This is a genomic window from Pectobacterium cacticida, from assembly GCF_036885195.1.
GTDB lineage: Bacteria > Pseudomonadota > Gammaproteobacteria > Enterobacterales > Enterobacteriaceae > Pectobacterium > Pectobacterium cacticida.
This window is the reverse complement of sequence record NZ_CP133656.1, coordinates 57,672-115,342: the sequence shown is the minus strand read 5'-3', so window position 1 is coordinate 115,342 and position 57,671 is coordinate 57,672. Positions and strand designations below refer to the sequence as shown.

General features: G+C 52.8%; 47 protein-coding genes and 3 pseudogenes (2 of these 50 cut by a window edge). 26 read left to right on the top strand and 24 right to left on the bottom strand.

Going from position 1 to position 57,671, the window contains the following annotated elements; genetic code table 11:
* Positions 1-625, bottom strand: partial view of a branched-chain amino acid ABC transporter substrate-binding protein gene (locus RFN81_RS00515; RefSeq protein WP_264497323.1) — the 5' portion only. Its footprint begins 488 nt before the window's first position; the window shows 625 of its 1,113 coding nt (coding positions 1-625); it begins with the start codon at positions 623-625; the stop codon falls past the left edge of the window.
* Between the two features lie 421 nt (positions 626-1,046).
* Here RFN81_RS00515 and panM point away from each other — a divergent pair, with 421 nt between their 5' ends.
* Complete coding sequence (panM, locus tag RFN81_RS00510) at positions 1,047-1,496, top strand: aspartate 1-decarboxylase autocleavage activator PanM (protein WP_264497322.1); 450 nt, start codon at positions 1,047-1,049, stop codon at positions 1,494-1,496.
* 66 nt (positions 1,497-1,562) lie between these two features.
* On the opposite strand, the gene rpoH is transcribed toward panM, so the two are convergent.
* The 4 genes from rpoH to ftsY all read right to left on the bottom strand — a co-directional run bounded on the left by rpoH (position 1,563) and on the right by ftsY (position 5,656).
* Positions 1,563-2,420, bottom strand: a complete 858-nt coding sequence (rpoH, locus tag RFN81_RS00505; RefSeq protein WP_264497321.1) for an RNA polymerase sigma factor RpoH — start codon at positions 2,418-2,420, stop codon at positions 1,563-1,565.
* 347 nt (positions 2,421-2,767) lie between these two features.
* Positions 2,768-3,736 (bottom strand): permease-like cell division protein FtsX, encoded by a 969-nt coding sequence (gene ftsX / locus RFN81_RS00500; protein ID WP_264497320.1) that lies wholly within the window; start codon positions 3,734-3,736, stop codon positions 2,768-2,770.
* Positions 3,726-4,397, bottom strand: a complete 672-nt coding sequence (gene ftsE, locus RFN81_RS00495) for a cell division ATP-binding protein FtsE (protein WP_264497319.1) — start codon at positions 4,395-4,397, stop codon at positions 3,726-3,728. The genes ftsX and ftsE overlap by 11 nt, the downstream gene beginning before the upstream one ends.
* Before the next feature lie 5 nt (positions 4,398-4,402).
* Positions 4,403-5,656 (bottom strand): signal recognition particle-docking protein FtsY, encoded by a 1,254-nt coding sequence (gene ftsY, locus RFN81_RS00490; RefSeq protein ID WP_264497318.1) that lies wholly within the window; start codon positions 5,654-5,656, stop codon positions 4,403-4,405.
* 345 nt (positions 5,657-6,001) lie between these two features.
* Between ftsY and rsmD the strand changes: the two genes are divergently transcribed.
* Together rsmD and RFN81_RS00480 are read left to right on the top strand one after the other, a co-directional pair.
* Complete coding sequence (rsmD, locus tag RFN81_RS00485) at positions 6,002-6,577, top strand: 16S rRNA (guanine(966)-N(2))-methyltransferase (protein WP_264497317.1); 576 nt, start codon at positions 6,002-6,004, stop codon at positions 6,575-6,577.
* Positions 6,578-6,603: 26 nt separating this feature from the next.
* Positions 6,604-6,882, top strand: coding sequence for a DUF1145 family protein (locus tag RFN81_RS00480; protein ID WP_264497316.1), 279 nt, complete (start codon positions 6,604-6,606; stop codon positions 6,880-6,882).
* 50 nt (positions 6,883-6,932) lie between these two features.
* Here the strand turns inward: RFN81_RS00480 and RFN81_RS00475 are convergent, their stop codons facing one another.
* Complete coding sequence (locus tag RFN81_RS00475; protein WP_264497315.1) at positions 6,933-7,253, bottom strand: DUF1820 family protein; 321 nt, start codon at positions 7,251-7,253, stop codon at positions 6,933-6,935.
* 178 nt (positions 7,254-7,431) lie between these two features.
* Between RFN81_RS00475 and RFN81_RS00470 the strand changes: the two genes are divergently transcribed.
* Both RFN81_RS00470 and RFN81_RS00465 read left to right on the top strand, forming a co-directional pair.
* Positions 7,432-8,064 (top strand): lysoplasmalogenase, encoded by a 633-nt coding sequence (locus RFN81_RS00470; protein WP_264497314.1) that lies wholly within the window; start codon positions 7,432-7,434, stop codon positions 8,062-8,064.
* A gap of 114 nt (positions 8,065-8,178) precedes the next feature.
* Positions 8,179-10,533 carry a zinc/cadmium/mercury/lead-transporting ATPase gene (locus RFN81_RS00465; RefSeq protein ID WP_264497313.1) on the top strand — a complete coding sequence of 785 codons (2,355 nt, stop codon included), beginning with the start codon at positions 8,179-8,181 and terminating at the stop codon, positions 10,531-10,533.
* 139 nt (positions 10,534-10,672) lie between these two features.
* On the opposite strand, the gene tusA is transcribed toward RFN81_RS00465, so the two are convergent.
* The gene (tusA, locus tag RFN81_RS00460) at positions 10,673-10,915 is read right to left on the bottom strand and encodes a sulfurtransferase TusA (RefSeq protein ID WP_264497312.1); all 243 of its coding nucleotides are present in this window, start codon (positions 10,913-10,915) and stop codon (positions 10,673-10,675) included.
* A gap of 220 nt (positions 10,916-11,135) precedes the next feature.
* Between tusA and RFN81_RS00455 the strand changes: the two genes are divergently transcribed.
* The 7 genes from RFN81_RS00455 (at position 11,136) to RFN81_RS00425 (ending at position 19,307) form a co-directional block, all read left to right on the top strand.
* Positions 11,136-11,813: a 7-cyano-7-deazaguanine/7-aminomethyl-7-deazaguanine transporter gene (locus RFN81_RS00455; protein WP_264497311.1), complete on the top strand. Its 678-nt coding sequence runs from the start codon at positions 11,136-11,138 to the stop codon at positions 11,811-11,813.
* Positions 11,814-11,996: 183 nt separating this feature from the next.
* Positions 11,997-12,563 (top strand): DcrB family lipoprotein, encoded by a 567-nt coding sequence (locus RFN81_RS00450; protein WP_264497310.1) that lies wholly within the window; start codon positions 11,997-11,999, stop codon positions 12,561-12,563.
* 466 nt (positions 12,564-13,029) lie between these two features.
* Positions 13,030-15,057, top strand: coding sequence for a type VI secretion system tip protein VgrG (locus RFN81_RS00445; RefSeq protein ID WP_264497309.1), 2,028 nt, complete (start codon positions 13,030-13,032; stop codon positions 15,055-15,057).
* Positions 15,054-15,851, top strand: a complete 798-nt coding sequence (locus RFN81_RS00440; protein ID WP_264497308.1) for a DUF4123 domain-containing protein — start codon at positions 15,054-15,056, stop codon at positions 15,849-15,851. The genes RFN81_RS00445 and RFN81_RS00440 overlap by 4 nt, the downstream gene beginning before the upstream one ends.
* Positions 15,851-17,845, top strand: a complete 1,995-nt coding sequence (locus RFN81_RS00435) for a T6SS phospholipase effector Tle1-like catalytic domain-containing protein (protein WP_264497307.1) — start codon at positions 15,851-15,853, stop codon at positions 17,843-17,845. The genes RFN81_RS00440 and RFN81_RS00435 overlap by 1 nt, the downstream gene beginning before the upstream one ends.
* A complete protein-coding gene (locus RFN81_RS00430; protein WP_264497306.1) occupies positions 17,842-18,549 on the top strand; it encodes a DUF2931 family protein in 708 nt (235 codons plus the stop codon). Before RFN81_RS00435 ends, RFN81_RS00430 begins: the two co-directional genes overlap by 4 nt.
* Positions 18,550-18,602: 53 nt before the next feature.
* Positions 18,603-19,307, top strand: a complete 705-nt coding sequence (locus tag RFN81_RS00425) for a DUF2931 family protein (RefSeq protein ID WP_264497305.1) — start codon at positions 18,603-18,605, stop codon at positions 19,305-19,307.
* 77 nt (positions 19,308-19,384) lie between these two features.
* Here the strand turns inward: RFN81_RS00425 and RFN81_RS00420 are convergent, their stop codons facing one another.
* Positions 19,385-20,587 (bottom strand): MFS transporter, encoded by a 1,203-nt coding sequence (locus tag RFN81_RS00420; protein WP_264497304.1) that lies wholly within the window; start codon positions 20,585-20,587, stop codon positions 19,385-19,387.
* 127 nt (positions 20,588-20,714) lie between these two features.
* Here RFN81_RS00420 and yhjD point away from each other — a divergent pair, with 127 nt between their 5' ends.
* Together yhjD and RFN81_RS00410 are read left to right on the top strand one after the other, a co-directional pair.
* Positions 20,715-21,731 carry an inner membrane protein YhjD gene (yhjD, locus tag RFN81_RS00415; RefSeq protein WP_264497303.1) on the top strand — a complete coding sequence of 339 codons (1,017 nt, stop codon included), beginning with the start codon at positions 20,715-20,717 and terminating at the stop codon, positions 21,729-21,731.
* A gap of 167 nt (positions 21,732-21,898) precedes the next feature.
* Entirely contained in the window at positions 21,899-22,831 is a 933-nt protein-coding gene (locus RFN81_RS00410) for a sugar kinase (RefSeq protein WP_264497302.1), read from the top strand.
* Positions 22,832-22,870: 39 nt separating this feature from the next.
* On the opposite strand, the gene RFN81_RS00405 is transcribed toward RFN81_RS00410, so the two are convergent.
* From RFN81_RS00405 to RFN81_RS00385, 5 genes are all read right to left on the bottom strand, one after another.
* Positions 22,871-24,400 carry a M16 family metallopeptidase gene (locus RFN81_RS00405; protein ID WP_264497301.1) on the bottom strand — a complete coding sequence of 510 codons (1,530 nt, stop codon included), beginning with the start codon at positions 24,398-24,400 and terminating at the stop codon, positions 22,871-22,873.
* 446 nt (positions 24,401-24,846) lie between these two features.
* Positions 24,847-26,139 carry a dicarboxylate/amino acid:cation symporter gene (locus RFN81_RS00400; protein WP_264497300.1) on the bottom strand — a complete coding sequence of 431 codons (1,293 nt, stop codon included), beginning with the start codon at positions 26,137-26,139 and terminating at the stop codon, positions 24,847-24,849.
* A 389-nt stretch (positions 26,140-26,528) separates the two neighbouring features.
* Entirely contained in the window at positions 26,529-27,680 is a 1,152-nt protein-coding gene (locus RFN81_RS00395; RefSeq protein WP_264497299.1) for an adenylate/guanylate cyclase domain-containing protein, read from the bottom strand.
* 234 nt (positions 27,681-27,914) lie between these two features.
* Positions 27,915-28,973, bottom strand: coding sequence for an AraC-like transcriptional regulator QhpR (qhpR, locus tag RFN81_RS00390; protein WP_264497298.1), 1,059 nt, complete (start codon positions 28,971-28,973; stop codon positions 27,915-27,917).
* Positions 28,974-29,169: 196 nt separating this feature from the next.
* A complete protein-coding gene (locus RFN81_RS00385) occupies positions 29,170-30,177 on the bottom strand; it encodes a phosphotransferase enzyme family protein (protein ID WP_264497297.1) in 1,008 nt (335 codons plus the stop codon).
* Positions 30,178-30,434: 257 nt separating this feature from the next.
* On the opposite strand from RFN81_RS00385, the gene eat reads away from it, so the two are divergent.
* Entirely contained in the window at positions 30,435-31,796 is a 1,362-nt protein-coding gene (eat, locus tag RFN81_RS00380; protein ID WP_264497296.1) for an ethanolamine permease, read from the top strand.
* 373 nt (positions 31,797-32,169) lie between these two features.
* On the opposite strand, the gene RFN81_RS00375 is transcribed toward eat, so the two are convergent.
* Entirely contained in the window at positions 32,170-33,081 is a 912-nt protein-coding gene (locus RFN81_RS00375) for an EamA family transporter (RefSeq protein ID WP_264497295.1), read from the bottom strand.
* A gap of 222 nt (positions 33,082-33,303) precedes the next feature.
* Positions 33,304-34,212 carry a LysR family transcriptional regulator gene (locus tag RFN81_RS00370; RefSeq protein WP_264497294.1) on the bottom strand — a complete coding sequence of 303 codons (909 nt, stop codon included), beginning with the start codon at positions 34,210-34,212 and terminating at the stop codon, positions 33,304-33,306.
* 197 nt (positions 34,213-34,409) lie between these two features.
* Between RFN81_RS00370 and RFN81_RS00365 the strand changes: the two genes are divergently transcribed.
* From RFN81_RS00365 to RFN81_RS00350, 4 genes are read left to right on the top strand one after another with little or no spacing between them, the layout of a single operon-like run.
* The gene (locus tag RFN81_RS00365; RefSeq protein ID WP_264497293.1) at positions 34,410-35,405 is read left to right on the top strand and encodes an ABC transporter substrate-binding protein; all 996 of its coding nucleotides are present in this window, start codon (positions 34,410-34,412) and stop codon (positions 35,403-35,405) included.
* Positions 35,406-35,429: 24 nt separating this feature from the next.
* On the top strand, positions 35,430-37,181 hold the full coding sequence (locus RFN81_RS00360; RefSeq protein ID WP_264497292.1) for an ABC transporter permease: 1,752 nt from the start codon (positions 35,430-35,432) through the stop codon (positions 37,179-37,181).
* Positions 37,182-37,202: 21 nt separating this feature from the next.
* Positions 37,203-38,303: an ABC transporter ATP-binding protein gene (locus RFN81_RS00355; RefSeq protein WP_264497291.1), complete on the top strand. Its 1,101-nt coding sequence runs from the start codon at positions 37,203-37,205 to the stop codon at positions 38,301-38,303.
* Positions 38,300-38,830 (top strand): inorganic diphosphatase, encoded by a 531-nt coding sequence (locus RFN81_RS00350; RefSeq protein ID WP_264497290.1) that lies wholly within the window; start codon positions 38,300-38,302, stop codon positions 38,828-38,830. Before RFN81_RS00355 ends, RFN81_RS00350 begins: the two co-directional genes overlap by 4 nt.
* A gap of 145 nt (positions 38,831-38,975) precedes the next feature.
* Here RFN81_RS00350 and RFN81_RS00345 read toward each other — a convergent pair whose 3' ends face one another.
* Positions 38,976-40,184 (bottom strand): aldose 1-epimerase family protein, encoded by a 1,209-nt coding sequence (locus RFN81_RS00345; RefSeq protein ID WP_264499047.1) that lies wholly within the window; start codon positions 40,182-40,184, stop codon positions 38,976-38,978.
* Positions 40,185-40,574: 390 nt separating this feature from the next.
* Between RFN81_RS00345 and RFN81_RS00340 the strand changes: the two genes are divergently transcribed.
* The 3 genes from RFN81_RS00340 (at position 40,575) to RFN81_RS00330 (ending at position 47,878) form a co-directional block, all read left to right on the top strand.
* Entirely contained in the window at positions 40,575-41,828 is a 1,254-nt protein-coding gene (locus RFN81_RS00340; RefSeq protein WP_264497289.1) for a valine--pyruvate transaminase, read from the top strand.
* Between the two features lie 405 nt (positions 41,829-42,233).
* Entirely contained in the window at positions 42,234-47,513 is a 5,280-nt protein-coding gene (locus RFN81_RS00335; protein WP_264497288.1) for an RHS repeat-associated core domain-containing protein, read from the top strand.
* An 8-nt stretch (positions 47,514-47,521) separates the two neighbouring features.
* Positions 47,522-47,878, top strand: a complete 357-nt coding sequence (locus tag RFN81_RS00330; RefSeq protein WP_264497287.1) for a hypothetical protein — start codon at positions 47,522-47,524, stop codon at positions 47,876-47,878.
* 75 nt (positions 47,879-47,953) lie between these two features.
* Here the strand turns inward: RFN81_RS00330 and RFN81_RS00325 are convergent.
* Positions 47,954-48,264 (bottom strand): annotated as a pseudogene (locus RFN81_RS00325) (SymE family type I addiction module toxin).
* Between the two features lie 71 nt (positions 48,265-48,335).
* Here RFN81_RS00325 and RFN81_RS00320 point away from each other — a divergent pair.
* Both RFN81_RS00320 and RFN81_RS00315 read left to right on the top strand, forming a co-directional pair.
* Positions 48,336-49,347: pseudogene (locus tag RFN81_RS00320) on the top strand (RHS repeat-associated core domain-containing protein); the annotation flags it as partial.
* Between the two features lie 402 nt (positions 49,348-49,749).
* The gene (locus tag RFN81_RS00315; protein WP_264497286.1) at positions 49,750-50,106 is read left to right on the top strand and encodes a hypothetical protein; all 357 of its coding nucleotides are present in this window, start codon (positions 49,750-49,752) and stop codon (positions 50,104-50,106) included.
* Between the two features lie 65 nt (positions 50,107-50,171).
* Here the strand turns inward: RFN81_RS00315 and RFN81_RS00310 are convergent, their stop codons facing one another.
* Complete coding sequence (locus RFN81_RS00310; RefSeq protein WP_264497285.1) at positions 50,172-50,396, bottom strand: type I toxin-antitoxin system SymE family toxin; 225 nt, start codon at positions 50,394-50,396, stop codon at positions 50,172-50,174.
* A gap of 219 nt (positions 50,397-50,615) precedes the next feature.
* Between RFN81_RS00310 and RFN81_RS00305 the strand changes: the two are divergent.
* A pseudogene (locus tag RFN81_RS00305) lies at positions 50,616-51,974 on the top strand (RHS repeat domain-containing protein); the annotation flags it as partial.
* 4 nt (positions 51,975-51,978) lie between these two features.
* On the top strand, positions 51,979-52,257 hold the full coding sequence (locus RFN81_RS00300) for a hypothetical protein (RefSeq protein WP_264497284.1): 279 nt from the start codon (positions 51,979-51,981) through the stop codon (positions 52,255-52,257).
* Between the two features lie 86 nt (positions 52,258-52,343).
* Here the strand turns inward: RFN81_RS00300 and RFN81_RS00295 are convergent, their stop codons facing one another.
* From RFN81_RS00295 to dppA, 6 genes are all read right to left on the bottom strand, one after another.
* A complete protein-coding gene (locus RFN81_RS00295) occupies positions 52,344-52,433 on the bottom strand; it encodes a SymE family type I addiction module toxin (protein ID WP_232487482.1) in 90 nt (29 codons plus the stop codon).
* 443 nt (positions 52,434-52,876) lie between these two features.
* Positions 52,877-53,887, bottom strand: a complete 1,011-nt coding sequence (gene dppF, locus RFN81_RS00290; RefSeq protein WP_264497283.1) for a dipeptide ABC transporter ATP-binding subunit DppF — start codon at positions 53,885-53,887, stop codon at positions 52,877-52,879.
* Positions 53,884-54,864 (bottom strand): dipeptide ABC transporter ATP-binding protein, encoded by a 981-nt coding sequence (gene dppD, locus RFN81_RS00285; RefSeq protein WP_264497282.1) that lies wholly within the window; start codon positions 54,862-54,864, stop codon positions 53,884-53,886. Before dppD ends, dppF begins: the two co-directional genes overlap by 4 nt.
* A 13-nt stretch (positions 54,865-54,877) precedes the next feature.
* Positions 54,878-55,780: a dipeptide ABC transporter permease DppC gene (gene dppC, locus RFN81_RS00280; protein WP_264497281.1), complete on the bottom strand. Its 903-nt coding sequence runs from the start codon at positions 55,778-55,780 to the stop codon at positions 54,878-54,880.
* Between the two features lie 13 nt (positions 55,781-55,793).
* A complete protein-coding gene (dppB, locus tag RFN81_RS00275) occupies positions 55,794-56,813 on the bottom strand; it encodes a dipeptide ABC transporter permease DppB (RefSeq protein ID WP_264497280.1) in 1,020 nt (339 codons plus the stop codon).
* A 232-nt stretch (positions 56,814-57,045) separates the two neighbouring features.
* A protein-coding gene (gene dppA / locus RFN81_RS00270) for a dipeptide ABC transporter periplasmic-binding protein DppA (RefSeq protein WP_264497279.1) crosses the window boundary here: on the bottom strand, positions 57,046-57,671 show its 3' portion. 982 nt of this gene lie beyond the right edge of the window; 626 of the gene's 1,608 nt are visible here — the last part of the coding sequence; its start codon lies beyond the right edge, outside the window — the gene reads right to left on this strand; it ends in the stop codon at positions 57,046-57,048.

Genomic DNA, 57,671 nt, shown 5'->3' with positions numbered 1-57,671 from the left:
GAGTAGAAAAGTCTTTGTCACCCGCCGTCACCCCCTCAAACAGTACGACATTCGCACCCGCTTTTTTCAGGCTGTCCTGCACCGAGCGGGCCAGGCCTTCACCGTATTGCTGTTTATCATGCACCACAGCGATACGCTGCGGCTTGATGGTATCGACAATGTATTTTGCCGAGGTTGGCCCTTGATCGGAATCCAGGCCCGTCGTACGCAGCACCATGTTGTAACCACGCGTGGTCAAATCCGCGTTGGTTGCCGCGGGTGTAATCATGAGTACGCCTTCTTCCTCATAGATATCAGACGCCGGTTGTGTAGAAGAAGAACACAGATGGCCAATAACGTAGCGGATACCGTCGTTGATGACCTTATTCGCGACGGCCACGGCCTGTTTAGGATCGCATGCGTCATCATACTCAACACCAACCAACGTATTACCGTTTACGCCACCTTTAGCATTGATATCGGCAATGGCCTGACGTGCGCCAATAAACTCCATATCCCCATACTGCGCTACCGGCCCAGACATCGCGCCAACTACCGCGACCTTAATATCTTTAGCATTCACGGCATGACTCAACGCCATAGCCATACAGCCCATCAGCAATACGTTACCTTTACTAAATTTCATTCTTTTCACCCTATCTGCCATTATGGATATTGCCGAAAACCTGACCATCATCAGCCATAACCTGACTATTTTCCTATAAGTAAGAGTAGCTTAGGTTATTATTAGTAATAGTTTCTAATAAGGCTTTATTTTTCATATTATTAAACAGGAATTTTATGCTGCAAATCAACTAACACTAGCAGGAACAAGCAAAGCCAACAGAATAAAATACTAGGTTAATAACCCAGCAAAATATTTATTTATGGCTTAATATTCTAAATATTACGGAATATTGCGATATATTAATTGGAAAAATGGTCATTAAAAAAACATTTTCCCTATTAACATAAAGATTAGGTTACATAACGCTTTCGTTACAAGACAACGACATTATTCTTCACTCAAACATATTCTTCACTCAAACAATGGGGTGCCGATAAAAATGAAATTAACCGTTGAACGTCTTACCCGATTCAGTCCCCAGGATAAAATTGATCTGGCTAAGATTTGGCCCCACCAGAACATCGATTTACTCGAAGCTGAGCTCACCAGCGATCGACAACTCTTTATCGCTCGTTTTAACGATCGATTATTAGGCGGCGTACTGGTCGAGATTGAAGGTGAATATGCAGAATTGAGTGATCTGATGGTGCGTGAAGTCACGCGGCGACGTGGCGTAGGTCAACTGCTGATAGATGAAGCCCGTCGACAGATCCCCGAAGTTAATGAGTGGTGGCTGGCCACGGCTAATCATGCCGCAATCAAAGAAGATGTGCTGGCGCGGTTTATGGTGTCCTGCGGCTTCTCACCCGTATCCGGCGGCTGGCGCTACATTCGCCGACAAGAAACGTCACAGGTTTTCCCTGATGTTAACCCAGATCAACCAGGCTAACATCAGACACAGACAAAACGACCGGGCAGCGCCCGGTCGTATAACAAAGTGATGAAGAAGCCGAAATCAGGCTTCTATCGCCGCACGCAGTTTCTTCATCGCATTCTTTTCCAACTGGCGCACACGCTCCGCAGAAACCCCGTATTGATCGGCCAACTCCTGCAAGGTGGATTTGTTGTCATCATCCAGCCAGCGAGCGCGAATAATGTGCTGGCTGCGCTCATCCAATCCTTCCAGCGCGTAGGTAAGCTTATCGGCCGCATGCGTTTCCCAGTTATCTTCTTCAATGCCATCGGCAAAATCAGACGATTTATCCTGTAGGTAAAGCATTGGCGACATCGCTTTGCCATCATGCGACTCTTCTTCCGGTGTCGGATCAAACGTCATGTCCTGCGCCGCCATGCGGGATTCCATCTCACGCACATCTTTGCTGGTTACGCCAAGTTCACGCGCGACCAGATCGACCTCATCCTGATTAAACCAGCCGAGACGCGTTTTCGCCTTACGCAGGTTAAAGAACAGCTTACGCTGTGCTTTAGTGGTCGCTACCTTCACAATACGCCAGTTACGCAACACGTATTCATGAATTTCTGCCTTGATCCAGTGTACGGCGAAAGAAACCAGACGCACACCAACATCAGGATTGAAGCGACGTACCGCTTTCATCAGGCCGATATTCCCTTCCTGAATCAAATCCGCCTGCGGCAGACCATAGCCGGAATAGTTACGGGCAACGTGAATAACAAAACGCAGGTGCGACAGAATCAGGTGCTTAGCGGCATCCAGATCGCCCTGATAATGCAGCCGTTCAGCCAGCGCCCGCTCTTCCTCCGCCGTGAGCATCGGATAGGCATTGGCGGCACGAATATACCCTTCCAGACTGCCTTGGGGAACTAAGGTGAAAGTTTGCATATCTTTGGTCATTCAACCCTCTCAGTTGCTTTGCTGTTCATAATGCAGTTGACGCTATCCTAGCACTGCTTAGCCGCATCATTTTGCACGAAATGAGGCAACGTGCGGCACCGTAACACATAATTTACTGAACGCTTAAAATCAGTTTACTCAAATCTTAAAATCTGTCTATTCAGACTGTGATTTCGCTAGCAAGTTCCTATTATTTTATTCGTCCCATGCCGGAGATCAAGCGAGGAACAAAGGCACGGAGAGACAGAATAAAACTCAACGGAAGGAACAGGTGAAGAAATGTCGCCAGAGAAATCGCCCCTGTGACACAAGACGAATCACAGGGGAATAATCATAGCAGAAAACGCTTACTGCGGTGTAAAGCGGCGTAAATGTTGTACTGTCGCCAACCAAGCCGCCATCCAACCAATCATGCCGGCGATTAACAACAACAGCAGGGACTCATCCCACCCCAGCCCTTTGACGGCAAAGGTCGTTCCGAAAACAGCCGCGACCTGTGCCACTACTGCATCCAGTTTCCAGACTAATGCCTGCGATAAAATCAGTGACAACACCGCGCCGCCCACACCCATAGCCGCCCCACCGTTAAGAAATGGGCGCAGAATAAAACCGTCTGTCGCGCCAATCAACTTCATCACGTTGATCGTTTCACGGCGGCTGAAAATACTCAGGCGCACACTGTTACCTATCACTAAAAAGACGGCAACGACCATCAGGATGCCAATCGTTGCAGAAATTTGCCCCACCAGATTGGTCAGCGCAACTAACCGCGCAAACCAACTGTCGTCCATCCGTACTTCATCCACGCCCTGTGTCGCCGCTACACGATCGCGTAGCGTCATCAACGTCGCAGAGTCCTGAAAACCGATTTTCGGCGTGATGATCGCCACTGCGGGCAACGGATTCTCTTCCAGCATATCCAGCGCGCCGCCAAAACCAGACCAGTTGCGAAACTCACCCATCGCCTCATTGCGCGACAGATAATTCACTTTATCGACGCCATCTTCAGATTGCAGTTTCGTAATTACCGCCTGCGCCGCGTTGTCATCCAGCGATTTATCCAGATACACCGTCAGTTGCGGTGATGGATACCACTGCGTAGCAGCCTGACTCACGTTCTTCCATACCAGATAGCAGATGCTGGGCAACGCCAGCGAGATAGCAATGACCATAACCGTCAGAAAGGTCGCCAATGGCTGGCGCAGCATATCCGCCAACGTATTTGCCCAGGCATATCGCCATTGCTCCTGCCAGCCGCCGCGCAACGCTTTCGCTTTTGTTGTCGGCCTTTTCGCATTACGGACATTATTCGCCATCGTGGTTCCCCCCCACCATGCGGCCATCCGCCAGCCTCAGCACACGGTAATGACGACGGGCAATCAGCCCGGTATCATGCGTCGCCATCAGGACGGTGACGCCAACGCGGTTGAATTCTTCAAACAGGCGTAGAATGCCTTCCGACAAGGCATCGTCGAGATTACCCGTCGGTTCATCCGCCAGCAGCACGGCAGGTTTATTCACCACCGCGCGCGCGATGCCAACGCGTTGTTGTTCACCGCCTGACAGTTGAATCGGGTAGTTTTTCGCTTTATCCAGCAGGCCAACCTTATCCAAGGCGGCGGAAACCCGACGGCGGATGTCTTCACTGCTGGCCCCTGCGATAATGAGCGGCATCGCCACATTGTCATAGACCGTGCGATCCATTAACAGATGATGATCCTGGAAGATCATCCCGATCTGTCGTCTAAGGAACGGAACGTCGTTTTTTTTCAGGCGGCTGATATTGTGGCCACCAAACAAAATCTGCCCCGCACTGGGCCGTTCAATACCACAAATCAGCTTCAGCAGGGTGCTTTTCCCCGCGCCGGAATGCCCAGTCAGAAACGCCATTTCCGCCGGGCGCAGATGGAAATCCACCCCTTGCAATGCCTGGCGCCCACCGAGGTAAGCTTTACTGACTTGTTCAAAACGAATCATCCGTTTTAATCCTCTCGGGCAAAAAGTGCCTCAATAAAATCGTCGGCCTTGAAAGGCCGTAAATCTTCAATCCCTTCGCCTACCCCAATGTAGCGGATAGGAATCGCGAACTGATCGGCAATAGCGAAAATCACCCCGCCTTTCGCGGTTCCATCCAGCTTAGTCAAGGTAATGCCTGTTAGTCCAACCGCCTCATTAAACAGTCTTGCCTGACTCACCGCATTTTGTCCGGTGCTGGCGTCCAACGTCAGCATGACTTCATGCGGCGCATCCTCGTCCAGTTTCTTCATCACGCGCACAATCTTTTTCAATTCTTCCATCAGGTGCGCTTTGTTTTGTAAGCGCCCGGCGGTATCCGCGATCAGAACATCAACCCCGCGCGCTTTCGCTGCCTGAATCGCATCAAAAATCACCGATGCCGAATCCGCCCCGGTATGCTGTGCTACCACGGCAACATTGTTACGCTGTCCCCACACCTGAAGCTGCTCGACCGCAGCGGCACGGAAGGTATCGCCTGCCGCCAACATGACTGATTTACCCTGTGCCTGAAACTGACGTGCCATTTTCCCGATGGTGGTAGTTTTGCCCACGCCATTCACACCGACCATCAGAATGACATACGGCGTTTTACCGTCAACATTCAGCGGCGCATCAACTTTAGCAAGGATCTGCGCCATTTCTTCTTTTAGCTTCACAAAAAGCGTATCAGCATCTTTCAACTGGCGACGACTGGCGTGCTCGGTCAGGCTGTCGATAATCTTACGGGTCGTCTCGACGCCGACATCCGCAATCAGTAATTGCTCCTCCAACTCATCAAACAAATCATCGTCGATTTTCTTGCCACGAAACAATCCGATAAATCCTGAACCGAGATTCTGGCGCGTTTTGACCAGACTACGTTTCAGACGCGCGAAGAAACCTTCTTTCGTTGGACGCTCCTGCTCCTGTGTCATGACGGGCGGCTCTTCCTGCAACAGGTTTTCCGGTTCTTCGGCCTGTTTTTCTGATGGCGCCGCGTCTGGCTCTATCGCGGTCACAGTGATGTCTTGCCCGGCGATGGACGCCGCCTGTTTTTCCGCCTCAATCGCTATCTTTTCTTCAATGACAGGGACATCCGACACGTGTTGCGTAGACTCTGCGCTCTGGTGAGTCAACGCCGCATCCTCCGGCTCCACCGCTGACGGCAGCTCCTGTGGATTTTCTTCCTGCTTCCCTAGGCCGAGCCAGGAAAAAAAACCGCGTTTTTTTTCTTTTGACATATACGATCGCGCTCCACGCTGCTCACCGCAGCGAATCAATCAATGAAAATCATCTTTAAACCACGAGTTTAACACTTTCCCACCGACAGCAACACGCAGCCAACAGGCGCGGCGACAGACCATGCGCCCTTCGCCAATCTTCTTCGCTGCGCCTGACACGTTGCCAAGGAAGGCCCTACTCGTAATGAAATGCGCCAAACACCGCAGACGGAGAAATGTTGGGTGGCGCACGTTTACGCCCATCTTAACATTCCCTCTACAGGTAACCGCCGCTAGAATAGCGCCTGAAATCACGGCCCATATCGACATGATGAGCGTGCGGGCACTACAACAACCCAGTGAGCTATGGCGAAAAAAAATGCATCATCGGCCGCCGGACAAATCCGAATCATCGGGGGTCAATGGCGCGGCAGAAAACTTCCGGTTCCCGATAGTCCCGGTTTACGCCCCACCACCGATCGCGTGCGGGAAACGTTATTTAACTGGCTGGCGCCCGTCATTCAGCAGGCGCGTTGCCTGGATTGCTTTGCCGGTAGCGGCGCGCTTGGGCTGGAAGCGCTTTCCCGTTATGCGGCCCATGCTACATTATTGGAAATGGAGCGCACCGTTGCTCAGCAGTTAACACAAAATCTGGCATTGCTTCGCGCAGAAAATGCCGACGTGATCAATACCGATGCACTAAACTGGCTAGCGAAGCCGGGCACCCCCTTTGACGTCGTGTTTCTCGACCCGCCGTTTCGTAAAGCGCTGCTAAATAGCACGCTTGATCTACTGGAACGGCACAACTGGCTAACGCCAGATGCGTGGATTTACGTAGAAACCGAAGCAGAGAATGCACAATTGGCTATTCCAGAGAATTGGCATCTGCATCGCGAGAAAGTCGCGGGTCAGGTCGCCTACCGTTTGTACATTCGTCAATGAACGTCGCAGCAACGTAAGGGGGAGAAATGATTTTGATTAACCTTGGCAGATTATTGATGCTGGGCGTGTGGGGATTTCTATTGCTTAACCTGATCCAGCCGTTTCCCCGGCCGTTAAATATCTTTATGACCGTGGCGATGCTGTTCATGATCCTGATGCATGGTTTTCAACTGCTACTATTAAAATCCAGCCAGCCGAAAGACAGCCCTACGCTGAGCCGCGCACTACAGGCACGCATCTTCCTCTTTGGCGTATTTGAACTGCTGGCGTGGCAGAAAAAACAGCCCAAGCTACCGAGATCATAACAACTGCATCGCCCCAACGGCTAATACCCGCAACCGAGAGAACACGCTCATCAGAACTTCTTACCCGGCAGATAAGGGAACACGGTCACGTTATCACCTAATTCAGAAATACGGGCGCTGCCTTTTTCCGTTACGGCATCAATGCGTATGATTGCCTGTAGCGGGATAAAGCTGCGGCTGACGCCTGAGAATTCCGTTTTCAATTTCTCCGTTGACGGATCAACCAACACCGTCGATTGGCTATCAAACACGAAATCGGCGATTTCAATAAAACCGAACAGGCTACTTTGAACCAATTCGCGCACGTAAAGTTGGTAATTTTTACCGTTATTTATGAATTGGATACGATAAAGCGCAGATTCATTACTCATTCAATACCATGCTCCCTTAGAAATGTCGCAGCGTAAAAACGGGCGATAACATAGCATGAAGCCTACGAAAGGCGCATCTGCCCTGCCCCTGTTGTTTAACTTCCTCACGATCCCCTACACTGAATGAAGAACGGTTTATTTTTATCCTGACGCCAATAAAAACACAAAAGGACACACTATGCTTTGGTCATTTATTGCGGTGCTTTTTTCCGGTTGGTTATATGTGGATGCCAGCTATCGTGGCCCAGCCTGGCAACGCTGGTTATTCAAACCTGTCACCATGCTACTGTTGTTGGCTCTCGCCTGGCAGACGCCGCTGCTTGATGTGCCGGGTTATCTGGTTGTGCTGGGGCTGTTGGCGACGCTGGCGGCGGATACCCTGTTGCTACTTCCCGCTCAGCGCCTACTCTACGCGTTCGGCGCCTATTTTCTCTCCCATCTGCTGTACACCGTCAGTTTTTTTGTCGGACAAGCTACGTTTACATTCTTCTGGCCGTTAGCATTAACGCTCGTCATTCTAGCCTCAGTATTCATTGCCGTTATCTGGGGGCGCTTGGATGCACAGCGCTGGCCTGTCTGCGCATTTATCATTATGACGACACTGATGGTCTGGGTTGCTGGCGAACGGTATTTCGCACTGGGAACCAACGCGAATTTCTCCCTGCTGACAGGCGCTGCTCTCTTGTTTATCGCTCATGCAACCTGGCTCATTCATCACTACCGCTTCCCGTTCCGCGCCCATCAGGCGATCGTCGCGGCGGGTTATTTTGGCGGCCATTTCCTCATTGTTCGCTCCCTCTATTATTTCTGATGATGCGCCACTCACGAAAGAGTGGCGAAGTATTGAGCGACGGTGTACAGTTTCCAATGAGAATCACTATCATTAATACTGCAATCACTATCGTCGATACTACAGGAGAAGACTATGCACACACATCAACACCATCGTGCCGAGATATCCGCGTGTGGTAGTAAACGTGCTCAGCCTGCGTCACACAATACGAAAAGCTGCTGCAATCAGCACTCGCAGCATTCGAACCATGCCGATCACAGCTGCTGTTCAACCAGGCGTACATCCGCCGTTGCCGCCGTGCAGGCTCCAGGCAGTACCGAGCCACACGCATCAGACAGTAGCGGTAGCGCCGATTCGGACGATCCCGACAGCGACGACAGCGACAGGCCCCGCTCCAACCAGCGTTTTAGCTGGAAAATCAGCGGAATGGATTGTCCCAGCTGCGCACGTAAAATCGAAAATGCAGTAAAAAATCTCACCGGAATTGAACAAGCCAGAGTGCTATTCTCCACCGAAAAACTGGTGGTTGACGCCAATACCGATATTCGTCCCCAGGTTCAACATGCGGTTCGGCAAGCCGGTTTCACCTTGCAGGACACCACTCTACCTATTACCTCCTCCAGCACCTCATCGCTACAACGCGTCGTGCGGGAATATGGCGTCTTACTCCTTTTCTCGTTGCTGACGGCGGCAAGCTGGGGATTATCCCTATTTAACGAGCGCAGCGGGCAGATGGCGTTTATTGCCGCCACGTTGATAGGCCTGGCCCCGATAGTAAAAAAAGCAATACAGTTGATTCGATCGGGAACGCCCTTCGCGATTGAAACGCTAATGAGCGTAGCCTCCATCGGTGCGCTCCTGATTGGCGCCACTATCGAGGCTACTGTTATCTTGTGGCTGTTTATGCTGGGCGAGTATTTGGAGTCCTACGCCGCAAACCGCGCCAGACGCGGCGTAACGGCACTGATGGCGCTGCTGCCTGAAGAAGCAACGGTCATCAACAACGGGCAACGACGCCTCGTAGCGGTTGCCCGTCTGGTTCCCGGCGATATCATTGAAGTCGCCCCCGGCGGACGACTTCCGGCCGATGCGGAATTATTGAATAGCGACGCCAGTTTTGATGAAAGCGCCCTGACGGGCGAATCGCTTCCCGTCGAGCGAACTCCCGGTGAAAAAATTGCTGCAGGTAGCCTGTGTGTCGATCGCGTCGTACAGTTGCGCGTAGTGTCGCAGCCGGGCAACAACGCCATCGACCGTATTTTGCAACTGATTGAAGAAGCGGAAGAACGCCGTGCACCGATAGAACGTTTCTTGGATAAATTCAGCCGTTACTACACGCCTGCCATCATGCTGCTGTCGCTATTGGTGATTCTCGTGCCGCCCTTGCTGCTCGCACAACCGTGGCAAGAATGGATTTATCGCGGCCTGACTCTGCTATTAATTGGTTGTCCGTGCGCACTCGTGATCTCAACCCCTGCGGCGATTACATCCGGCCTGGCGGCGGCAACGCGGCGCGGCGCGCTCATCAAAGGTGGCGCAGCGCTGGAATCACTGGGCAATATTAAGATTGTCGCGTTTGATAAAACCGGCACGCTAACGCAAGGCAAACCCCAGGTGACGGACGTGTTGCCCGCTGCCGGCGTAAGCGAAGCTGCGCTACTGGCGCGGACCGCCGCCGTGGAATCCGGTTCGCACCACCCATTAGCTAAGGCGATTGTCCAGCACGCATTATCCCGCAGTACATTTTTACCGCTGGCGGAAAATCGTAAAGCGCTGGCCGGTGTGGGGGTTGAGGGGACAATAGGCGGCAAACGGATTCAGGTCAGCGCACCGACTCGCGTCGCCCCCGATGTGCTTGGCATCGACTGGCTACAACGCGTTAGCGCTCTGGAGAACGAGGGGAAAACCGTCGTCATCGTGCAAGAAGATGGCAAGTTGCTCGGCGCGTTGGCGCTGAGCGATACACTGCGCCACGATGCGCGTGAAGCGCTGGAAGCCTTACAGCGACTGGGGGTCCGTGGCGTCATGCTCACTGGCGACAATCCGCGCGCGGCAGCGACGATTGCCGCATCCCTAGGCATCGATTACCGCGCCAGTCTTCTCCCAGCCGATAAGGTTACCGCCGTCAGCGAACTGAGTCAGCATCATCCTGTCGCGATGGTTGGTGACGGCATCAACGACGCACCGGCGATGAAAGCCGCCACTATTGGCATCGCGATGGGGAGCGGTACGGATGTGGCGCTGGAAACCGCCGATGCGGCCTTAACCCACAGCCGTCTGACCGGATTGCCCGCCATGATTAGCCTATCGCGGGCGACACAGCGTAATATTCGTCAGAACATTACGATTGCACTAGGGCTGAAAGCGATATTTCTGGTCACCAGTGTTCTGGGTATCACCGGGCTGTGGCTGGCGGTGCTGGCGGATTCCGGCGCAACGGCGCTGGTTACCGCTAATGCGCTGCGGCTGCTGAGAAAACAGGACTGATATTACCGTTGCTGGCCGTTGGTTGAAGGATCAGCGGCCACAGGGTGAGATCGCCCTATGGGAATCTCATCTCCGCGTTTCTCCTAGTAGCAACCTTCAGCGTGTGGAATAACGCACCTGCGGATGAAGTATGACGGTATTACCCTTTACGCAGCAGATAACGATAGGGAAGCGTTTCGGTTTCCTGCGCCAAAAGTTCATGTTCCATGAACACGCAAAAACCGGGAATATCACGGGTGGTAGCCGGATCGTCGGCAATAATCAGCAGCGTTTGTCCGGTTTCCATCTGGCGCACTGTCTTACGTACCATCATCACAGGTTCAGGGCAGCGCAGTCCCTGCGCATCCAGCGTGTTATCCGGGTTGGCAAAAGGATTGGTCATCAACATTCTCAGTGCTCAAAGAAAAAACGGCTTTAGTTTACGCGGAGGATTTGTCGACGCAAGCGACGACAACGTTTGCGCATAAAACTCCCCATCCCCTCCCGATAAAATACATTGCATTAGGGAAACAATTGCGTATTATTCCGCCGCATTGCGGCATAAATCCGCACGTCAATGATTCCTTGGGTTCCCTCACCCCAATAACCAAAAAGGTCACATTATGTATCGTTTTACTCCCCAACAGCGGCTTACCGCGCTGATCTGGCTGTCGTTGTTCCATGTGCTAATCATTACATCGAGTAATTATCTGGTTCAGTTGCCAGTCTTGATTTTCGGTTTCCATACCACCTGGGGCGCGTTTACCTTCCCGTTTATTTTTCTGGCCACCGATCTGACGGTGCGGATTTTCGGTGCGCCGCTGGCGCGGCGTATCATTTTAGCCGTGATGGTGCCTGCACTGGTAATGTCCTATCTGGTTTCATCCCTGTTTTATCAGGGATCCTGGCAATCGTTCGGGGCTTTAAACCAGGTGAATATCGTCGTGGCGCGTATCGCCTGCGCCAGCTTTATGGCGTATGTTCTGGGCCAGATTCTGGATGTTCACGTCTTCAATCGCCTACGTCAAAATCGGGTTTGGTGGGTGGCGCCGACCGTTTCAACGGTATTCGGTAATCTCAGTGACACGCTGGCCTTTTTCTTCATTGCGTTTTACCGCAGCACCGATACCTTCATGGCGGCAAACTGGGTCGAAATCGCGATGGTGGATTACACCTTCAAGCTGCTGATCAGCCTGATATTTTTCCTGCCGATGTATGGCGTCATGCTGAATATGGTGCTCAAGCGTTTAAGCGCGCAACAAAACATGACGGCGTGCCGTCCGGCCAACAGCTCACATTAATCCTTATCATCGGGCGGCGATCCTCGCCGCTATAAATGACTTAACGTTTGTAAAAAACGCGCCGACGCGACAATGGTTTGCAACAACAAAATGCTTGTTTTTGCGATCTGAATAGCGTGCCATACTTACTGTTGTTACCTGTTTAAAAAGACGATCTGTTGCAAAACGAGAAAGAGGGAACCCATGTCGAAGATAGTCAAATACCTCGGTATCGGCTTATTGGTCAGCCTGCTTGCCGCCTGTGATGGCAAAACAGATGACGCCGCAAAAGTCGGTGCGCCAGATAAACCTGCCGCAGAAGCCAGCGCAGGCCATAATATTGAATTATTGGATGGCAAGATTGCATTCACTCTGCCGAGCAATATGCGTGATCAAAGCGGGAAAGTCGGCACGCAGGCGAACAATATGCACGTTTACGCCAACGACAACGGGCAGAAAGCCGTCATCGTTATTTTGGGCGACGACACGACAGAAGACTTAACCGTGCTGGCGCAGCGCCTGGAAGATCAACAGCGCACGCGTGACGCCAACCTCCAGGTCATCACCAACAAAACCATCGACGTCGATGGCAAAAAGTTGCAACAACTCGACAGCATCATCACCAGCAGCGGACAGCAGGCTTACTCCTCGGTCGTGCTGGGCAAAGTAGGCAACCAATTGCTGACCTTACAAATTACGCTCCCCGCTAGCGACCAGCAGCAGGCACAGAGCGAAGCGGAAGGCATCATCCACACGCTGAAGCTGAAATAAAAGTATCAGTCGTTTCATCGGAAAAATCCCCAGTTCATTGGGGATTTACCCTCCTGTCGGCTTAGCTTTTAACCTGAGCAACACCGCCTCACCGACCTATTTATACCAACAAGAGAGCAAGATCGGCTCTCTTTCCATGTCTTTTTAATTAAAAATAAAATTATTATAATGCTAATCAATTAATTAGCCCGATTTTACTCCTTTCCACGCACGATGAGTTTTTACCTCACCTGCTATCCTTCTCTCGCTATTATTTCGCTACAGGACTCATGTCAAAGAGGTCACAGGGAAGGTTCTCATTCATTCCGCCTATCGTCTAACCCCGCACCCTGCTTATTTTTTGTGGTGAACACACCGACTCATGCTTAGCCTGAATGTTTTGCATTTTATCTAACGTGTCGTTTTTCATCAGGTGAGCGATGGCATTCTGGAGCAGAACCACACAAGGATAATAAGGAGAAAATCAGTGGCAAACAGTACAGGATTACAGTTCACGGTTAAGGTCGGCGCCCTGCCCGAAAGCGCGTTTGTCGTGGTGGATTTTCAGCTCAGCGAAGCGCTGAATCGCCCGTTCGGCCTGTCGCTCAGTCTGGCCAGCGCATTACCGGATGTGGATTTTGGCGCGGTACTCGACCAGCCGTGCGAGTTGCTCATCTGGTATGAGGGCGAACTCAAACGCCGGGTCAGCGGTATCGTCAGCGGCTTTACGCAGGGCGACACCGGCTTTCGCCGCACCCGCTATCAGGCCGAGGTGCGCCCGGCGCTGTGGCGACTGGGGTTACGCACCAACGCCCGCATTTTTCAGGCGCACAAACCCGAAGCCATCATCGCCACATTGCTGGAAGAGTCCGGCATTACCGATTATGCCTTTGCCTTACGCTATGACCACGCCTCGCGGGAATATTGCGTGCAATACCGGGAAAGCGATTTAGCCTTTATCACCCGACTGGCCGCCGAGGAAGGGCTATATTTCTTCCACGAATTTGAAGCGGGCAAGCACCGCGTGGTCTTTGCCGACGATGCCGGGGCGCTGGCCAAAGGCCCCGAACTGTTCTTCAACCTCGCCACACAGGGCCTGAGCGAAGGCGAGTACGTCCGTCGCTTCCGCTACGCCGAGCAGGTCAGCACGGCAGAGGTGGCCCTCAAGGATTACAGCTTCAAAACCCCGGCCTACGGCCTGCTGCACCGTAAGATGAGCAACGACCTGGCGCATCAGCGGGAGAGCTATCAGCACTTCGACTATCCGGGCCGCTATAAGCAAGACCCGAGCGGCAAGGCGTTCAGTGGCTACCGTCTGGACGCGCTGCGCTCGGGCGCGATAATGAGCGAAGGGGAATCCAACTGCGCGGGGTTGATGCCGGGCAGCACCTTTCAACTGACCGAACACCCCAACCCGACACTCAATACCGGCTGGCAACTGGTCGCCATCACGCACAGCGGGCAACAACCGCAGGCGCTGGAAGAGGAAAGCGGCGGCGAACCGACCACTTACAGCAACCGTTTTGCGGTCATCAGTGCCAAACGTACCTGGCGCGCCGACCAGCCGTACAAGCCGATGGTGGATGGCCCGCAAATCGCCACCGTGGTCGGCCCGGCGGGAGAAGAAATCTACTGCGACGAGCACGGCCGCATCAAACTGCAATTCCCATGGGACCGCTACGGCGCCAGCAATGACCAAAGCTCCTGCTGGGTACGGGTCAGTCAGGGTTGGGCGGGCGGCCAGTACGGGCTGATCGCCATACCGCGCATCGGCCACGAGGTCATCGTCAGCTTCCTGGAAGGCGACCCGGACCAGCCGATTGTGACAGGCAGAACCTTTCATGCGACAAATCGACTTCCTTACGACCTACCCGCGCACAAGACGCGAACTGTCCTGCGCACGAAGACGCATCAAGGTGAAGGGTTTAACGAACTGCGCTTTGAAGATCAGGCCGGGCAGGAAGAGATCTATATTCACGGGCAGAAAGACCTCAATGCGCTGATTGAGAACGATGTTGTCTGGCATATCAAACAGGATGCCCACACGAAGATTGATAACGAGCGGGTGACGCACATCAACGCCAACGATCACCTGACGGTCGAAAGCGAAAAACGTGATCATATCAAGGGAGACTGCTCGCTGACCGTCGATATGTCGATGCATCAGAAACTGGGGCAAGCGCTACTGGTCGAGGCCGGTAGGGAAGTGCATGTAAAAGCGGGGGCGAAGGTGGTTATCGACGCGGGCGCGGAGCTGACGCTGAAAGTTGGGGGAAGCTTCGTCAAGATCGATCCCAGCGGCGTGAGCATCGTTGGCCCAGAGATCAATATTAACTCCGGGGGCAACGCGGGTCATGGCACTGGCTGGGCCGGGCAGCGTCCCATACTGCCCGGCGGTGTTGCCGTCCCGACGGCTCCACCGATGACACTACCCGCACCCGCTATTCATAAAAGCATGGAATCAATGTCACCGCTGGTCAAGCCTTGCTCCCTTGAGAAGGGAGGCAAAGCATGAGTCTGACTACCTGGCTAACACAGCATAGCGGTGCGCGCTTTTCTATCGTCGATGGTGCGGGAGATCGTGCAGCGGTAGCCCGTTTCTATAAACTCAGCCAAGGTGAAGCATTTCCCCTCTTTGCGGGAACGCCATTCGACGCACAAGCGGCACTCGGCCCCTGGCTGCTATCTAATCCTTCATCCGCATTCATGGCAGACGCCCCCGATCTGAGGGGATTCTATCTGGTCAGTGAACACACTCTTGATGTCGTGATCCACCACTGGCAAAGCCTGATATTGGCTATTCGTGAGGGCGAAGCTGTCTGGCTTCGTTTCTCTGAACCTCGTATTTTTCTGCCGATGTTCTGCGCGATGAGCCCTGAAGAACAGGATGCCATTATGGGCCCCTGTAGTGGAATCTGGATCAGCGGAAACGGGTTTACACGTCATCCTGATACGCCATTTCATCCTCCGTTAACTCACCCCTGGTTTCACATTCGTTCACATCATCTGGCGGCACTGTATGACGAAAATCGTCATGCCTATATTCTTCGTCGGCGTTTGTGGCAGAGCATGACGAATATGATGACGCGTCACCCCGATCCGGCAGGCTCAATTTTGCCCGTGCTCAGGCAAGCCAATACGGAGAGGCTTCAGGAAGATGTGCTCGATGGGGTGGTGGCCGGAGCCTTAACCTTACAGGTTGGTCTGCCTCTGGAGAGTATTCGCGCGCCGCTGATGCTGACCGAAGCTGAATTCGCGCAGGTCAACCACTGGATGGCGCAGCATAGCGCATTAATAGGAGTTAACTAATGGCCGCCGATCCCTACTGCATTCCCTGCGAACATTACGATTGCTGGATAGAAATTGAGGTGCGCGATGAGCACAACCGTTCGTTCACAGGGCTGAAAGCGACACTGACCGACGAGACCGGTAAATCCGCAACGGTCACCCTCAAAGCTGGGCCGGTCATCGTATCGGGTTTTGCGGTTGGCCCGATATCCGTCAAACTGGAAACACAGCCCTGGCTTAAGGCGGCGCAATCACGAGAAGTATTAAAGGAAGGGCAAAGCGCCGTCCCCACCTATGTGGCAGAAAAGGCCGGATACGATGAAACGCCGCGTGAACATATTAAGGCGACCACCGGTGACCTGTGCCTGACCGCACCTGAGCCCCCCTTGCCGGAAGCGCATCAGGAAGGCCAGGCTGGTAGCGTCCGTTTCTTTACCAACCATTCCTATGTGATCGAAGTCAAAGGCTACCAGATCAACGTGCTGCGCATCGGTGTGTTCTTCGATGGCACGGGGAATAACACCTATAACGCCGAGTCGGGCCTGAAAAAGGTAGAGCAATGGCTGGCGGAAACCTGCGCCGATCCGGCACAGCGAGAGAAAGAACTGCGTGGCTGCCAGATGGGGCGGCTTCCGGTGAGTGACAGTGCGGCGAATGATAAAACCAATGTCTGGAAACTCTATGAACAGTTTAAAGTCGGTGGTGAAACGTTAAGTGCGCATGCTTATATCAGCGGTATTGGTACGCGCGACCCGGTCGCAGGCAACGAAGGACTGGAATACCGATCGGACAATATGTTAACGAAAGGGTTGGATCTCGATTTTGGTGGTGAAGATACCTCTATCGTTGGCAAGGTCAATCAGGCCTGCGAGCAGGGAATTGTGGCGGCAGTTAAGCGTGATTTAAGAGAAGCCCTGCCCAATATCGACTGCATTCACCGGATTGTTTTCGATGTGTTTGGCTTTAGTCGTGGAGCGGCGGCGGCGCGCCATTTTGTCAATGTCATCGACCAAAAGGCCGATCATCCGCTGGTGCAGGCGATCGCCAATGCCCCCACGATCCGGCTGAAGGCGGGGTTTGACTGGGCCAATCGGGAAGACGTACGTATCACCTTTGTCGGGATTTTTGATACGGTGGCTTCATCGTACCATCCCAGTCTCACTATCCGCTTGCAGGATGATTGCGCCGAACGGGTAGTGCATTTAACCGCACTGGATGAGGTGCGGAAGCACTTCCCCTTAACGCGTATCACGCCCACGGCTATCGGCACCAGCATCCCGCCAAATTTTACCGAGCTGGCGCTGCCGGGCGCGCATTCGGATATCGGCGGCGGGTATTACAGCCGCTGGAGCCTGCGTAACCCTAACAGCGACCCGGCGCTGACCGAGTGCCTTGAGCTGGAGCGCTTTATGAGCGAAGAAGCGGCGACAACACCGGACACGGAAAGCCGCGCCTACCGCCAAGCCCGCGCCTATGCTGAGGAGAAAATTGCGCAGGGCTGGGTGGATCGCCTTCACCCGCATTTGCCGCGTGCGGCGACACCTCCTATGGGATCCATCAGTTTGATCCCCTATTCGTTTATCCGGCGACGCGGCAAGGATGATGTGTGGCCGAAAAAGGGCGTGTATGTTGAGGTGGTGATGAACCGCGTGGTGGAAGGCGAGTATTCACGTATTCCGCTACATATGATGGCGGAGGCCGGGCGCGCGGCTGGGGTGCCGTTTAAGGTGTGGGATCCCAAAGATCCTTTAGTGTCCATGGAATCTCTAGCCGCTAAGCTACCGGCGGTTAATCTGGCCAAACTGGATGAACTGTGGGCTTTAGCTGCAACGGAAAAAGGCGTGATAAAGAATCTGGGACAGCAACTCTCTACTGTGGCTTACCGGGCACTGCGCCGCGATTATGTGCATCGCAGCGCCAGCAATCAGGGCATCGCTAATCCGGCGGGCACCCACCAACAGGAAACCACCGTCAGCAAGGAACGACGGTCTATCATCGGCAATCAGGAGGCATGATGCTAAGATCTTTTATTATCGCAGTAGGACTTTGTGTCTCACTGGTGGCCTGCTCAACCCCGAACTCACTGGCTCACGTTCGCTGGAGTTATGGGACGGGCAGCAATATTGATGAAATTTGGACAACCAACGTCGAGTTTTATCGTAACGGGGCATTTATTGGCGGCTATCCAGGGGGCGGAGTCGGTCCAGGTGCCAGCGTAAAACGTATTACGGAAAAGCGTTATTACTGGGCAGGCGGTGGCGGTTTGCCTGTAGAGGGGATGGCAGTTCCCGATCGTGCGGTAATAGAAATGGTCTCTTTCTACGATCGCAAGCGTTACCGTATTACGGTTGATTTGCCCGCCAATCTGGCCCAGCAAATGCAGCAGCGTTATCAGCTCAGCGAACGCATCGACCAACGTAACTGGCTCTATTTCGGCCTGGCCCCCGGCGGTTATTATGAGGTGCTATTGTTTGGGGATTTACTTGGCGTCAGTCCAGACCTCTTGCTTGCCCGTGGTATTGCCGAAGAGGTCACCGATGATTGGAAAGATAAGGTCATACCCTTGGAAAAACAATATGAAAAACGTTGGGCTGAGTTCGACAAAGAGTACGGCGCACTGTTTAAACAACACCCTATCCCAATCGGCATGGACTGGGCACCGATCATGGATGCCTACCGCGCCAACCAGCCTAAAACCGACCAACATCCGATAAGGTAATGGTTTCTCACCGTCAGCAAGGAACAGCGGTCTATCATCGGCAATCAGGAGGCATGATGTTGAGATCTTTTATTATCGCAGTAGGACTTTGTGTCTCACTGGTCGCCTGCTCAACCCCGAACTCACTGGCTCACGTTCGCTGGAGTTATGGGACAGGCAGCAATATTGATATCACTAACAATACTCGCACAGAGTTTTATCGTGAGGGGAAGCTCGTTTATTCCGATCGTGAGGCTGGCGGCGGAGCTGGCGGACTATTGAGCGATCGGATTACAGGTAAACGTTACTACTGGGCTGGGGGCGGTGGGCTACCTACCGAGGGGGTTCCCGTCCCTGACAAGGCAGCGATAGAAATGGTCTCCTTCTACGATCGCAAACGCTACCGTATTACGGTTGATTTGCCCGCCAATCTGGCCCAGCAAATGCAACAACGCTACCAGATTGGCAAGCACATTGACCAACGTAGCTGGCTCTATTTCGGCCTGGCACCCGGCGGTTATTATGAAGTGCTATTGAAAGCCGATAGGCTACTTGTCAAACCAGACCTTTTGCTTGACCGTGGTATTGCCGAAGAAGTCACCGATGATTGGTATGATAAAAAGGTACCAGTAGCAAGACAATACGGCATTGATGATTTCGACAAAGAGTACGGCGAGCTATTTAAACAACATCCTATCCCAATCGGGATGGACTGGGCACCGATCATGGATGCCTACCGCGCCAACCAACCTAAAACCGACCAACATCCGATAAGGTAATGGGTGCTCATCACAGCAAGGAACGACGGCCTATCATCGGCAATCAGGAGGCATGATGTTTTAATGCGCAATTAAGGCTAACTGCAACCTTCCGCCGTGCGCCGGGCCAGCCGCCACGTCAGCGCCAGGCCGCATAGCCCCATAAGCGCAGCGGCCAGATAAATAGAAGCAATGCCGGTGTAGCCCATCAGCACGCCCGCTACCGGCCCGACAATGCCTAGCGACAGGTCGAGAAATAGCGTATAGGTTGCCAACGCGCTGCCCTGATTCTGTGGTGAGACGGCCTTAACGGCGACCACACCCAATGCCGGAAATACCAAAGAGAAACCGGCTCCGGTGAGGAACGCACCGGCCTCCGCCATCAGCGGTAAGGTTGCCCCCCACACCAGCAATAACCCTACGGTTTCCACCACAAAGCACGCCATCGCCACGCGTAGCCCGCCAAATCGCTGAATGCTGTTAGGAAATACCAGCCGCGCGCCGACGAAGGCACAACTGAAAATAGTCAGTGTCAGTGCAGCACCATCCCAGTTCCGGTCAGCATAAAACAGCGTGATAAAGGTCGCTATCACACCAAAGCCCGCAGAGGCTACCGCCAAAATAATGCCGTAAACCCAGACTTTCCCCAACACGTCGCGAAAGGGGATCTTTTTCCCCGGCGCGACCTGCACCGCCGGACGCGGTAGCGCGAAGGCTATCGCTATCGCCGCGCTCAGGATAATGCACGCGGATAGCAGTTTTAATCCCCCAACATGGTTGATCCAGACGCCGAGCGGCGCGCCAATCGCCATTGCGCCATAAGTCGCGATGCCATTCCAGGAAATCACCCGCCCGATGTGGCGGGAACCTACCACGCCGACGCCCCAGAGTGTTGCCCCCGTCCCGGCAAAACTCTGCCCGGCACCCAGAACCACGCGCCCCAAGCATAATAGTAGCAACGTAATCACTGGCGAAGCCTCACTAAAGGCGGCCAACAGGTAAAACACGCCGCTCAACATCACGCCAGCCAGTCCCCAGACAACGACTTTCTTCGGCCCGTTTTCATCGGCGCGACGGCCCGCCTGTGGGCGGCTCAATAGCGTAGAGAAGTATTGCAGGCTGATCACCAACCCTGCCCAGAAGGCGCTAAAACCAAGGTGGTCGTGTACGTAACCCGGTAGCACCGCCAACGGCAGGCCAATATTTAGGTAGCTGGCAAAGTTGAACACGACAATCGAGACAATGCGCAAATTCAATCGCAGGCCGCTGAGCGCGGGTTCAGATGGGGAAGGTGTCGGCATGAAAATTGGCTCACTTAATCGCTGGATATGACATTGGTTCAAAAAATATTGAAAAGTCACATTCTACTATTGTTGGTTATAATCACATTTCTACCCCACAGTTAATCTCGAACCCAGGAGAAACGCAATGCCTGTACCGGCAGAACCGGAACGTCAGCAACCGTCGTCACCGCCTGAAGAGCATATTGCGCCTCCGCGATCCGGCTCGCTTCTGGACAAAAGTAAGCGTCTGGTCGCCCGTATTCAAGCGATCCCCTGCGTGGCGCACCTCATTCGCGCAGGCGAACGTTTCAACGATCGCATGGGTAACCAGTTTGGTGCGGCGATAACCTACTTTTCCTTTCTGTCGCTGATCCCGATTCTCATGGTGTCTTTTGCCGCGGTGGGCTTCGTCCTGGCCTCTAACCCCGATCTATTAACGGAGTTGATTAACCGAATCGTCAATAGCATCAGCGATCCTAATCTGGCCAATACGTTGAAAAATACGGTTAACACGGCGATACAGCAGCGTACCACCGTCGGGTTGACCGGTTTGTTGATCGCACTCTATTCTGGCGTCAGTTGGATGGGAAACCTACGCGAAGCGATTCGCGCCCAATCGCGCGATGTATGGGAACGCAACCCGAAAGATGAAGAGAAGATTTATTTTCAGTACACGCGCGATTTCCTGTCGCTGACTGGGCTGGTCATTGCGCTAATCGTTACACTGTTCCTGACCTCAGTTGCAGGCACCGCACAGCATAGGATTGTGACCGCGCTGGGTCTGGAAGGCATTGAATGGTTGCGCCCGGCGCTGACGCTGATTGCGCTATCTATCTCCATTTTTGCCAACTATCTCTTATTCCTGTGGATATTCTTCGTATTACCGCGCCATAAACCCAAGCGCAAGGCACTCTTGCGCGGTACGCTGCTCGCGGCTGTTGGCTTTGAAATCATTAAGTTCGCCATGACGGTCTCGCTGCCTAAACTGGCCAGTTCGCCTTCCGGCGCGGCGTTTGGTTCGGTCATTGGCCTGATGGCATTTTTCTATTTCTTCGCACGTCTCACACTCTTTTGCGCCGCCTGGATCGCAACAGCTGATTATCAAGGGGATACCGCTACAGACCAGAAAGAAGACGAGACCTCATCGCCTGCGGATCGCTAGACAGGCGGCGAAACTTATGGTTTTCCGATCTGCGTCATAAAAAAATAAAACATCGTTTCAAAACTATTGACTCGGTCTCGCGGAATGATGAGACTGACGCTAATTTCCGCGTTCCAATACCCTAAATTATTCGCGTTGCAGGTACTTTTTCAAACAGGCTAAAAGTGATGACAACTACTAACATTGCCGTAATCGGCGAGTGCATGATCGAACTGTCGCAGAAGGGCACGGATCTTAACCGTGGATTTGGCGGCGATACGCTAAACACCGCGGTTTATCTTGCCCGCCAGGTCGATGCCGATAAGCTAGGCGTACATTACGTCACCGCGCTCGGCACCGATAGCTTCAGCACCGAGATGGTTGCCGCCTGGCAACAAGAAGGGGTAAAAACCGACCTGATTCAACGGTTGGACGACAAACTCCCCGGTTTATACTTCATTGAAACCGATGACACTGGGGAACGCACGTTCTACTACTGGCGTAACGACGCCGCGGCTCGCTATTGGCTGGACACCCCGGAAGCCCCGGGTATCATCGAGGCGCTGACGCACTTTGACGCACTCTATCTGAGCGGGATCAGCCTGGCGATTCTGAACGCTGACAGCCGTCAGCGCCTCCTCACACTGCTGCGCGCTTGCCGGGCCAATGGCGGTAAAGTGATATTTGATAATAACTATCGTCCGCGCTTGTGGCAGAGCAAGGAAGAAACGCAACAGGCTTACACTGACATGCTCTCTTGTACGGATATTGCCTTTCTGACGCTGGATGACGAAGACATGCTGTGGGGTACGCAGCCGCTAGACGCCGTGTTGGATCGGACGCACGGGTTGGGCGTAAACGAAGTCGTCATTAAACGCGGCTCCGATTCCTGCATCGTTTCAGAACGTGGCCACACGCGGGTCGACGTCCCGGCGATTAAACTCCCCAAAGAGAAGGTCATTGATACCACTGCGGCGGGCGATTCTTTCAGTGCAGGTTATCTGGCGGTACGCCTGAATGGCGGCAGCACGCGGGAAGCCGCACAGCGTGGTCACTTAACAGCCAGCACGGTCATCCAGCACCGCGGCGCGATTATCCCACTGGCGGCCATGCCCGCGTAAGCCTGGCATCACAAGGCCGCAAGCCGCGGCCTTGTGAGTTTATTGCGCGGGAACCGTTTCCTGTATTGTCGCCCCTTCCGGCGCTTTAGGCGGCGCGGAAGAATTCGTGCCTTCAGGGGCCGCGGAGACTTCGCTAACGGGTTCAGAAGGTGGCGCCATCGTCCGATTGTAGGTTTCCAGTAACGCCGCCATATTCACCTCAGGTTCGCCTGGCTGCTGAATAAGCATAAGTGACGTATCCTGAACCAACTGCTGATGCAGTTCCTGGTTCAACATCGCTAAGGTGAGCGTGGACAGGTAATGCCGACGAAGCGTCTGATACTGCTCCGGGGCGATATCCACGACGCCATTTTGCTGGGAACGCAAACGCTGCTCCATCAGGATGTCCGTGCTTGTTCGGGCATAAGTAGCAAAGAGTTTTTTCAACTCATCGGTCTTACGCGCAATCAGCGTATCAAACTCGGGCTGCGTTAAGCCTTTTTCACGCAGCATCGCCAACTCACGCGCCATAAATGTAACACCCGACTCCACACTCTCGTTATTCGGCACATCCAGATGAATCGCGCACTGAGAACGACTGTAAAACACATTACAGTCAAAACGGAGATTGTTGCCCTTCAACGGACTGTTCTCCAACGCCTGTTGCAGACGCCAGAACATCGCCTCACGCGCGATGTCACCTAACCAGTAGCGCATTAGCGCCTGTGATTCATGGATTGGGTGCCATGGCGCATCCCAGATTAGCGACAGCGTATCCTGCCGGACACGGTCATTCATCAGGCTGATCGGCTGTGGTGGCAGCGGGCCGAGTGTCGGTACCGGCGCAGGCGCCTCGCGTTTCCCTTCCAGGGTGGAAAAAGCCTTACCGATCTGTTCAATCACACTACGGCTATCAACATGGCCGACGATATAAAGCGTCATCGCATCCGGCGTATACCAGGTTTTATAAAATTGCTGAAGTTGCTCGCCATTCAGCGGCGGCTTGACGTCCTGAGCAGGGTCGTGCGCCAGCAACGGAGACCCCTTCAGACGGTAGCGCCAGCTCGGATCCTGCGGGTTGGACGGAAAGGTTCCCACTAGCTTCGTCACCTTTAGCGCGGCTTGCAGGTTTTTTTCATCGAACGTCATTAGTCCTGCACGTTCCGCCAGCCATGTCAGCGCGTCTTTTAGCAATTCCGGGCGATTATTCGGTAAGCTCAGGTTATACGACGTAAAATCATATGAAACCATTGCCGGAGGCAGTTCGCGTGCGCGGTTAGCTTCCGGCCCCCATAGGGAGGGGATCTGGGCGGTAGACGATGTCTCGCCGGACACTAGCGCCAAACGGGAAAGAAAATGCGCGAAACCCACTTGCTGGGCGTTTTCTAACAACGACCCTGCGTTAACAACGAGACGTAATTCAACCCGATCGCCGGGACGCTGTGGCGTGGTTAACAACTGCCAGGCGAAACCATTATCCAGTTTACCCTGCTGCCAGGCGGGATCGGGCTTGAGTGCTTCAGCCTGCACGTTGCCGATGATAGCCAGCAACAAACCGCCAACGAAAAGCGCCTTTTTGGTGCCCTGCATGTGAACCCCTACTATGACTATCCAACATAGACCCTATCCCATTAGGGCGAGTTTACTTGCCAATTACGCCTACTGGGATAGGCTCTACTATGTGGTTATTGTTAATCATTATGATGGCCTTGCGTCTGCCACCGCACACTCTCGTGGATATTTCACGGAAAAACGGAAGACGCGAAGTGTACCATTCCCTTAGACCGCGCGCTTTGGTCTATGTCACTCCGGTAGGCAAAAATATTCGACAAAAAAAGTAAAATAATCTTATTTAACAAGATTTTTACTTTAGCAGAAGGGAAATTTAGGGGAAAACTCCCCGTTTTATTCTGGGTACGATAACGTGTTTTATTCTGGGTACGATAACGTAAAGTGCGGGCGTAAGTGGCCCCTCGGTGCAGAACATCGTGGGGCCACTTTACCTGATTGCTACGATGATGTGACGACGAGTCGCATCAAGGCTGCGTCGTCGTTGTAACCGTATCGTCGTTCTTATTATTGCCAGACAACACCGTAGCCAGTTTCTTCTCATCCAGCTCGCGGCAATATTTCGCAACGACGATCGTTGCAACGCCGTTGCCAATCAGGTTGGTCAGCGCACGGGCTTCTGACATAAAGCGGTCAATCCCCAGAATCAACGCCAGACCCGCAACCGGTAAATGTCCCACGGCGGACAAGGTTGCAGCCAGTACGATGAACCCACTACCCGTCACGCCCGCGGCGCCTTTAGAAGACAGCAGCAAAACCACCAGCAGGGTGATCTGATGCCAGATATCCATATGGCTGTTGGTCGCCTGTGCGATGAACACCGCCGCCATGGTCAGATAGATGGAGGTGCCATCCAGGTTGAACGAGTAGCCGGTAGGGATCACCAGACCAACGACGGATTTTTTACAACCGACCTTTTCCATCTTCTCTAACATACGTGGCAGCACGGACTCTGAAGAGGACGTACCTAACACAATCAAGAGTTCTTCACGAATGTAGCGAATAAATTTGAAAATACTGAAACCCGTCGCTCTGGCAATACTGCCCAGAACCAGACACACAAACAGAACACAGGTGATATAGAAGCAGAGAATCAATTGTCCCAATTGCACCAGCGTACCAACACCATATTTCCCGATGGTGAAAGCCATGGCACCGAAGGCTCCCAAGGGGGCCAGCTTCATGATCATATTGATGACGCCAAAAATAACTTTGGAGAAACTGTCAATAACATCAAACATCACTTTGCCTTTTGGCCCTAAGCGATGTAGCGCAAAACCGAACATGACCGCGAACAGCAAGACTTGCAAGATATTGCCGCTGGCAAACGCGCCAACCACGCTGACCGGGATCACATCCATCAGGAACGGAATCAAGCCCTGCTGCGAAGCCTGCTGGGTGTAAACCGCTACTGCCGACGCATCAAGCGTACTCGGATCGATATTCATGCCTGCGCCCGGCTGCACGACGTTAACAATGACCAGACCGATAATCAGCGCGATCGTACTCACGATTTCAAAATACACGAGGGCAGCGGCTCCGGTACGCCCTACCGACTTCATACTTTCCATTCCTGCGATGCCGGTTACCACCGTACAAAAGATCACCGGCGCAATAATCATTTTAATTAATTTAACAAATCCGTCGCCGAGGGGCTTCATTTGCTCGCCAAGATGCGGGTAGAAATGCCCCAACAGTATCCCGATCGTGATAGCAGCAAGGACTTGAAAATAAAGGCTTTTAAAAATTGATGTTTTCATACACGCGTCCTATCTTGGGGAAAACACAGGAGGGAATCAGGTACGAAAATGCCCCTGTAGTTGCTGCGGAAAATAACATTGCAATAACAAGCTGAGAATGTTTTATAAGTTTAGTTTGTGAACAAAGAGTTAAAAATAAGAGCTGAATCACGTCAGCGAATACTAAAAAGAAACCATTGCGCAATTTAATTGCAACAGATGCACATTTCTCAATGAAATGAAAGGACGCGAGCAAAGCGAAATATGACGAAAGGCCCCAAACACCCTACCCTGAGAAGATGACCGCGTTAGGAATTTCCGCTATGAAATAGCATTCACCACAAAATAGTATTTATCCAACATCGCTCTATCGCCGCACACCGAACGGGAGGCATACCCAAGGTCAATAATCAGGAAGATACGGTGAAACAGTGGATACCGTCAGTGTTAGCACGCCGCGCCAGTTGCATGGCAAAACGAGCCTGTGACAACAGTAACGCCGCCGCTCCCGGCTGTGGCTCGGTAATAGTAACAATTCCCGCGCTGATCACACGTTCGGGCTGGGGATCTGTAGGTGAGTGGGTAGGTGTCATCGCCAGGATCACATGTTGTGCCCAATCCCGCGCCTGTCCAACCGATTGCAGCGCTGTCCCGATAAAGGCAAATTCATCGCCATCCAGTCGAACCCAATTGCGTAATTCAGCGTCGTTTCGTTCCTCTATCATCACACGAAAACGTTCGTCCAGCGCCAGCGCATCGCCATGTCGGCTGGCAGAGGGATGCAGCCCGAAAACCAGCAGGCAAAACGGCGTCGCATCGACCAGGCGCTGTTCGAGACAGCACATAAAATGCGCCTTGTCCGACAGTTTCGCGTCGATATCGCCAACACGAAGAGACTGCGCCAGCCGTTGTTGATTACGATTATAGCTGCGCACCAGCGCGCCGAGTTCATCATCTCGATGCCAGTCTGGTAGTGTGAGCGGACGATGCAGTATCGCCTCTGGCGGTTGATCCTGTAGCTCGACAATAATTCCGCGCAGTGGATGTATCAGTAGTCGGTTTATGCACCAGGTGATCGCAATCGACATTGTTAGCGCCAAAAGTAAATATGTCGCCAGCATGGTAGAAAACGTACTGACGATAAATTGGTACATCTGATAGGAATCCGCTTGTAAAACCAGATGCGCCAACGGTGCGGAATAGTGTGTCTGCGGCGGCGAATAGAGCGGAATTGAGATGCGGATCGGCAGTTTAAAGATCCGTGCGATCCAAGCCGGCACCGGGCGTTCCTGTGGAAAATCAGCGTGTAGCGTTTGGAAATCATCAGGCAATAGGACATCCGCCCGGCTTAAAAAAGCGGCCGGCACCAGGCTATCCAGAATATGACCCGCCCGCTGCACCTCCCCTTGCAGCACCGCTTCCGTCAGCGGTTGACGCACCGAATAGCCGATGACCTCTAGTTGCCTAGCATAATCATCACGGCGCTGATGAACGAAATGAAAGAGCTGTATGACGATAAATAGACAAATCGTCACCAGTGCCACTGCTGACACGGCTGTCATCTGTTTAATCGTTAATGAACGTCTGAGCCGCAAGCGCTTTCTCCGTCGATCCGTTATGCCGCCTCAGAATAGGAGATCTCCCTCGCATAAGCCAGCATCGCTGTATAAGGACAGGAAGAAGAGAATAGATGGCTCTCTGTTATTTATCTCAGGTGTGCCATAAAAACCCCGCCCCACAAGGCGAGGTGGAAATCGATAAGAGAGGCGTTGATTATCAGGAAAGCGTCTTCAACACTAGGAAAGATTGAGGGAATCTCCCTTACGCCACTGGCGTGGGCTAATGCCGAACCAGCGTCGGAACGCGCGGGAAAACGCGCTCACCTCAGAGTAGCCGAGCAACAGCGCCATTTCCGAAATCGGCAGCTGTTTTTGTTGCAGGTAGTGCGTCGCCATTTCACAACGCAACTTATCGACTAACAGAGAGAAACTGAGTCCTTCTTCCCGCAGGCGGCGTTGTAGCGACCAACTGGACAAGCCGACTTTTTCCGCCACCTCCTCCAACGTTGGCTCTTTCTGCATCAATAACAAATGCACCTGCGTGCGCACCTGGTCGACAATGCTTTGCTGCGGCGACGTTTCATTCAGACGGCGGATGGCATCCTGCATCACCATTAATAGCGTCATATCGCGCTCCGGCATAGCGCGGGTTAATTGCTGCTTGGGAATAAACAGCGAATTGTACGGCTGGTCGAAGTACACCGGCGCATCAAAAACCTTACAGTGTTCATGCCACATTTCTGGGCGCGGGTGCTCAAAATGCACTTCACGCGGCGCCCAATGGCGGCCCAACACATGACGAATCAGGTTGAGGAACATACCCAGCGTCAGTTCCGCATCCTGACGGCGGTGTAAAATAGCCCCGTGCCGCACCTGATAATCCAGCCGCCAGCAGTCGCCCTTATCTACCATACGGGTTAGCGTATCGTGCTGATGGCAGGGAAACGCCCGCACCACATTATGCAGCGCCTGTTCCAACGTCTCCGAGCATAAACCGATGTAACCGATCAGGCCTAATGACTGCGGTTTAAACTGCTTGCCGTAGCGTAAACCGAAATTATCAACGCCCGAATGACGCGCCGCTTCCTCCATAACGCGACAATAATTCACCAGCCCCAGGCTAAGCGTCGGGCTGGCAAGCCGTTCAGGATCGACGCCGCTGATGCCGAAGATGCGATCGGCATCGCCGCCATTATCATGAATAAAATCGCCAAGCCCGGTCGCCGCCGCCGCCAACACACCACAGTGGCAGGAGGATGCCGCGTTCAGTACTGACGCATACATCGCATTTTCCATTGTCTTTCACCTCGCCATATCACGCTATCCGCCAACGGGTAATAAAACGATCGGCAAGTTACTATCAGCATGTTTACTACCAGCATAGTTACAGCAAATTTCGTACCAGCTTGTAATAACGGGAAATCAATGGGTTATAGGACTTTTTTCAACACAACAGGTCTACTCTGGCGCAAACTGCACGCCTGTGGTGCATTCATGCCACGCCAAGCGGCAAATCGTGAGTTTCCAGATACCGCCGACACAGACGTACGCTGTGCTGCGCCCAATCCGGCCCAAGACTCTGCGCCATCTCGGTTTGCGCGTGCGATCCTACCCACGCGGTAAGCTGGATGCGCCGTTGAATCAGCAGCGTCGGTAACAGCGCCAGTTCCTCATCGCTGACGTGCGCCACGCGTTCGTACCCCTTCAGCCAGTTTTCGACCCACTCCGCCGCACGCGGATGATGCTCAACAAAGCTGATCGCCGCCGCCAGATCGTGCAAATACCACCCCATCCCGCAATCGTCAAAATCGATCACGCGCGTTTCACCGTGATGCAGCAGCAGGTTAGTCAGGCGCAAATCGGCATGAATCAACCCATACCGGTGCGGCGCTTTACCAAATTCCGCCATCTCTCTACCTATGCGATCAATCGCTTCCTCAATCACGCCGTATGCGGCAAGCGGTAGGTTTGGCGCGTCACGCCAGTCTCCCCAGTGGCTCTGCTCACTCACCATCGTATGATGATCCCAGATAATGCGCTGAAAACCCTCGGGCTTATGCCATTGGCGGCTATGTTGGTGCAGGTGCGCGGTAATTTCCCCCAATTGGCGGAACGCACGCGGATCAATGCTGGTGGTCGGCATCTCGCCATCAATCCAGTGGAACAGCACGGCATAGCGACAAGATCCATCCGCTAGATTTAACGACTGCACGCGTTCCCCACGCGCATCACGTATCGCTTCCGGCACGATAATTCCCGTCTCACGTAGCGCATCTAGCCACAGCAGTTCGCTCTCGATTTCCATTTTTTGATGATAATGGCTGCGATGGAGCCGCAGCGCATAGTGCTTACCCGCCGCTGTCACCAGAAATGTCGCATTTTCCGAGCGGCACAACAGCCGCAATTCCCCCTGTAACGCCGCCGGATAGCAGGCCAGTGCCCGCTGCGCCAGTGACGTAATTTCTGCGTGGCTCAAGGTGTCATATTGTTTAGCGCTCATGGTTCCCACTCCGACACAAGTCAATGAGCATTCAGCATGGCGTGTGCCGGGCCTGGAAACTTGACGCGCCGTAACGCCAATTTGACTCCGGAATGCGCTGCGGCAATGTCCCTCACAAAAGTTGACCTCAGCACACAGCATTCAGTACGACAGCGTCAAGTTTTCCGCTAGCAAGCGTGGGCATTATCGCTAAACAAGCCAAAGGGGCCGCAGCGCCAGCCCCGAATAACCATGAACAGACTGACGGGGATAGCATAATGACGAGCAAACTTAAGCCCACACTGGGCGCCCTGCATTTATGGGGCATAGCGGTAGGATTGGTCATTTCCGGCGAATATTTTGGCTGGAGTTACGGTTGGGGCGTCGCGGGGACATTGGGATTTTTGGTGACTACGCTATTTATCGCTGCGATGTATACCTGTTTCATTTTTAGCTTTACCGAACTGACCACAGCCATTCCACATGCCGGTGGCCCTTTCGCCTATAGCCGTTTGGCGTTCGGCGATCTGGGCGGATTAATTGCGGGTATGGCGACGCTCATTGAGTTTGTTTTCGCTCCGCCGGCCATCTCGATGGCGATAGGCGCGTACCTGAACGTGCAATATCCCGAGCTGGATCCCAAAATCGCCGCCGTTGGCGCCTACCTGATCTTCATGACACTCAACATTCTCGGTGTGAAACTGGCGGCGATGTTTGAGCTGGTCGTCACGCTGCTGGCCGTCATGGAACTGTTAGTGTTCATGGGCGTCGTGGCACCAGGTTTCAGCCTGAGCAACTTCGTTGCCCACGGCTGGGCGGGACAACATGAATTCTCGTCCAGTGCGATTTCCGGCATATTTGCGGCGATACCGTTCGCGATCTGGTTTTTTCTCGCCATCGAGGGCGCGGCAATGGCGGCGGAAGAGGCGAAAGATCCGAAACGCACCATACCACGCGCCTACGTCAGCGGTATCCTGACGCTGGTGGTATTGGCGATCGGCGTCATGTTGATGGCTGGGGGCGCGGGTGATTGGCGACAACTCTCCGACCTCAACGACCCACTCCCGCAGGCGATGAAGCTCATCGTCGGGGAAAACTCCAACTGGATGCATATGCTGGTGTGGATTGGCTTATTCGGCCTAATCGCCAGCTTCCACGGCATTATTCTGGGCTATTCTCGCCAGTTCTTCGCATTAGCACGCGCGGGCTATCTACCACCGGGGTTGGCCAAACTATCCCGCTTCCACACGCCGCACCGCGCTATTCTGGCTGGCGGCGCAATCGGGATTGCGGCCATCTTTTGCGATGGCGTGAATCTCCAGGGAATGAGCCTGACCGCCGCCATGATCACCATGGCGGTTTTCGGCGCCATCGTCATGTATATCATGAGCATGTTAAGCCTGTTCCGCCTGCGCCGCAGCGCACCCAATATGGCACGCAGCTACCGGGCGCCCGGTTACCCGCTCATCCCTGCCTTTGCACTGCTCTGCGCCATTATCTGCCTGATAGCCATGCTCTGGTTTAACCCCATGATCGGCGGGCTATTCTGCACCTTCATGGTGCTCGGCTACCTCTATTTTCTCACCACCAAGACACGGCGGAAAACGCTACTTGAACCGCTTATCGCCGACATGAAATAACATTTGGGGGCGTTAACCTAAAATCGATTAACGCTCACTCACCTCAACATTGGGTTGCCCTATAGCGGCAATCCAATGATAAAGCACAGAATTATTCCCTCTTCCGCTATCGTTAGCTGCCGGCTTATCTGAAAATGAGAATGAACATTATTTACATTCTCATAAACTCGCTTTTCCAGCGCAATCTACCAAATTGTTTCTATGTTATCCCTTGAATAACGCGCTCGGAAAAAATAGCCAGAAACTACCTGAGTATGCTTAAACTGGAAACGATCAGGTTATATTTGAAGCGGTTGTTAAATTAAGGGATACAACCTAGCAACCTCACTACGCCAACGGCATTAAACGTAATAACATTCCCGCCCACGACACTTCACGACTGCCGCACAGGTCGCCATGAACGTAACCGCGTACCAAACACATTCACCAGTAGGCCGACCATAATCAACACCGCCCCCATGATTTGCAGCAGCGAGAGCGATTCGCCAAGAAAAACGGCGGCGCTGACCAGCCCAACCACCGGCACCAACAGCGACAAGGGCGCCACGCGCCAGGTTTCGTAGCGGGCCAGCAGGTTTCCCCAAATCCCGTAGCCGATGATGGTGGCCGCAAATGCCAGATAAACCAGAGATAATATCGTCGGCAGTTGGATCGTCGTTAAACTTTGGGCAATTGCGTCCCTGCCTTCGAACAGCCAGGAACTGATGAAAAACGGCACGACAGGCACCAGTGCGCCCCACACCACCAGCGACATGATACGTACATCACTGTTTTTGCTCATGATAACTTTATTGACGATGTTACCGACCGCCCATGACAGCGCCGCCGCCAGCGTCAGCAGCAGCGTGGTGGTGGTCATACCGGAGGACATTTGCAGCGCCGTGCGCCCTTCTGCCAGCACCACCATCCCTAGCGCGGCCACAAGAATGCCAACAATATGATTCCAGCGTAGCGTTTCCGACAAGAAGATCGCGCCAACCAGCAGGGTGAAGAAAGCCTGAGCTTGCAACACCAGCGAGGTAATTCCCGCAGGCATCCCTAATTTGATAGCAAGGAACAAGAAACCGAACTGGCCAAAGCTAATCGTCATGCCATAAGCAAGCAGCCATTTGAGGGGAATTCGCGGAAAAGGAATAAAGAAAATCGCTGGAATTGCCACCAAAGAAAAGCGCAAACCTGCCAATAAAAAGGGCGGCATATCGTTCAATCCAACCTTAATCACCACAAAATTTACGCCCCATAACACCACAACACAAAGCGCTAGCAGCGCATCTTTCAACGACATCCTCATCCCCTACATAAAAACATCGTAAACTTCTTGCTCAAAGTACGCATAAAACAGAAAAAAAGATAAGAAAAGATCATTATGGTTGCGGATAAAAATGGCGCATTAACATCAATATGCGTAATAAACCACTATATACATCGTGGCAGTGAGGTAAAATGCAGATACCAGAGCAATAGATTGCTGCGTACGGTTTTTCAGATCTGTCGGTGAAAATTACGCTTACTCTCCATCATCGATAAGTAAGTGTTCTATTAACGCGCGCACCTGAGGCTGTAACAAACGCCTGTCGGCGTAGACCAACCAGATATCGGTTTTATCTGGTCGGAACGGTTTCAGGATTTCAATGAGCCGACCCGCCGTCAAAGAACGGGCAACCATATTATAAGGCAACTGGATAATTCCCATACCGCTATCCGCCGCACGCACAAGCCCCATGCCTTCATCAATATAAAAATGTGTAGGGGGTAAATATTCATTTATTACCTGAGCGACACGATAATGCCATTTATTCAACCTCCCAGTTAATTGCGAACGATATATCAGACACTGATGTTGATGTAATTTATCCGGATGCATAGGTTCACCGTATCGTTCAATATAATCAGGAGAAGCACAGGTAATGCGCTGCTCTGTGTCTATTTTTCTGGCAATCATACTGCTGTCAGCGATGGTTCCAATCTGCACGGCGACGTCCACCCCCTCATTAATCAGATTACACGGCTTGTCGCTTAAGCGGATATCAAAATTAACACCTGGGTAACGTTGTGAAAAATGCTTTAGTCGGGGAATGATCGAACGACCACCGTATACACGAGGTAAATGCAGGCAGATATTACCACTTAATTTTTCAGCTGAATCAGTAACTTCCGATTCGATCTCGTCCAGTAAATTTAATACGTTAAGGTATCGCTCATAAACTCGCCCCCCAACCTCGGTCAATTGCAGGCTCCGCGTGGAACGGCGTAAAAGTCGAATATTAAGGTTTTTTTCCAACTGCGCCACATTTTTACTTATCGCTGAAGCCGACATGCCGAGTTGACGCCCCGCTTCGCTAAAATTCTGGCACTTAACCGCGTAAATAAATGAGGTGATATTAGTGATAGAATTATTTTTTAATTTTGACAACATAAATCATATCCAAACCTACGCAGTAAACTTTTTAACATAACAATGAAACGTGTCATTTTAATTACATTAATTGAGAAAAAATTTCACAAGTCTTTCAACACTGCGTTGGCTTGTCACCCATCTGTGTTTTGATAATATCAACGCACCTCATCCAGAGAAGTCGGTATTTTTCATAATAGTAATACAAGGTGAATAAAATGAAGAAAAAACTCTCCGCTTTATTATTTATCACGCTCGTGAGTACCAGCGTCTCCCAGGCGCTCGCCACAGAGAATTTGACACTCTACACTAATGATTTTGAAGATATTATTGGCCAGCAATTTGAAAAAGATACCGGTATTAAAATCGATGTTGTGAAAATGTCCGGCGGCGAATTATTAGCACGCATTGCCGCAGAAGAGTCTAATCCACAATGGGATTTACTTCTGTATGGCGGTGATTATGCTTTATATAATTTGGAGAAGAAAAAACAGTTATTAACTAATGTGCAGGTCAGTAATGAGTCGCAATTAACTGACGAAGGGAAGCAATTAATGCCCAAAAGCCGCGCCTATTTTCCTGTAGGTATCTCGGCATCCTGCGTGATTGTTCAGCGTCCCGACGCGAGGGTGAAGATACAAGGCTATCAAGATTTATTGAACCCGGCGTTAAAGGGAAAAGTTGGGATGGCCGATCCGGCTATTGCCGCGCCAGCCTATCCTTGTGTCGCAGGTCTGTTCCATCAATGGGGTACGGATCGCGCACAACAATTCTTTAGCCAACTTTTTGATAATCAGATACAAATTCTAAGAACTAACGCCCCCGTCGCTCGTGCCCTACAGTCAGGACAGCTTTCTGCCGCCCTACTGACTTCGCAAAATGCGTATACCCTGAAAAAGAAACAGCCAGACATGCAGATCATCTGGCCGAAAACCGGTGTGCCAGCGACTATTCGTACTCTGGGTATCCAAGCCAAAACTGTACATGCCAATAACGCGAAAGCATTTGTTAACTGGATGCTTGAGGCAAAAACCCAGCAGTTCCTGATCGATAAAGGCGGCGCTGATGGCCTATTTAAACCCACGGTTCGTTCAGTCACCGAAAGCGCGAACGGGCCAGCCAGCGACAGCGCGTACAATTTCATGCCGGTGGCAGAGGCCTCTGCGCAGGAAAACCAAATCAAAACCTGGTTTTCCGATCAATCAGCCCGCTAATTTACTCATAGAGTCATCTGAATCATGATGGATCGTTCCTCTTTAGACGACAGTATAGCACCGGCTAAGTGGCAGATTTCGCGCTGGCGGCGCTTTCGTACCGAAAGTGGGTTAGGGCTGCTGATCGTGCTGGTTATTGCCATTCTCATTATTTTGCCGATGGCCGCTGTTGTGGCGCGAGGCTTTCTTCCCGCTAATATCGACCAATATCGGCCGGCAACGCTGCTGTCGCTGTTTGAGCGACCATTATGGATGACGTCGTTAAAAAACAGCCTGTTTCTGGCAACTGGCAGCGCGGTCATTGGCGGTTTACTAGGGGCGGTGCTGGCTTTACTACGTCATCAATATCGCTTTCCCGGCGCCAGGTTTATTGAGCCCTGCGTCTGGCTGGTACTGATTTTACCGTCCTTCGTGATCGCACAAGGCTGGATTCTGTTTGCCAGCCGCAATGGTTTTTTTTATCAATTGTCCGGCAGCAATCTGGCGTCAGAAATTGTCTTCTCCCCTTGGGGATTAGTGCTCATCATGAGTTTCAAAAACTTTCCCCTCGCCTACCTCTCTATCTCTGCCGCTTTACAATGGAGTATGAAAGATTTAATTCACGCCGGGCGCCTCTCTGGAGCGACCGCAATGCGCACCCTATATACTGTGCGCTTGCCTTTATTAATTCCGGCGATTATCTCCGGATTATTATTGGTCTTTGTCGATACGCTAGGTGATTTTGGCCTCCCTTCTGCGCTGGCCACCAGCTACCGGTTCCCGACGCTGCCTTATACGATCTATGCGGCTATCAATTTCAGCCCTATTCGCTTTGATTTAGCGGGCATTCTGGCATGTTATTTAGCATTGATCCTGTTCCTTGCGCTCAGTCTGTATTTCTGGCTGCTGCGGCATACTCATGCTCGCTTTCTTACCAGCCGCTCCCAACCGGAAACCCAGCAAGTCAGCCCGTATCCTCGGCTCTGTAGTCTGGTGGTCGGCATTATTTTGCTTATTGCGCTGGGGATTCCATTATTAACGAGTTTGACGGTTTCACTGATGGAAAATATATGGGATGGGCTGCATATCGATAATCTGACACTCGGCCATTACCAATATCTGTTGGGTTTTGACGCGCCCTTTTTTGACGCCGCGACACACTCATTAACCATAGCGGCGGTTTCAGCACTGTTCAGCACCCTCGTTGCTTTCTTTGCTGCCTATATATTGACCTTTACGCAGTCGCGATTTAACCCGTTAATTGAAATTGTTTGCACCTTATCCATGGCGATCCCCGGAGTCATCCTGGGTATTGGCTTCATTTTTGTCTGGAATTCTCCACTGGCGACACAGTTGCACCTGAATATTTATGGCAGCCCAATCATTCTGATCGTGGCGACCTCCGCAGCGGCGATACCGGTAGCTGTGCGTATCCTGCTCGGCGCGTTGTCGCAAATCCCCGCCAGTCAGCTACAAGCGGCAATGTTGCAGGGAGCCGGATTAATGCGTCGCCTGCGTACTATCGTTTTGCCGTTAATTCTTACTGCCGTGATTTCCGCCACGTTGACCAGCTTCGGCAGCAGCGTATTTGATCTCGCGATCAATGCGATATTACAACCCCCACGTTTTCGCGTCTTGCCAACATTGATCAGCCGTGCGTTTGAAGAGGGTAACTACAGCTATTCCACCGCCGCCGTGTTTATCGCCGGGGGCATAACTACCTTTATCATCCTGATCTGCAATGGGCTTTTACGCTATCACTTTCGCACCTTACTGAGCAGCCAGCGCCCACATTGATTTTGTTATGAGGTTTTCAGCATGACCCATGTTTTACCGATGCTCAGTTGCCGCCATTTACACTGGCAGATCCAAGGGCACACCATCATTCAGGATCTGAGCTTAGATCTACCTGCGGGTGCGGTGTATTGCATCGTCGGCCCTTCAGGCTCCGGAAAATCCAGCTTATTGCGCTTGATTGCCGGGCTGGACAATCCTCAACGGGGAAAGATTTTTATCGACCAACATATGATGACGGATGGAAGCCACAGCGTTCCTCCGGAAAAAAGACGCCTAAATATGGTGTTTCAAGATTATGCCCTCTGGCCGCATATGACAGTAAAGGAGATTGTCGGCTACGGTTTACATGCATGGCCAACCGCACGACGGCAGGCGCGAGTAAAGGAAATGTTGGCGTTAATGCAGATTGACGATTACGCACAGCGCCGTCCGGCGCAACTTTCCGGCGGTCAGGCGCAACGCGTCGCGATCGCACGCGCACTAGCGACCGACCCTCAAGTGCTGCTCTTTGATGAGCCGCTCTCCAATCTTGATGTACAGCTTCGGGCACAAATGCGTAATGAATTTTCACAGTTGTTCTCTCGCCTAAAAAAAACCGTAGTTTATGTGACGCATGATCCGCTGGAAGCCTGCGCATTTGCCGATCGCATCGTCGTCATGCGGGCAGGGAATATTGAGCAGATCGCCACGCCGGTTGGCCTGTTCCAGCATCCTGAGTCGCCATGGGTGGCCTCACTCGCCGGCTTCGACAGCGAAGTAGAAGCGCGTTTAGTGATGCAGATCGACAATCACCACGCCAGAGTGGAGATGGGGAGTGCCCAGTTTATCGCACGCATCGGCAGGCTACGATCCGCCCGCCCCGGCCAGCAGATTCGCTTACTCTTCAACCCTGGAGCGATACATCACGACGCCAGCGCCCCATCTGGCCTCGCCGCCCGTGTGGTAAGTACCCTATTTGAGGGCCGCCACTGGCGTTTAAATGTCGCTACCACTATCGGCGATATCGCATTTTCAATTGTTCATCCCACGGATCTCCCTGTCGGCAGCCCTTTGTCTCTGGTGATGACTGGCGAAAATTGCCTGATTTTTGATCATGATCGGCCCTCCTATGAGGTGAAATGATGAATCAGCAAATTGAAGCGCTTTGCGCCACCGCACGCATTGAAATACCCGCAGGCAGCATTATCCGCTATGACGTCACCGACAGTGGCGAGATTAAAGTAAAATACTTTCAGGCGATGCCCGTCTGTTACCCCGGTAACTATGGTTCTTTAATTGGTACGCTGGCAGAGGACTGTGATCCGCTGGACGTCCTGGTACTAACGCGCGAACCGCTATTCCCCGGCAGCCTGATTGATGTCAGGGTGATTGGCTATTTAGCGATGCTTGATGGCGGCGTCCAGGACGATAAAGTGATCGCCGTTCCGACACATGCTGTCGACCCTCTCTATAGCCACATTTTTGATATCAGCCACCTAGCGCCGGCAGAATTGCAACTAATTGAAGCTTTTTACCACAGTTACAAACAGTTGCCCGCCGGTCGTAAAAGCGTGGTATTAAACGGCTTTCATCCTGCTATTGATGCTCAGCAATTGCTGGAAAAAGCGCGCGCATCGTCACATTGCGCAATTAGGCCACCTTTAATGTAATTTGATATATTAATCAATTATATAAAACACGCTTTCAAGGTAAGCATAAATTAAAACGATGATTATTATGTTACGTGAAAATCAAGATGTACCCTTTTGATTGATGATAGCTGACCACCCTAATGGGGGTCAGCATGTCGCAAAACTACTCAACGGCAATCGGTTTTTCCGTCAGCGTGGGGGATTTGTTCCCCTGAATCTCTTTTACGTCCTGCTCTGCCTTCTGCACCGCAGTTGCGCTACTTAACAGACTGTATGTCAACTCAAATGTCGTGCTCTGACCTGGCTGTAATTTCTTAACCCGGCCTTGCTCACGTTCAATTGTCACCGGATAGGCATAGTTAGTACCCGGTTCGATCCCTGTCACGTATCCCTGTTTTTCCGTGTCTGTGTTTTTCCACAACGTCAGATAGGGTAGTTGATGCGTATCAAAGGCGATTGACACGCCCTTATCACCCGCCCTGTTCATCAAGACGGCCAGCGTTTTACCCTGAGCGTCGGTATACGGTGTGATGTTAAACACCATTTCATCAAAGTCTTTTGTCGGCGCCTTGTAGGTTTGCCAGCTTGCCAGACCATCTTTCGCATAGTCGTTAAACGGTGAAATGTCTTTTACCGGGGCAATGAAGCGAGCGCCTTCTTCCAAAATCGGCGTACCAAAATTGCTGTGGTAGATAATCTCGTAGTCGCGCGGGTAGTCCGCTTTATTGGTCAACACATCATGCACGGTGAACGACTCACTGCCGGGAACGTAACGCAGCTCAGTCCAGGTTTCCAAATTCGACTTCTTAAAGCTGTTTTCTTTCAGCAATCCTCGCACCCTAATGGTATGCGGGGCTTTATCGCTGATTTCCACGACCACTTTTGAGGCTGGCGTATTGCCTGCCCGACCATGTAAGGTATAAATCATTCCTTCGCTGGTGATCGGGTGTCCAGTCCATTCGAAGCCACAGCGCACCATCATCTCATTAAAGCCCTCTAGCCAGCCCAGGCCGTTACGGCTTTCCAGATTGATGGTATTCGGGTTTACGACCTCATCAACCGGTGAATCCCACCCCAAACGTATGTTTTTACCCTTTACATGCAGCACGTTCATCCCTCGGGTTGGGCTGAGGGCAATTTCCAGCCCATCCTTACTGGTAATCGTAATCACTTTACTGCCTTCCTGACGCCCGCCATGTAGAACTTTTTGCTCAATGCTGAAGTGCTGATTTTTTATCTTCAGAGCCTCACTGCTAATTTGCCAGTTCCCCTTATCTACGCTGCTTTCAGCATCCGTCAGCACAAACGTTTGAGCCGAGATCTGCCAGGGAGCTAGCACCAGTGTTAAACCCATACCCAATAATTTTTTCATCATGATCATCCTCTTCTGCTGAATTGTTTTAGCTAACGCGAGCTAAAGACTACAAATCAGCTGATGGCCATAACGTGATAACTATCACCAGGTGGAGAATTCCGGCAATTCCGAACCATAAGTACAACCGAAGTCACTTACGATGAGTTTTAAAATGAAATTATTACAATATTAGTGAGACATTGATCGGCAAAAATTAATATCGCTTCAGCTAGATAAAGCAAGCTGCGCACGTTAATTTTATCGAGTCGTCAGAGCATCAATATTTCATGATTATTTTTGCTCACGGAAGTATTAAAGAAACAGCAAACTATTTTTAACCATATTGCACCTGACTAACGTAGACGCTATGGTTGCCGCTACCCTATCTATGACCACTGATAAATAACAATGAACTTCTCTCTTTTCGGCAAAAAATTTACTCGCCACGCGGGCATCAGCCAATTAATGGACGACATGAACGAAGGGTTACGCACACCAGGCGCTATCATGTTGGGCGGGGGTAATCCGGCACATATTCCTGAGATGGATAACTACTTTCAAGCGCTGTGCCAGGAGATGCTGGAAAAAGGGACATTAACGGATGCACTATGCAACTACGATGGCCCACAGGGTAAGACGACCCTGCTTAGTGCGATGGCTGAACTCCTGAGTCAGACATTCGGCTGGCAGATTGGCCCACAGAATATTGTGCTAACCAACGGCAGCCAAAGTGCGTTTTTCTACTTGTTTAACGTATTTGCCGGTCGTCACTCTGATGGCAGCCTAAAGAAAGTATTGTTCCCACTGGCGCCGGAATATATCGGCTATTCGGATTCCGGGTTGGATGACGACATGTTCGTCTCCGTTCGCCCGCAGATCGCACTCTTGCCCGAAGGGCAATTCAAATATCACGTTGATTTTAATCACCTGTCGATTACTGATGATATCGGGTTGATCTGCGTATCTCGCCCAACCAACCCGACCGGCAATGTGCTAACCGATGACGAACTAATGCGTCTGGATTCGCTGGCGCAGCAACACAAGATTCCCCTACTCATTGATAACGCTTATGGCGTACCTTTTCCCGCCATTATCTTCAACGACGCGACACCACGCTGGAATCCGAATACTATCCTGTGCATGAGCTTGTCCAAACTCGGCTTGCCAGGATCGCGCTGTGGCATCGTGATTGCCAATGAACAGGTGATTTCGGCGCTCGGCAATATGAATGGTATTATTAGCCTGTCTCCAGGGGCGATCGGCCCGGCGCTCGCGCATGAAATGATTCAGCGCGGCGATCTATTGCGTTTATCCAACGAAGTCATTCGTCCATTCTACCAACAGCGAGTTATCGAAACGATTGCGCTTATCCGCCGTTACTTATCACCCGAACGCTGCCTGATCCACAAACCGGAAGGCGCGATCTTCCTGTGGCTGTGGTTTAAGGATTTACCCATCACGACAGAAACCCTATATCAGCGCCTGAAAAAACGTGGCGTCCTTATGGTGCCGGGTCACTATTTCTTCCCCGGCCTGGATCAGGATTGGCCACACGCGCACCAGTGTATGCGGATGAACTATGTGCCGGAGTCGGAAAAAATCGAACGCGGTATCGCAATACTGGCGGAAGAGGTGGAAAAGGCAATGCAAGAAAAATCATAACTGGCAGTAAATCGCCATTGAAATACAAGCCACTGAGCTATCAGTGGCTAAAGTATTTTTATGTCATTAATAGACAAATTCGTTTATTAAAAACTTATTAATAGTTTTTTTATTACAAATCCCACCATCCCCACACGCTTAAATCAAACTTTCAGCATAAATGCGCATTCTGCGCAATTTCTTGCTCACTTCCCAGTGGATATCACTTTTTGCGCAATGGATGCCGTTTTTTCACGAGGTCTGCGCAACTTTTTGCTCAAATTTTGCTTAGGGAAAATTTGACTTAAGTGTTTGTTTAATAAAAACAACAACATAAAAATTGGCACAGGGATTGCCTATTCATAGCCTGTATCAGGCCGCGATTGACCATCTGGACGACGCATAAAACAACAAGGACATGATTTCATGAATCAGGATAAAAGCCGCGCGTTAATTGCCAGCGGAGAGGCCGCGAAGCGCAGTTTCGCCACCGATAATAGGATTTCAGGGGGATGTGTCGCCTGCGGCTGCGAAATTCTTGTTTATTATCATTATGATTCAGGCGACCCAATCCCGAACGCCCCGTTTCAATTAACCGATAGCAGAAATCACAAGATAGAAGGCAGAACCGACGATAACGGGATGTTTTTTATCCATGATATGGGGTGCGGCACCTTTGAGCTATTACTGGGCGAAGGCAGCGATACGTTTGACCCGCAAAAAACGGTACAGAACAACCCGGTCCTCATGTCAAACCCGAGCTATGCCAGTTTCGCCGGAGAATACTTTTCCCTGTTCGTCATACTGAGAGCACAAGGGCTGGTGGAGTACGGGGCTGTCCAGCAGTCAGTGAGACTGCCGCTCAGTACGATACCGGAACGCTATAAACCCGCGTTAAAACGTTTCTGGGAATTGGAAAGACAGCTCTATAGCCGTGATGGCGAGCTCCAAAGGGAAGTCCGCCGGATCCAACATCAACTGCCCGCAGAGGTGGCAAGCAAGGCAGCCGGTATTGATAACGCGGTGCTGTTGTTCTGTGAGGTGATACTGGGCTGCGTTCCCGTGGTCGGTCAGGCGATGGACGTGTATTTCCTCGGAGAGTGGTGTTGGGCGAGCTATAACGACCCCGGCTTGTTGACCGACCCTCTGCACCAGATTGACGGCGTACTGTGTGTTATCGGCTTTGTGCCGGGCGTGGGGGATGCGCTGAAAGTCAGTGGCAACGCCATAACCAAAGCATTACGTAAGCTGAAAAATACCCAGGGCAGCCATCAGCAGAATATTCAGGAAGCCACGCAGATAATCCGGGGGTTGGATAACGGTAATATCGTCGCCTGGCTCACGAGCATACGTTCGGATATCAAACAGTATGCGGCCAAGGGGAAAGCGCTGCTGGAAACGATGAAAAAGGCGCTGTCTCTGCTGGTGAACGGTGTGTCCGGCGAGCGTAGCTGGATAGTCACGCTGATGGAGGACTGCTTCCAGGCGATGGTGGATGTACTCGACACCTTGCTCTCGTTGTTTGACCAGGTGGCGCAATTCATTGACGCCGAATTTGCTGAATTTATCCCCCAAATCGTCACGCAGGTGATTGCGAGTTCACGTCCCAAAGGGAGCACGGCACTGTCGGCCATGGACGTGCAGAAAGGGGCGTCAGGCGATTATCGGGCGGAGGGTGAAAACGGTATCGCGCTGGCATCCATGCCCATACCGTCAAGACATGGCAGGCATAACAAAGGCAAACTCGGCGTATCTGAGGCAGGCGGCTCCAGAGGAAAACGCCCTGCCACCGGCGCGACACACGCGTCTCAGGCTTCCCCTACTTCCTCTGCGCCATCGCATGCCACACCAGTGGACGCGCTGCCGCGCGCTAAACCGCAAGGCGAGGCGAACAGTGATAAACCCTCACCACAAAAACCTGATGCGGTAAAACGTAAAGACACGCCGCAAGAGAATAAGGAAACGCGCGTGCTCCCGAAGGGCACGCAACCCATCACGCCCGGCGCCAGACATGAACGGCAAGCGGATACCGCCGCGCAGGAAAACGCGCAGCACCAGGACAAGAAGACGAAAGCGGCCCCAGAGAACGGGGAGAGCAAGGGTGACCCGGTTGATATGGCCACCGGGGCGGTGGTGGAGCAACGCACGGATATGCAGATAAGCAGTCCGCTGCCAGTGTCACTGCAACGTTATTATCGTTCCACGGGCGCGCGACATCCCGGTTTACTGGGCACATTGTGGCGTACCAACTGGGATATCAGCCTGACGCTGAACGAGGGCGTCGCGATGCTCATGGACGGGGAATTTAATCAGGCCTTCTTCGCCCTGCCCGATGAAGGGGCGTTCAGTCGCGCACCGTCGAATCCACAATGGCGATTAACCCGCCAGCAGGGGGAACTCGTCCTTCACCATGTCGGTGGCCTGCGCTATCGCTTTGCATATGCCCTCGGCCTCCAGCTTTGTCTGACATCGATTGACGATGCCGTCGGCAACCGGGTGACGTTCGAATGGATGCTGGGCGAACTCCGCTGGGTGACGTTGTCTGACGGGCGTTTGATTCACGTCACAACGGAACACCAGAGGATGACGGCACTGACGCTGTGTACCCCGCAGCGTCAGCCCCTCAAAACGCTGGCCCGTTATACCTATGACGAACACGGCTACCTGCTGAGCGTGCGTGCGGAGGAGGGGCGTAATTTTGACTATCGCTACTCACCGGAAGGCTGGCTGCTGCGCTGGTCGGATTTGGGGTCGACCTGGGTTGAACACGACTACGATAAAAAAGGCCGCGCCATCCGCGACAGAACCGCAGAAGGCTACTGGCCGGGTCATTTTGAATACGACGATGACACCCTGACCAGCCACTATCATAGCGGGTTTGGCGGAATATTCAGCTACGTGCGCGATGCACGTAATAATATCTTGCTCAAACGTACCCCCGACGGCGGTGAGACCCGCTTCGAGTGGGTCGATAACCAGTTGATGGCCGAGACCGACCCGCTGGGCGGTCGCACGGTGTACCAGCGCAATGACTGGGGGCAGGTCACCGCGGTAACGCTGCCTGATGGCGCCATCCATCACTATACGTATGACGATGACGGACACCTGCTGGCCTACACCGACCCGCTGGGCAACGTCTGGCACTATCAGCGTAACGACGCCGGGCAGGTTGTCGAGGTGAACGACCCGGAAGGGCGCGAGTGGCTGTACCGCTATGATGACGCGGGGCTGTTATCGACGGTGATAAGCCCGGACGGCGTATTGCAGCGCTATCACTACAACGCCCGCGGCCTGCTCAGCCGCCTGGAGCGGGATGCGGCGCCAACGGTCCGGTTCCGCTATGACGACTTTGACCGTCTGACCGAACGACACATTGAGCACGAGGCGGGCGTACAGGTGCGCCGCTGGGAATATGACGGCGGGCGCGCCTCACCGGCTAAAGTGGTGTACGAAGACGGCAGCGAGACGCGCTTTGGCTACGATGTGGAGGGCAACCTGACGGCGGTGACGGATGCGCTGGGGCAGCGCTACCAGTTCCGCTACGGGGCGTTCGATAACCTGCTGGACGCGACCGACCCGCTGGGGGCAACGGTGCGCTACCACTACAATGCCGAGGCCGAGTTCGCCGGGGTGACGAACAGTCAGGGACGCGACTGGACCTACGGCTTTGACCACAGCGGTCGACTGAGCGAAGAGCGCCATTACGACGGTCGGGTGTACCAGTATCAGTACGATGTGGCCGACCGGCTGGTGCAGCGCATCGCACCGGATGGCAGCACGCTGCATTATGCGCATGATGCCGCCGGACGCATCATTACTATCACCGCCCGTAACGCGGACGGGGAAACCGACAGCGTCACGGCCTTGAACTACGACGCGGCGGGCCGCTTAATCCGGGCCGCCAACCCGGACGCCGTGGTGGAATACGCCTATAACCGCGCCGGGCAGGTGGTGGCGGAAACCCTTAACGGCGAGGCGGTGCAGAGCGATTATGACGCAGGCGGTCAGCGTGCCAGAGTCGATGGCCTGCTTGCCCCGCTGCACCTGGCGTGGCAGTCTGGGCGGCTGGCGTCGCTGGCAATTGGCGCACACGCACCGTTGCAGTTCAGCCATACGGCCGCGGGCGAAGAGCAGCGGCGTACCAACGGCAACGGGTTCTCGTTACGTCATGACTGGAGCCCGACGGGCCTGTTGCAACGTCAGGCGCTGGAAGGGGCGGATGGTCGGGTGAATGACGTGCTGGAGCGGCGCTACCAGTACGATGTGCTGGACCGTCTGACGGGTATCACAGACAGCCACTGGGGCGAACAGGCGTTCCGGCTGAACGGCGCCGGGCTGGTGACGGCAGAGCGCCGTGACCAAGGACGACGGCGTCAGGCGCGGCTGTTTGGCTACGACAGCGAACAGAACCTGTGCGAGGTGGCGCAGATAGCGCCGGGTCTGGGTGAGACGCTGAAGGTACAGGATGCGGTGGTACAGGCATCGGCACGGTACGATGCGGCGGGCCGGGTGGTCGAGCGGGGCCATACGCAGTACCGCTATGACGACTGTGGGCGTCTGATTGTGAAGCGGGAAACGCGGCCGGGGTTCAGGCCGAAGGAGACCTATTTCGACTGGGACGCGCAGGACCGGCTGGTACGGGTGAGCCTGCCGGACGGGGCGCGCTGGCGCTATCGCTACGATGCGTTCGGGCGCAGAATCAACAAGGTCCGCGAGGGGCAATCCCCGTCGGCGCAGGCGGTCACGCGCGTGGCGTACCGCTGGGACGGCGACCAACTGACCGGTCAGCAGCAGTACCGGGCCGACGGGTCGGCGGCACGGGAAGTGCAGTGGGTATACGAGCCGGGGAGCTTCCGGCCGCTGGCGCAGGTGGAGGCAAAGGGCGGGAGCACGCGCCTGCACTATATCGTGACCGACCTGACGGGCACGGCGCGGGAGCTATGCAGCGAGGAAGGCGAAATCCACTGGCGCGGCGAACAGGCGCCGTGGGGCGGATACCGCGAGGAGCGGCGACCTATCCCGCTGCGGCGCAACCTGGGGGACGCGGCGAACGAGGAAGTCTACTGCGAACTGCGCTATCAGGGGCAATTATACGATGCGGAAACCGGGCTTTACTACAACCGCCATCGTTACTATGATACGGAAAGCGGGCAGTACCTATCGCCCGATCCGATAGGGCTGGGCGGGGGAATAAGGCCACAGGGTTATGTGCATAATCCGCTGGAGTGGGTTGATCCGCTGGGGTTGACTGGGTGTCCGCCTGATCCGAAGAAAATGTCGAGAGCTGAGCGACGGGCAAGGATTAATGAGCTTGCTGAGGCCAATGCTCATCGCAGGTTACAAGAAATGGAAAATGCAAATCCTAGAGCCCACTTCTTAGAAAGACATGGTGCTCAAACATCCTTAGATTCGCAGCTTGGACGAGCAACCGATGGTACCAATCCGACAACGGGTATTCAGCAGCGAACGCCGACAGCAGCAACTCGATTTAATAGTCACAGAGATCAATTAAACTCGATTCAAAGAGCTCAGACGATATATAGGCAATCGGGTGGAAATAAGACCAGTGCGATAGTTCCGTTCGGAAGGGAAATAGGAGAAGGATACAGTAAAATTGGGCCAACATATGGTACATCTAATACTGCGCAAGTGTTTTTAGATCAAAGTGGTCATCCAGTTACTGCATTTCCTATATGGGGGCAATGATGGGGAAAATGAGCCTCGAAACTCAAAAGATATATGACTTGGCAATCAGTGCATTATCTATTCTTGATGAAAATGTTATTAGTGATGATGATTATTATCTGATAAAGGATAAAAACCCTAATATAGAGAGCGAATTGAAATATATTTCAGACACAGTTGTTAAACCATGGTTTTTAGAAAGTGAACCAAGTCGACGGCAACGGATTGTACAATCGTTGATTTTTATTATTGAGAATAATGAAAATGGGGTTGACATCGTTTTTAATGGTGTGAATTTCGTTTTTGATTACGATATAGAAGATAAATTGCTTTTTCTGAAAAGAATAAAGTGTTTTTTTGAAGAGTATATTATTAATAGTGAGTGATTTATTTATAGGGTGGGATACCGGAAGCGATCGTAAAGATCCTTCCGGCTATTTTATTTTTAGCGGCTGGTATTATTACGCCAGCATAGTCTCTATCTCTGCCCGAATAATTATCTTACCGGGCAGCACTTCAATGCTTAACGGCTGGCCGGGTAACCCGCTCAGGGTGAGCCAGTCGCCGCCAGTGTGAGTTCCCCGTTGTCACCCACCCAGTCCGCGCCTTCCGTCTCGCTGCCGTCCAGTTCGGTCATCAGCGCGGCGATATCGGTGTCCTCATCCAGCCGCGTCAGTATCAGCCCGTTGCAGTAGAGGCTGATACGAAACAGCGTCTCGGCGGCAAATCCTGCCTTTGCTACCAGTTCCGTTACGGCGCGTTCGATAACCAGTTGGACGCGACTGGACCTACGGCTTTGACCATAGCGGTCGACTGAGCGATGAGCGCCATTACGACGGTCGGTTGTACCGGTATCAGTACGATGTGCTGGACCGTCTGACGGGTATCACAGACAGCCACTGGGGTGAACAGGCGTTCCGGCTCAACGGCGCCGGGCTGGTGACGGCAGAGCGCCGTGACGAAGGACGACGGCGTCAGGCGCGGCTGTTTGGCTATGACAGCGAGCAGAATCTGTGTGAGGTGGCGCTGATAGCGCCCGGTCTGGGTGAGACGCTGAAGGTACAGGACGCGGTGGTACAGGCATCGGCACGGTACGATGCGGCGGGCCGGGTGGTCGAGCGGGGCCATACGCAGTACCGCTATGACGACTGCGGGCGTCTGATTGTGAAGCGGGAAACGCGGCCGGGGTTCAGGCCGAAGGAGACCTATTTCGACTGGGACGCGCAGGACCGACTGATACGGGTGAGCCTGCCGGACGGGGCGCGCTGGCGCTATCGCTACGATGCGTTCGGGCGCAGAATCAACAAGGTACGCGAGGGTCAATCCCCGTCGGCGCAGGCGGTCACGCGCGTGGCGTACCGCTGGGACGGCGACCAGCTGACCGGTCAGCAGCAGTACCGGGCCGACGGGTCGGCGGCACGGGAAGTGCAGTGGGTATACGAGCCGGGGAGCTTCCGGCCGCTGGCGCAGGTGGAGGCAAAGGGCGGGAGCACGCGCCTGCACTATATCGTGACCGACCTGACGGGCACGGCGCGGGAGCTGTGCAGCGAGGAAGGCGAAATCCACTGGCGCGGCGAACAGGCGCTGTGGGGCGGATACCGCGAGGAGCGGCGACCTATCCCGCTGCGGCGCTACCTGGGGGACGCGGCGAACGAGGAAGTGTACTGCGAACTGCGCTATCAGGGACAATTGTACGATGCGGAAACCGGGCTTTACTACAACCGCCATCGTTACTATGATACGGAAAGCGGACAGTACCTATCGCCCGACCCGATAGGGCTGGGTGGGGGGATAAGGCCGCAAGGGTATGTACATAATCCGCTCACATATGTTGATCCGTTTGGACTAACGCCGAAGGAAGGAAAAACTAAGGGATCTGGGACGATACATGAATTAGATCCTAAAGATATTCGTTTTAGCCAGAGCTCTGTAAATGGCGCCGCTGATTTAACTGATAGTATGAAAAATAATGGATGGGCGGGTGATCCGATTGATGTTGTCAGAATGAGTGATGGAAAATTGACAACTATCGATAATACTAGGGTTTTGGCTGCCTCTAGAGCCGGGATTAATGTTAAGGCTAGAATTCATGAAGCATCAGATGCTTTGCCAAGTGATTTTGTTGAGCGTTTTACAACGAAGAAAGGAACACCTTCAAGTTGGGAAGAGGCGATAAATCTCAGAATTGGGAAGCAAAGTGCAGGATATAGAAATCAATATCCTAGTGGTTCACCTGTAATAGGATCTATGGATTAATATGGAAAAACTATTTTTACAAAATGAATTGCCTGAGTGGTTCTCATATCCTTCTGAATTTACGAGAATAGTTGATCAGGGGTTGCTCGATTTTGATCCTTGGATCATTCTTACAGAAGAGCGTTTAAGAACCAGATTTAATGGTATTAAAAATAGATATCCATCAAGAGATTTAATTCCTTTTGCTCGTCGGGAAGATAATGATGACATTGCATGTTGGGAAAAAGGAAAGGATGGTAAAGTTATTATCATTCACGACTTCTCTAGCGAGGGATATGAAAACGTTCGTGAATTTAATCATTTTTGGGACTGGTTTAGAGATGCGGTTGAAGCAACGATCTCTTATGATGGCGAATAATTAAATAATAGCCGGAAGCGATCACCCGATCCTTCCGGTTTTTTATTTTATGGTCTGGTCAGTCGCTAAAAATTAATCTGCGTCTCAATAATAGTCCTGCCCCAATCCACCGTGACGGTGACGGGCATGCCGGTGATAAAACCGGACTCTTCCAGCCAGCGACCTTTAAGGTTGATGGCAGAGGGCGGGTTGGGTTTACCATTATGCGGGGCGTATCCCACGGTGTAGTAACGCTCTGTTTTGGTTGCTTTATTAACGGTGACGCCTGACTTAGAATGTGCCTTAGCCATAGTAACTACCTCTTTTAGTTGCTTGTGGTGAGCGGGCTGACGTGTTGCAAGCGCGTCAGTTCCGCGTTAACGCCGTTACTTTGCCAGCGCCTGTAACTGCTTCTTGGTTAAAAAGGCATCCAGCAACTTCTTAATCACTTCCTTATCCTCATCTTCTGGGAATATGACGGCGCACGCGCCTCACCGGCGAAAGTGGTATACGAAGACGGCAGCGAGACGCGCTTTGGCTACGATGTGGAGGGCAACCTGACGGGTATCTCAGACAGCCACTGGGGCGAACAGGCGTTCCGGCTCAACGGCGCCGGGCTGGTGACGGCAGAGCGCCGTGACGAAGGACGACGGCGTCAGGCGCGGCTGTTTGGCTACGACAGCGAACAGAACCTGTGCGAGGTGGCGCAGATAGCGCCGGGTCTGGGTGAGACGCTGAAGGTACAGGATGCGGTGGTACAGGCATCGGCACGGTACGATGCGGCGGGCCGGGTGGTCGAGCGGGGCCATACGCAGTACCGCTATGACGACTGTGGGCGTCTGATTGTGAAGCGGGAAACGCGGCCGGGGTTCAGGCCGAAGGAGACCTATTTCGACTGGGACGCGCAGGACCGGCTGGTACGGGTGAGCCTGCCGGACGGGGCGCGCTGGCGCTATCGCTACGATGCGTTCGGGCGCAGAATCAACAAGGTACGCGAGGGTCAATCCCCGTCGGCGCAGGCGGTCACGCGCGTGGCGTACCGCTGGGACGGCGACCAGCTGACCGGTCAGCAGCAGTACCGGGCCGACGGGTCGGCGGCACGGGAAGTGCAGTGGGTATACGAGCCGGGGAGCTTCCGGCCGCTGGCGCAGGTGGAGGCAAAGGGCGGAAGCACGCGCCTGCACTATATCGTGACCGACCTGACGGGCACGGCGCGGGAGCTATGCAGCGAGGAAGGCGAAATCCACTGGCGCGGCGAACAGGCGCTGTGGGGCGGATACCGCGAGGAGCGGCGACCTATCCCGCTGCGGCGCTACCTGGGGGACGCAGCGAACGAGGAAGTGTACTGCGAACTGCGCTATCAGGGGCAATTATACGATGCGGAAACCGGGCTTTACTACAACCGCCATCGTTACTATGATGCGGAAAGCGGACAGTGCCTATCGCCCGATCCGATAGGGTTGCTTGGAGGAATAAGGCCTCAAGGTTACGTTCATAACCCACTGGAGTGGGTGGATCCGTTCGGGTTGGCGGAATCGGGTTGTAAACAGCCGAATAAGCCAGTAGCTGGAAAAATTACTGGTTATACGAAACATGTTTTAAACCAAGCAGTTGGCCGTAATATTGGTAAAGGGGTCAATGCTAAAGATATGCTCGATGCAGTGAAAAACCCTAAAAAAGTTGTAGAAAATGCAAATGGAACAACCCGCTATCAATGTAAAAGGGCAACTGTCGTATTAAATCAAGACGGTAAGGTTGTTACAACATTCGGAAAATCTCGCGGGCCAGAAATTTGGAGTCAAGGAACTAGTCGAGTCTCGGGAGGTGGTTCAGCGCAACGCAGAGCTAATGATCTTGGCTTTAGTTACAACCCCAAAATGATAAGGTGAGGCTATGAATTTTAAGCTAAATCGTGAGGTTATAAATGATCTTCTTGCTTTTATTTCTGACCCTCATATAGCTGGGATATTAAAAGAGAGTGAAGGGGAAATAAAAATAAAAGATATGTATCCGACTGGTAGATATTTTGTTGAGTTTTCTGAACGGGATGTTGATGTTATTTTAGATGAACTGTCGAATGCTATATCTAATGTTGGTATAGGTAATGATGGGGAGATAAATGCATATGGAATCCGAATAGAAAAGTTAATAGACATATTTAATGATGTTTAGATTTTATACTTTAATTGTTAGTTAAAAAGGCCGGAAGCGATCATATGATCCTTCCGGCTATTTTATTTTTATAGGTTGATTAGCCACTACAAATTAATCTGCGTCTCAATAATAATCCTGCCCCGCTCCACCGTGACGGTCACCGGCATGCCGGTGATAAAGCCCGACTCTTCCAGCCAGCGGTTGGCGGGTTGGCGGGTTGGCGTTGTCAGAATAAAAATATATTTTTTTCACGCTGTTATTTTTATAAAAAGGAGTTAGTCATAAATAAATACGTTACTTTTTTAGCGATTACCTTCGTGTTGAGTATGCCATTAGCTGTAACGGGGGAGAGTCGCGATGGCTTGAAGGGATGTTTTAGGATCAGGATAAAGATGCCAGCGCTGAAGGCTTAACGTTTTGCCCGGCAGGACAGTCACTTTATGATTTTATTAAAGCAGCATATGTTGTGGAAGGAAAAGACGACAACCGCGTATCACACTGTATTCCAATGGTGCTTTCACTATTAAAGTCTCTGATAACGGTAATGCGTTATTACCGGGCGACGAGTTGACCAAAACATGGTTGACGAAGAATAAGCCTCACGCCCCGAAAAAGCGGCGTGGGCTAGAAAGATAAACTAGGCGACAGCCTTGCCCTGCTCGTCTTGATCGACAGCGAAGCAGGCGACCTGCTGATCGCCATAGGCTTTCAACTGCGGCTGATGCTGCATGCAGGTGCTAAAGCAGCGCTGGCAGCGGGCGTTGAACGCGCAGCCCGGCGGCGGATTCAGCGGGCTGGGCAGTTCGCCAGTCAGCTTAATGCGCTCGCGGCGTAAATCCGGGTTCAGACGCGGCGTCGCGGACAGTAACGCCTGTGTATAAGGGTGACGCGGGTTGCTGAAAATGGCATCTTTACTGCCCTTCTCGACACAGCGACCCAGATACATCACCATCACTTCATCAGCGATATGCTCGACCACGGACAGATCGTGCGAGATGAAGACGTAAGACAGCCCCAACTCCTGCTGCAAATCCATCATCAGGTTCAGCACCTGCGCACGCACCGATACGTCCAACGCCGAAACCGGTTCATCGGCGATCACCACATCCGGGTCCAGCATCAGTCCACGAGCGATAGCGATACGCTGACGCTGGCCGCCAGAAAACATATGCGGGTAGCGGTCATAATGTTCCGTTTTCAGCCCGACTTTCGCCATCATCGCCAACGTTTTTTCACGGCGTTCGGCTTTTGACAGTTCCGTGTTGATCAGCAGCGGTTCTTCGAGGATCTGTCCGACTTTCTTACGTGGGTTCAGCGATCCGTAAGGATTCTGAAACACGATCTGGATCTTCTGTCGACGCAGCTTCTGCGCTTCGGGATCGGGTTTTAGCAGATCCTGTCCCTGATAGTACAACTCACCTTCCGACGGAATTTCGATCATCGTTAGCAGGCGGCCCAGCGTGGATTTTCCACAACCGGATTCCCCGACTACGGCCAGCGTTTTACCGCGTTCTAGCGTAAAAGATACGCCATCCAGCGCTTTCACCATCCTTTCCGGTGCGAAAAAACCCTTTTTCACCGGATAGTGTTTTTTTAAATCAATCGCATGCAATAAGTATGGCTGCGATGGGGTAATCTGTTCACTCATAGGGTTGGCCTCCCCGCATCATCCAGCGGTGTATGACATTTCACCTGACGACCAGGAATATCGCTTAATTCGGGTTCTTCCCGGCGGCAACGGTCATGCGCATAAGGGCAGCGTGGGTTTAGCAGACAGCCGTTAGGACGATCATATTTCCCTGGCACTACACCCGACAACGATGCCAGCCGGGATTTATCCGTTGCAAACTCCGGCAACGCACGCAGCAACGCCTGAGTATAAGGATGTCGCGGGGCGCGGAAGATATCCGCCGCTTTGCCAGATTCCACCACCTGACCGGCATACATCACGATGATGTGATGCGCCGCTTCTGCCACCAGCGCCAGATCGTGCGTAATCAGAATCAGCGCCATGTTCTCACGCTGCTGCAATTCAAGTAGCAACTCAATGATTTGCGCCTGAATGGTCACATCCAACGCTGTCGTTGGCTCATCGGCAATCAGTAGTTTTGGCCGACAGGCGATCGCCATGGCAATCATCACGCGCTGGCTCATCCCACCGGAAAGCTGGTGTGGATAAATATCGAGGCGCGAAGCCGGATCGGGAATGCCAACCTGCGTCAGCAGGTCAATCGCTCGCTGGCGGCGGGTTTTACGGTTACCGCCCTGATGCACCTTGATGGCTTCCATAATCTGGAAGCCCACGGTATAGCACGGGTTTAGGCTGGTCATCGGATCCTGGAAAATCATCGCGACTTCAGCACCCACCAAATTACGCCGTTCTTTCTCTGAAATTTTCGTTAAATCACGCTGGTTAAACTCCAGCTTGTCGGCCATGACTTTGCCGGGGTAATCAATCAGTCCCATAATCGCCAGCGAGCTGACGGATTTACCGGAGCCGGATTCTCCGACGATACCGACTACCTGCCCTTCTTCCACCTGATAGCTGATACGATCGACCGCCCGAAACGGCAGCCCTTCATCACCAAAGTGAACCGACAATTTATCTATATTGAGCAACGCCATCTCTTCATCCCTATTACTGCTTGAGTTTGGGGTCGAGGGCGTCACGCAAGCCGTCCCCCATCAGGTTAAATGCCAATACCGTCAGTAAGATCGCCAGACCGGGGAACGTCACCACCCACCAGGCGCTTTGCGCAAATTGCAACACATCCGACAGCATGGTGCCCCATTCCGGCGTTGGCGGCTGTGCGCCCATACCGAGGAAACCCAACGCAGCCATATCCAGAATGGCGTTTGAAAAACCAAGCGACGCCTGCACAATGAGCGGTGCCAGACAGTTAGGAAGAATGTTGATGAACATCTGACGCGCCGATCCCGCGCCCGCCACGCGAGAAGCGGTAACATAATCACGGTTGACTTCTGTCAGCACCGCCGCACGCGTCAAACGGACATAATGCGGTAATGCCACGAAGGTCAGCGCCAGCGAAGCGTTCACGATAGAAGGCCCGAAGACGGCCACCAACACCAGCGCCAACAACAGGCTCGGCAGCGCCAGCATAATATCGACAATGCGCATAATGAGCGCATCAACCACTCCGCCGAAATACCCGGCCAGTAGGCCGAAGATCACGCCCAGCACCAGCGACAGCGCGACCACCAGGCAACCGACCAGCAGCGATAGACGGGCGCCATACATCAGACGCGAGAGAATATCGCGTCCGACATCGTCCGTGCCCAAAATATACTGCCAGCTTCCACCTTCTTGCCAGACAGGAGGATGCAGCAATGCATCGCGGAACTGTTCAGCGGGCGCGTGCGGTGCCAGCACGTTGGCGCCAACGGCGACAATCAGCATCAACACAACATAAACCAGACCCGCGACGGCCCCTTTGTTGCGTTTAAAATAATGCCAGAATTCCTGTAGTGGGGTCATCGGCTGTGGTGCGCTACTGACGACAGGTTGAGTGACATGGGTCATCTTAGTCCTCCCCTTATTTCTTATGACGGATGCGTGGATTAACCACACCGTAGAGCACATCCACTAGCAGGTTCACCAGAATAATCATAGTGGCCACCAGCAGCACGCCGCCCTGAACCACAGGATAGTCACGGCGCTGCAATGCATCGATCAACCACCGCCCTAACCCCGGCCAGGAAAAAATCGTTTCCGTCAGGATCGCGCCAGCCAACATGGTGCCGACCTGCAACCCAATCACCGTTACTACCGGCAACATCGCATTACGCAACGCGTGCACGACGATCACACGCAGACGGCTCAGTCCTTTGGCGCGCGCGGTACGGATGTAGTCTTCACCCAGTACTTCCAGCATCGCCGATCGCGTCATACGCACAATGACCGCCAGCGGAATCGTGCCCAGCACAATGGCGGGTAGGATCATGTGTTCCACCGCGTCGATAAAGTCGCCTTCCTCACCCCAGAACAGGGTATCAATCAGCATGAAACCAGTCAGCGGCATGCTGTCATCGAGGAAAATCGTATCGCTGATACGACCAGAAACAGGCGTCAGGTTAAGCTGAACAGAAACCAGCATAATCAGCATCATGCCCCACCAGAAAATGGGCATGGAGTAACCCGTCAGCGCCAGGCCAACGGAGGTATGATCGAAAATAGAACCGCGTTTGACCGCCGCCAATACCCCCACCGGAATGCCAACCGCAATAGCAAACAGCATTGCGCAGACACCGAGTTCCAGCGTCGCTTTGAAGCGAGGCACAAATTCTTCCCACACGGGGATACGGCTCTTGAGGGAGATCCCCAGGTCGCCCTGCAACACACCGCCAATATAGTGAAGATATTGCTGCCAAAGCGGCTTATCCAGCCCCATTTCAGCCAGCAATTGCGCATGGCGCTCGGCGGAAATACCCCGTTCCCCCGCCATGATCATTACCGGGTCGCCCGGAATCATGTGCACGAAGGCGAAGGTTAACAGGGTGATACCAATAAACGTTGGGATAACCAGCCCCAAACGCCGGAGTATGAACTGCAACATATCCCGAACTCTCTATTCATGCCCGTTGGCTCATTGACCGACAGGCTTATCATTGCTCACAAATAAAAATCGCCATTGAGCGATTTTAAGCATCGTATGCGCCGACACGTTTGGTGACGAGCATGACGCTCATCATTGGAATTTCACGGGCAAGAAACCCCGCCTACGCGGATTCCCCAATGAGAAACCGCAAGGTCGGGGTTTTCAATATCCGTGAAATTGAGTGGCAGTATTAATCCAATGTCACGTTATTGAAGCTATGTACGCCACGCGGCTGAACCACATAGCCCTTCACATTGTTACGTACCGGCTCGTAGACGGTAGAGTGTGCGACGATCAATGCCGGAGCCTGTTCGTGCATCACAACCTGCGCCTGTTTGTAAAGTTCGATACGTTTTTCGTGATCGGAAATGGCGCGGGCCGGTTGAATCAGATCTTCAAACGGCTTGTAACACCACTTGGAGTAGTTAGAGCCGTCTTTCGCCGCATCACAGCTAAACAGTGTGGCGAAGAAGTTATCAGGATCCCCATTATCACCGGTCCAGCCCATGAGTACGGTTTGGTGCTCGCCGTCTTTCGCGCGTTTCAGGTATTCGCCCCACTCATAGGTGACAATCTTGGCTTTCACGCCAATTTTCGCCCAGTCAGACTGAATCATCTCCGCCATACGACGTGCGTTCGGGTTGTACGGACGCTGCACCGGCATAGCCCACAGGTCGATAGAGAATCCATCCGCCATACCGGCTTCTTTCAGCAGCGCTTTCGCTTTCTCAGGGTCGTAGCTGTAGTCTTTAACGTCGTTGTTGTAGCCCCACATGGTTGGCGGGATCAGATTCGTTGCCGCTTGCCCTGCGCCCT

Bases quoted from the DNA above. Each gene is read 5' to 3' on its own strand.
- panM (WP_264497322.1), top strand. From the start codon at position 1,047: ATGAAATTAACCGTTGAACGTCTTACCCGATTCAGTCCCCAGGATAAA.
- rpoH (WP_264497321.1), bottom strand. From the start codon at position 2,420: ATGACCAAAGATATGCAAACTTTCACCTTAGTTCCCCAAGGCAGTCTG.
- ftsX (WP_264497320.1), bottom strand. From the start codon at position 3,736: ATGGCGAATAATGTCCGTAATGCGAAAAGGCCGACAACAAAAGCGAAA.
- ftsE (WP_264497319.1), bottom strand. From the start codon at position 4,397: ATGATTCGTTTTGAACAAGTCAGTAAAGCTTACCTCGGTGGGCGCCAG.
- ftsY (WP_264497318.1), bottom strand. From the start codon at position 5,656: ATGTCAAAAGAAAAAAAACGCGGTTTTTTTTCCTGGCTCGGCCTAGGG.
- rsmD (WP_264497317.1), top strand. From the start codon at position 6,002: ATGGCGAAAAAAAATGCATCATCGGCCGCCGGACAAATCCGAATCATC.
- RFN81_RS00480 (WP_264497316.1), top strand. From the start codon at position 6,604: ATGATTTTGATTAACCTTGGCAGATTATTGATGCTGGGCGTGTGGGGA.
- RFN81_RS00475 (WP_264497315.1), bottom strand. From the start codon at position 7,253: ATGAGTAATGAATCTGCGCTTTATCGTATCCAATTCATAAATAACGGT.
- RFN81_RS00470 (WP_264497314.1), top strand. From the start codon at position 7,432: ATGCTTTGGTCATTTATTGCGGTGCTTTTTTCCGGTTGGTTATATGTG.
- RFN81_RS00465 (WP_264497313.1), top strand. From the start codon at position 8,179: ATGCACACACATCAACACCATCGTGCCGAGATATCCGCGTGTGGTAGT.
- tusA (WP_264497312.1), bottom strand. From the start codon at position 10,915: ATGACCAATCCTTTTGCCAACCCGGATAACACGCTGGATGCGCAGGGA.
- RFN81_RS00455 (WP_264497311.1), top strand. From the start codon at position 11,136: ATGTATCGTTTTACTCCCCAACAGCGGCTTACCGCGCTGATCTGGCTG.
- RFN81_RS00450 (WP_264497310.1), top strand. From the start codon at position 11,997: ATGTCGAAGATAGTCAAATACCTCGGTATCGGCTTATTGGTCAGCCTG.
- RFN81_RS00440 (WP_264497308.1), top strand. From the start codon at position 15,054: ATGAGTCTGACTACCTGGCTAACACAGCATAGCGGTGCGCGCTTTTCT.
- RFN81_RS00435 (WP_264497307.1), top strand. From the start codon at position 15,851: ATGGCCGCCGATCCCTACTGCATTCCCTGCGAACATTACGATTGCTGG.
- RFN81_RS00430 (WP_264497306.1), top strand. From the start codon at position 17,842: ATGATGCTAAGATCTTTTATTATCGCAGTAGGACTTTGTGTCTCACTG.
- RFN81_RS00425 (WP_264497305.1), top strand. From the start codon at position 18,603: ATGATGTTGAGATCTTTTATTATCGCAGTAGGACTTTGTGTCTCACTG.
- RFN81_RS00420 (WP_264497304.1), bottom strand. From the start codon at position 20,587: ATGCCGACACCTTCCCCATCTGAACCCGCGCTCAGCGGCCTGCGATTG.
- yhjD (WP_264497303.1), top strand. From the start codon at position 20,715: ATGCCTGTACCGGCAGAACCGGAACGTCAGCAACCGTCGTCACCGCCT.
- RFN81_RS00410 (WP_264497302.1), top strand. From the start codon at position 21,899: ATGACAACTACTAACATTGCCGTAATCGGCGAGTGCATGATCGAACTG.
- RFN81_RS00405 (WP_264497301.1), bottom strand. From the start codon at position 24,400: ATGCAGGGCACCAAAAAGGCGCTTTTCGTTGGCGGTTTGTTGCTGGCT.
- RFN81_RS00400 (WP_264497300.1), bottom strand. From the start codon at position 26,139: ATGAAAACATCAATTTTTAAAAGCCTTTATTTTCAAGTCCTTGCTGCT.
- RFN81_RS00395 (WP_264497299.1), bottom strand. From the start codon at position 27,680: ATGACAGCCGTGTCAGCAGTGGCACTGGTGACGATTTGTCTATTTATC.
- qhpR (WP_264497298.1), bottom strand. From the start codon at position 28,973: ATGGAAAATGCGATGTATGCGTCAGTACTGAACGCGGCATCCTCCTGC.
- RFN81_RS00385 (WP_264497297.1), bottom strand. From the start codon at position 30,177: ATGAGCGCTAAACAATATGACACCTTGAGCCACGCAGAAATTACGTCA.
- eat (WP_264497296.1), top strand. From the start codon at position 30,435: ATGACGAGCAAACTTAAGCCCACACTGGGCGCCCTGCATTTATGGGGC.
- RFN81_RS00375 (WP_264497295.1), bottom strand. From the start codon at position 33,081: ATGTCGTTGAAAGATGCGCTGCTAGCGCTTTGTGTTGTGGTGTTATGG.
- RFN81_RS00370 (WP_264497294.1), bottom strand. From the start codon at position 34,212: ATGTTGTCAAAATTAAAAAATAATTCTATCACTAATATCACCTCATTT.
- RFN81_RS00365 (WP_264497293.1), top strand. From the start codon at position 34,410: ATGAAGAAAAAACTCTCCGCTTTATTATTTATCACGCTCGTGAGTACC.
- RFN81_RS00360 (WP_264497292.1), top strand. From the start codon at position 35,430: ATGATGGATCGTTCCTCTTTAGACGACAGTATAGCACCGGCTAAGTGG.
- RFN81_RS00355 (WP_264497291.1), top strand. From the start codon at position 37,203: ATGACCCATGTTTTACCGATGCTCAGTTGCCGCCATTTACACTGGCAG.
- RFN81_RS00350 (WP_264497290.1), top strand. From the start codon at position 38,300: ATGATGAATCAGCAAATTGAAGCGCTTTGCGCCACCGCACGCATTGAA.
- RFN81_RS00345 (WP_264499047.1), bottom strand. From the start codon at position 40,184: ATGAAAAAATTATTGGGTATGGGTTTAACACTGGTGCTAGCTCCCTGG.
- RFN81_RS00340 (WP_264497289.1), top strand. From the start codon at position 40,575: ATGAACTTCTCTCTTTTCGGCAAAAAATTTACTCGCCACGCGGGCATC.
- RFN81_RS00335 (WP_264497288.1), top strand. From the start codon at position 42,234: ATGAATCAGGATAAAAGCCGCGCGTTAATTGCCAGCGGAGAGGCCGCG.
- RFN81_RS00330 (WP_264497287.1), top strand. From the start codon at position 47,522: ATGAGCCTCGAAACTCAAAAGATATATGACTTGGCAATCAGTGCATTA.
- RFN81_RS00315 (WP_264497286.1), top strand. From the start codon at position 49,750: ATGGAAAAACTATTTTTACAAAATGAATTGCCTGAGTGGTTCTCATAT.
- RFN81_RS00310 (WP_264497285.1), bottom strand. From the start codon at position 50,396: ATGGCTAAGGCACATTCTAAGTCAGGCGTCACCGTTAATAAAGCAACC.
- RFN81_RS00300 (WP_264497284.1), top strand. From the start codon at position 51,979: ATGAATTTTAAGCTAAATCGTGAGGTTATAAATGATCTTCTTGCTTTT.
- dppF (WP_264497283.1), bottom strand. From the start codon at position 53,887: ATGAGTGAACAGATTACCCCATCGCAGCCATACTTATTGCATGCGATT.
- dppD (WP_264497282.1), bottom strand. From the start codon at position 54,864: ATGGCGTTGCTCAATATAGATAAATTGTCGGTTCACTTTGGTGATGAA.
- dppC (WP_264497281.1), bottom strand. From the start codon at position 55,780: ATGACCCATGTCACTCAACCTGTCGTCAGTAGCGCACCACAGCCGATG.
- dppB (WP_264497280.1), bottom strand. From the start codon at position 56,813: ATGTTGCAGTTCATACTCCGGCGTTTGGGGCTGGTTATCCCAACGTTT.